The 57,100-nt window shown below is 60.7% G+C and carries 51 protein-coding genes and 1 pseudogene (1 of these 52 cut by a window edge); 29 read left to right on the top strand and 23 right to left on the bottom strand.

Annotated features, from left to right (window positions below):
- A protein-coding gene (purU, locus tag AC07S6_RS17635; RefSeq protein ID WP_019821236.1) for a formyltetrahydrofolate deformylase crosses the window boundary here: on the bottom strand, positions 1–369 show its 5' end (the start). The gene continues 480 nt to the left of window position 1, outside the view; the window shows 369 of its 849 coding nt (coding positions 1–369); the start codon lies at positions 367–369; its stop codon lies beyond the left edge, outside the window.
- 354 nt (positions 370–723) lie between these two features.
- On the opposite strand from purU, the gene mvaT reads away from it, so the two are divergent.
- Positions 724–1,098 carry a histone-like nucleoid-structuring protein MvaT gene (gene mvaT / locus AC07S6_RS17630; protein ID WP_019821235.1) on the top strand — a complete coding sequence of 125 codons (375 nt, stop codon included), beginning with the start codon at positions 724–726 and terminating at the stop codon, positions 1,096–1,098.
- A gap of 90 nt (positions 1,099–1,188) precedes the next feature.
- On the opposite strand, the gene sbcB is transcribed toward mvaT, so the two are convergent.
- Positions 1,189–2,616, bottom strand: a complete 1,428-nt coding sequence (sbcB, locus tag AC07S6_RS17625) for an exodeoxyribonuclease I (protein WP_495112692.1) — start codon at positions 2,614–2,616, stop codon at positions 1,189–1,191.
- Positions 2,617–2,783: 167 nt separating this feature from the next.
- Here sbcB and AC07S6_RS17620 point away from each other — a divergent pair, with 167 nt between their 5' ends.
- From AC07S6_RS17620 to AC07S6_RS17595, 6 genes are read left to right on the top strand one after another with little or no spacing between them, the layout of a single operon-like run.
- Complete coding sequence (locus AC07S6_RS17620) at positions 2,784–3,476, top strand: RDD family protein (protein WP_495112691.1); 693 nt, start codon at positions 2,784–2,786, stop codon at positions 3,474–3,476.
- Positions 3,473–4,453 carry a stage II sporulation protein M gene (locus AC07S6_RS17615; protein ID WP_197883147.1) on the top strand — a complete coding sequence of 327 codons (981 nt, stop codon included), beginning with the start codon at positions 3,473–3,475 and terminating at the stop codon, positions 4,451–4,453. The genes AC07S6_RS17620 and AC07S6_RS17615 overlap by 4 nt, the downstream gene beginning before the upstream one ends.
- Positions 4,440–5,969 (top strand): DUF4129 domain-containing protein, encoded by a 1,530-nt coding sequence (locus AC07S6_RS17610; RefSeq protein WP_495112690.1) that lies wholly within the window; start codon positions 4,440–4,442, stop codon positions 5,967–5,969. Before AC07S6_RS17615 ends, AC07S6_RS17610 begins: the two co-directional genes overlap by 14 nt.
- Complete coding sequence (locus AC07S6_RS17605; RefSeq protein WP_495112689.1) at positions 5,966–7,123, top strand: DUF4350 domain-containing protein; 1,158 nt, start codon at positions 5,966–5,968, stop codon at positions 7,121–7,123. The genes AC07S6_RS17610 and AC07S6_RS17605 overlap by 4 nt, the downstream gene beginning before the upstream one ends.
- Positions 7,120–8,115, top strand: coding sequence for an AAA family ATPase (locus AC07S6_RS17600; RefSeq protein WP_032902736.1), 996 nt, complete (start codon positions 7,120–7,122; stop codon positions 8,113–8,115). The genes AC07S6_RS17605 and AC07S6_RS17600 overlap by 4 nt, the downstream gene beginning before the upstream one ends.
- Positions 8,116–8,122: 7 nt before the next feature.
- A complete protein-coding gene (locus AC07S6_RS17595) occupies positions 8,123–9,454 on the top strand; it encodes a DUF58 domain-containing protein (RefSeq protein ID WP_495112688.1) in 1,332 nt (443 codons plus the stop codon).
- A gap of 52 nt (positions 9,455–9,506) precedes the next feature.
- Here AC07S6_RS17595 and AC07S6_RS17590 read toward each other — a convergent pair whose 3' ends face one another.
- Positions 9,507–9,866 (bottom strand): PilZ domain-containing protein, encoded by a 360-nt coding sequence (locus AC07S6_RS17590; protein ID WP_019821226.1) that lies wholly within the window; start codon positions 9,864–9,866, stop codon positions 9,507–9,509.
- Positions 9,867–10,087: 221 nt separating this feature from the next.
- Positions 10,088–10,462, bottom strand: a complete 375-nt coding sequence (locus AC07S6_RS17585) for a tetratricopeptide repeat protein (protein WP_003193903.1) — start codon at positions 10,460–10,462, stop codon at positions 10,088–10,090.
- Between the two features lie 173 nt (positions 10,463–10,635).
- Between AC07S6_RS17585 and pyk the strand changes: the two genes are divergently transcribed.
- Positions 10,636–12,087, top strand: coding sequence for a pyruvate kinase (pyk, locus tag AC07S6_RS17580; protein ID WP_003193904.1), 1,452 nt, complete (start codon positions 10,636–10,638; stop codon positions 12,085–12,087).
- A 211-nt stretch (positions 12,088–12,298) separates the two neighbouring features.
- Here the strand turns inward: pyk and AC07S6_RS17575 are convergent, their stop codons facing one another.
- Entirely contained in the window at positions 12,299–13,240 is a 942-nt protein-coding gene (locus tag AC07S6_RS17575; RefSeq protein WP_054897654.1) for an iron-sulfur-binding ferredoxin reductase, read from the bottom strand.
- Between the two features lie 217 nt (positions 13,241–13,457).
- On the opposite strand from AC07S6_RS17575, the gene AC07S6_RS17570 reads away from it, so the two are divergent.
- From AC07S6_RS17570 to AC07S6_RS17555, 4 genes are all read left to right on the top strand, one after another.
- Positions 13,458–14,981 carry a fumarate hydratase gene (locus AC07S6_RS17570; RefSeq protein WP_034128606.1) on the top strand — a complete coding sequence of 508 codons (1,524 nt, stop codon included), beginning with the start codon at positions 13,458–13,460 and terminating at the stop codon, positions 14,979–14,981.
- Between the two features lie 674 nt (positions 14,982–15,655).
- Entirely contained in the window at positions 15,656–17,422 is a 1,767-nt protein-coding gene (locus AC07S6_RS17565) for a sensor histidine kinase (protein WP_495112687.1), read from the top strand.
- Entirely contained in the window at positions 17,416–18,741 is a 1,326-nt protein-coding gene (locus tag AC07S6_RS17560) for a sigma-54-dependent transcriptional regulator (protein ID WP_166405903.1), read from the top strand. Before AC07S6_RS17565 ends, AC07S6_RS17560 begins: the two co-directional genes overlap by 7 nt.
- Before the next feature lie 333 nt (positions 18,742–19,074).
- Complete coding sequence (locus AC07S6_RS17555; RefSeq protein ID WP_034128609.1) at positions 19,075–20,394, top strand: MFS transporter; 1,320 nt, start codon at positions 19,075–19,077, stop codon at positions 20,392–20,394.
- A 140-nt stretch (positions 20,395–20,534) separates the two neighbouring features.
- Here AC07S6_RS17555 and AC07S6_RS17550 read toward each other — a convergent pair whose 3' ends face one another.
- Positions 20,535–21,290, bottom strand: a complete 756-nt coding sequence (locus tag AC07S6_RS17550; protein ID WP_054918379.1) for a COG4705 family protein — start codon at positions 21,288–21,290, stop codon at positions 20,535–20,537.
- A gap of 177 nt (positions 21,291–21,467) precedes the next feature.
- On the opposite strand from AC07S6_RS17550, the gene AC07S6_RS17545 reads away from it, so the two are divergent.
- Positions 21,468–22,100 carry a flavin reductase family protein gene (locus AC07S6_RS17545; RefSeq protein WP_054918436.1) on the top strand — a complete coding sequence of 211 codons (633 nt, stop codon included), beginning with the start codon at positions 21,468–21,470 and terminating at the stop codon, positions 22,098–22,100.
- Positions 22,101–22,225: 125 nt separating this feature from the next.
- On the opposite strand, the gene AC07S6_RS17540 is transcribed toward AC07S6_RS17545, so the two are convergent.
- Positions 22,226–22,471: a hypothetical protein gene (locus AC07S6_RS17540; RefSeq protein WP_019817340.1), complete on the bottom strand. Its 246-nt coding sequence runs from the start codon at positions 22,469–22,471 to the stop codon at positions 22,226–22,228.
- Between the two features lie 41 nt (positions 22,472–22,512).
- The gene (locus AC07S6_RS17535) at positions 22,513–22,854 is read right to left on the bottom strand and encodes an antibiotic biosynthesis monooxygenase family protein (RefSeq protein ID WP_003193915.1); all 342 of its coding nucleotides are present in this window, start codon (positions 22,852–22,854) and stop codon (positions 22,513–22,515) included.
- A gap of 327 nt (positions 22,855–23,181) precedes the next feature.
- Between AC07S6_RS17535 and AC07S6_RS17530 the strand changes: the two genes are divergently transcribed.
- Entirely contained in the window at positions 23,182–24,111 is a 930-nt protein-coding gene (locus AC07S6_RS17530) for an AraC family transcriptional regulator (RefSeq protein WP_003193916.1), read from the top strand.
- Positions 24,112–24,232: 121 nt separating this feature from the next.
- On the opposite strand, the gene AC07S6_RS17525 is transcribed toward AC07S6_RS17530, so the two are convergent.
- The 4 genes from AC07S6_RS17525 to edd form a co-directional block, all read right to left on the bottom strand.
- Positions 24,233–25,702: an ATP-binding protein gene (locus tag AC07S6_RS17525; protein WP_236280920.1), complete on the bottom strand. Its 1,470-nt coding sequence runs from the start codon at positions 25,700–25,702 to the stop codon at positions 24,233–24,235.
- Positions 25,692–26,426: a response regulator gene (locus tag AC07S6_RS17520; protein WP_003193918.1), complete on the bottom strand. Its 735-nt coding sequence runs from the start codon at positions 26,424–26,426 to the stop codon at positions 25,692–25,694. Before AC07S6_RS17520 ends, AC07S6_RS17525 begins: the two co-directional genes overlap by 11 nt.
- Positions 26,427–26,564: 138 nt before the next feature.
- On the bottom strand, positions 26,565–27,521 hold the full coding sequence (locus tag AC07S6_RS17515) for a glucokinase (RefSeq protein WP_014719751.1): 957 nt from the start codon (positions 27,519–27,521) through the stop codon (positions 26,565–26,567).
- Positions 27,518–29,344, bottom strand: coding sequence for a phosphogluconate dehydratase (gene edd, locus AC07S6_RS17510; protein ID WP_014719752.1), 1,827 nt, complete (start codon positions 29,342–29,344; stop codon positions 27,518–27,520). Before edd ends, AC07S6_RS17515 begins: the two co-directional genes overlap by 4 nt.
- 221 nt (positions 29,345–29,565) lie before the next feature.
- Here edd and gap point away from each other — a divergent pair, with 221 nt between their 5' ends.
- The 8 genes and pseudogenes from gap to AC07S6_RS17470 all read left to right on the top strand — a co-directional run bounded on the left by gap (position 29,566) and on the right by AC07S6_RS17470 (position 38,624).
- Complete coding sequence (gene gap, locus AC07S6_RS17505) at positions 29,566–30,567, top strand: type I glyceraldehyde-3-phosphate dehydrogenase (protein WP_003193921.1); 1,002 nt, start codon at positions 29,566–29,568, stop codon at positions 30,565–30,567.
- Positions 30,568–30,788: 221 nt separating this feature from the next.
- A complete protein-coding gene (locus AC07S6_RS17500; RefSeq protein WP_003193922.1) occupies positions 30,789–31,307 on the top strand; it encodes an RNA polymerase sigma factor in 519 nt (172 codons plus the stop codon).
- Positions 31,308–31,381: 74 nt separating this feature from the next.
- A complete protein-coding gene (locus tag AC07S6_RS17495; RefSeq protein ID WP_014719754.1) occupies positions 31,382–32,350 on the top strand; it encodes a FecR family protein in 969 nt (322 codons plus the stop codon).
- 115 nt (positions 32,351–32,465) lie between these two features.
- A complete protein-coding gene (locus AC07S6_RS17490; protein ID WP_495112686.1) occupies positions 32,466–35,030 on the top strand; it encodes a TonB-dependent receptor in 2,565 nt (854 codons plus the stop codon).
- Positions 35,031–35,167: 137 nt separating this feature from the next.
- Positions 35,168–35,776 carry a biliverdin-producing heme oxygenase gene (locus AC07S6_RS17485; protein WP_014719756.1) on the top strand — a complete coding sequence of 203 codons (609 nt, stop codon included), beginning with the start codon at positions 35,168–35,170 and terminating at the stop codon, positions 35,774–35,776.
- A 169-nt stretch (positions 35,777–35,945) separates the two neighbouring features.
- Positions 35,946–36,347, top strand: coding sequence for a YbaN family protein (locus AC07S6_RS17480; RefSeq protein ID WP_495112685.1), 402 nt, complete (start codon positions 35,946–35,948; stop codon positions 36,345–36,347).
- 138 nt (positions 36,348–36,485) lie between these two features.
- A pseudogene (locus AC07S6_RS17475) lies at positions 36,486–37,766 on the top strand (methyl-accepting chemotaxis protein); the annotation flags it as partial.
- Positions 37,767–37,868: 102 nt separating this feature from the next.
- Positions 37,869–38,624, top strand: a complete 756-nt coding sequence (locus tag AC07S6_RS17470) for a methyl-accepting chemotaxis protein (protein WP_370706227.1) — start codon at positions 37,869–37,871, stop codon at positions 38,622–38,624.
- Positions 38,625–38,759: 135 nt separating this feature from the next.
- On the opposite strand, the gene AC07S6_RS17465 is transcribed toward AC07S6_RS17470, so the two are convergent.
- The gene (locus AC07S6_RS17465; RefSeq protein ID WP_020301346.1) at positions 38,760–39,323 is read right to left on the bottom strand and encodes an NAD(P)H nitroreductase; all 564 of its coding nucleotides are present in this window, start codon (positions 39,321–39,323) and stop codon (positions 38,760–38,762) included.
- A 140-nt stretch (positions 39,324–39,463) separates the two neighbouring features.
- Here AC07S6_RS17465 and AC07S6_RS17460 point away from each other — a divergent pair, with 140 nt between their 5' ends.
- From AC07S6_RS17460 to AC07S6_RS17450, 3 genes are read left to right on the top strand one after another with little or no spacing between them, the layout of a single operon-like run.
- Positions 39,464–40,903 (top strand): di-heme oxidoreductase family protein, encoded by a 1,440-nt coding sequence (locus AC07S6_RS17460; protein ID WP_495112684.1) that lies wholly within the window; start codon positions 39,464–39,466, stop codon positions 40,901–40,903.
- A 31-nt stretch (positions 40,904–40,934) separates the two neighbouring features.
- On the top strand, positions 40,935–41,999 hold the full coding sequence (locus AC07S6_RS17455; protein WP_054918348.1) for an imelysin family protein: 1,065 nt from the start codon (positions 40,935–40,937) through the stop codon (positions 41,997–41,999).
- Positions 42,000–42,001: 2 nt separating this feature from the next.
- Complete coding sequence (locus AC07S6_RS17450; RefSeq protein WP_495112725.1) at positions 42,002–43,099, top strand: DUF1513 domain-containing protein; 1,098 nt, start codon at positions 42,002–42,004, stop codon at positions 43,097–43,099.
- 125 nt (positions 43,100–43,224) lie between these two features.
- Here AC07S6_RS17450 and AC07S6_RS17445 read toward each other — a convergent pair whose 3' ends face one another.
- The 5 genes from AC07S6_RS17445 to colR all read right to left on the bottom strand — a co-directional run bounded on the left by AC07S6_RS17445 (position 43,225) and on the right by colR (position 46,995).
- Positions 43,225–43,452 carry a hypothetical protein gene (locus AC07S6_RS17445; protein WP_003193932.1) on the bottom strand — a complete coding sequence of 76 codons (228 nt, stop codon included), beginning with the start codon at positions 43,450–43,452 and terminating at the stop codon, positions 43,225–43,227.
- Positions 43,449–44,168 (bottom strand): lipopolysaccharide kinase InaA family protein, encoded by a 720-nt coding sequence (locus AC07S6_RS17440; RefSeq protein WP_014719763.1) that lies wholly within the window; start codon positions 44,166–44,168, stop codon positions 43,449–43,451. The genes AC07S6_RS17445 and AC07S6_RS17440 overlap by 4 nt, the downstream gene beginning before the upstream one ends.
- A gap of 4 nt (positions 44,169–44,172) precedes the next feature.
- Positions 44,173–44,853: a class I SAM-dependent methyltransferase gene (locus tag AC07S6_RS17435; protein WP_034128620.1), complete on the bottom strand. Its 681-nt coding sequence runs from the start codon at positions 44,851–44,853 to the stop codon at positions 44,173–44,175.
- Between the two features lie 188 nt (positions 44,854–45,041).
- Entirely contained in the window at positions 45,042–46,322 is a 1,281-nt protein-coding gene (locus tag AC07S6_RS17430) for a sensor histidine kinase (RefSeq protein WP_019817331.1), read from the bottom strand.
- Positions 46,312–46,995 carry a two-component system response regulator ColR gene (gene colR, locus AC07S6_RS17425; protein ID WP_003193936.1) on the bottom strand — a complete coding sequence of 228 codons (684 nt, stop codon included), beginning with the start codon at positions 46,993–46,995 and terminating at the stop codon, positions 46,312–46,314. Before colR ends, AC07S6_RS17430 begins: the two co-directional genes overlap by 11 nt.
- 201 nt (positions 46,996–47,196) lie before the next feature.
- Here colR and AC07S6_RS17420 point away from each other — a divergent pair, with 201 nt between their 5' ends.
- Together AC07S6_RS17420 and AC07S6_RS17415 are read left to right on the top strand one after the other, a co-directional pair.
- Entirely contained in the window at positions 47,197–49,146 is a 1,950-nt protein-coding gene (locus tag AC07S6_RS17420; RefSeq protein WP_495112683.1) for an LTA synthase family protein, read from the top strand.
- Positions 49,147–49,196: 50 nt separating this feature from the next.
- A complete protein-coding gene (locus tag AC07S6_RS17415) occupies positions 49,197–49,922 on the top strand; it encodes a phosphatase PAP2 family protein (RefSeq protein ID WP_038451393.1) in 726 nt (241 codons plus the stop codon).
- A 404-nt stretch (positions 49,923–50,326) separates the two neighbouring features.
- On the opposite strand, the gene groL is transcribed toward AC07S6_RS17415, so the two are convergent.
- The 5 genes from groL to AC07S6_RS17390 all read right to left on the bottom strand — a co-directional run bounded on the left by groL (position 50,327) and on the right by AC07S6_RS17390 (position 54,949).
- The gene (gene groL, locus AC07S6_RS17410) at positions 50,327–51,973 is read right to left on the bottom strand and encodes a chaperonin GroEL (RefSeq protein WP_014719767.1); all 1,647 of its coding nucleotides are present in this window, start codon (positions 51,971–51,973) and stop codon (positions 50,327–50,329) included.
- Between the two features lie 50 nt (positions 51,974–52,023).
- Positions 52,024–52,317, bottom strand: a complete 294-nt coding sequence (locus tag AC07S6_RS17405) for a co-chaperone GroES (RefSeq protein ID WP_003193940.1) — start codon at positions 52,315–52,317, stop codon at positions 52,024–52,026.
- Between the two features lie 247 nt (positions 52,318–52,564).
- Complete coding sequence (locus AC07S6_RS17400; RefSeq protein ID WP_003193941.1) at positions 52,565–53,041, bottom strand: FxsA family protein; 477 nt, start codon at positions 53,039–53,041, stop codon at positions 52,565–52,567.
- A gap of 66 nt (positions 53,042–53,107) precedes the next feature.
- Positions 53,108–53,839: a HugZ family pyridoxamine 5'-phosphate oxidase gene (locus tag AC07S6_RS17395; RefSeq protein WP_495112682.1), complete on the bottom strand. Its 732-nt coding sequence runs from the start codon at positions 53,837–53,839 to the stop codon at positions 53,108–53,110.
- 102 nt (positions 53,840–53,941) lie between these two features.
- Positions 53,942–54,949 (bottom strand): DUF481 domain-containing protein, encoded by a 1,008-nt coding sequence (locus tag AC07S6_RS17390; RefSeq protein WP_034128627.1) that lies wholly within the window; start codon positions 54,947–54,949, stop codon positions 53,942–53,944.
- Positions 54,950–55,143: 194 nt separating this feature from the next.
- Here AC07S6_RS17390 and AC07S6_RS17385 point away from each other — a divergent pair, with 194 nt between their 5' ends.
- Positions 55,144–55,458 carry an MGMT family protein gene (locus AC07S6_RS17385; RefSeq protein WP_054897670.1) on the top strand — a complete coding sequence of 105 codons (315 nt, stop codon included), beginning with the start codon at positions 55,144–55,146 and terminating at the stop codon, positions 55,456–55,458.
- 43 nt (positions 55,459–55,501) lie between these two features.
- On the top strand, positions 55,502–57,034 hold the full coding sequence (locus AC07S6_RS17380) for an AmpG family muropeptide MFS transporter (protein WP_014719771.1): 1,533 nt from the start codon (positions 55,502–55,504) through the stop codon (positions 57,032–57,034).
- Positions 57,035–57,100: the final 66 nt, after the last annotated feature.

Here is a 57,100-nt window from a genome sequence, read left to right as displayed (position 1 = left end):
ATGGTTGGAGATCACGCAGGCAATCTCGCAATCGAGTTCATCGCTGTGCCAGCGGTGCAGCAGGTCTGCCAGGCAGTGGGATTCGCGGCTGGCCATCAGCACCACGCGTTTCTTCTGCTCTGTATCGGTGATGTGCCAGGTCATCGAAAACTCTTCGGCAATCGGCGCAAACGCCTCGCGGAAGGCTTCCAAGCCAAAGGGCAACGTATCGGCACGGATTTCGTGACGCATGAAAAACCAACCACTGAGATCGTCCGAGTGATGGCTCGCCTCGGTGATCCAGCCATTATGGGAAGCCAGAAAGTTACTGACCTTGGCAACGATGCCAACCCGGTCCGGGCAAGCAATCACCAGCCGAAAAGTGCGCATTAGGGGGAAACTCCAGAACTTCACAAAGGCCGCTATTCTAGCGATTACGCAGAAAAACTGCAGTATTCCCTTGCACCTTATCTTGAGGCATGGCCGTGGTAACACCCCTTAATCGGGTAAGGTTTTACCACCACTATATGACGATACAACGGCATGCTCAGGCCGGTAGCAAAAAATTAAGGTGATTTTATCTTTTGCGCATAACGCTTACTGATTAACTCATCGGCCAGGTTTTCTCACACACATTCAATGTCATTCGCCTGAATAACGTCTTAAATGTTTACTTGATGAAATTGCCTGACTATTATTAGGCCACTCACCCTGTCAATCAGCGTTCTACATAAGGTAGTCCACATGTCACTGATCAACGAATACCGCGCCACCGAAGAAGCTATCAAAGAGCTGCAAGCCCGTTTGAAGAACCTGTCCGAAGACGACAAGCTGAAAACCGAGCTGGAATTCGAAGGCAAATTGCGCACCCTGATGGGCGAATACTCCAAATCCCTGCGTGACATCATCGCGCTGCTGGATCCAGAGTCAAAAGTTAAAGCACCGCGTGGCGCTGTGAAAACTACCGGCACCAAGCGTGCTCGCAAGGTCAAGCAGTACAAAAACCCGCACAACGGCGAAGTGATTGAAACCAAAGGTGGCAACCACAAAACTCTGAAAGAGTGGAAAGCCAAGTGGGGCGGTGACGTAGTTGAAGGTTGGGCAACCCTGCTGGGCTAAGCCCGGTCGGACGTTCACCCGATACGTCACACATGAAAAACGCCAGCTTACTGGCGTTTTTTATTGTCTGAATATTCTGTAGTTATGCGCCTACAGATTCAGGCGCGCCGCTAAGGAATCTACATAGTCCTGCCATTGCGCCAGTACCTGGCACTGAAACGATGTAGCACTAACCGCCAACTCCTCACGCGCCTGCTTAAATGCCAAGAGGGTATTCGGCGCCCCCCACTGTGCATCCGACAAACGTTGCTGACAGAAAAGTTTCCAGCGTTGTTGCTCCTCATTGTTCAAGGTTTCAGGAAAGTTACGCGCCCGGTAGCGAAATAATAATTCCGGCAAACGATGATCATCGAACGGCCACTGCTGACGGGCTAATTGCGCGGGCTCTGCCATGCGAACTTGCTCACATAAACGGCGGTCACGGTCACCCATAAAACCATCGTAGAGCTGCTGCTCCGGGTCCGAGTTTGACGCAAAGTCTTCCTCGGCATAAATGGCCGCTAACTTGTCCCGCCAAACTTCCTGTGCGTCAGTTAGCCGCAGCGCCCGCGCGAGGCAAGCTTCCTTATCCAATTGAAGGCGCTCAAGGTCTTGAGGGCGCAGCACCTTCAACGGCGCAACCACCGGGCAGCGGTTGATATGCAGCAACTTGAGCGGAACCGGCAGCTCACCTTCGGCCAGCTCATCGCGGCGCGTGTAAAGACGCTGACGCAGCGTCGTCGCATCCAGATCCAACAGCCCTTGTGGATCGAGCCCCAGGTCACAGACGATCAAGGCATTGCGATTGCGCGGGTGCCAGGCCAGGGGCAAGACCACGCCCAGATAATGGCGCTCGGCGGAAAAACGTCCGGAGATATGCACCATCGGTTGCAGCAACCGCACCTGATCCATGACCCGCTGCTTGCTGCGCAGTTGAAACAACCATTCATACAACTTCGGTTGTTTCTCTCGAACCAACCTCGCCAGGGCGATGGTTGCGCGCACATCCGACAACGCGTCATGGGCCTGGCCATGGTCGATGCCGTTGGCCTCGGTCAAGCGTTCGAGCTTGAGGGTCACACGCCCATCCTGCTCGGGCCATTTGATCCCCTCCGGCCGCAGGGCGTAGGCGGTGCGCATCACATCGATCAAGTCCCAGCGACTGTTGCCGCCCTGCCACTCGCGCGCATACGGGTCGAAAAAATTGCGGTACAGACTGTAGCGCGTCATTTCATCGTCGAATCGCAGGGTGTTGTAGCCGGCGCCGCAGGTGCCTGGCGCGGCCAGTTCGGCGTGCACCCGAGTCATGAAATCGGCTTCGGCAAGGCCCTTCTCGGCGAGGACATCCGGCGTGATGCCCGTGATCGCGCACGCTGCCGGGTGAGGCAGGATATCGTCGCTGGGCTGGCAATAAAGATTGATCGGCGCACCGACCTCATTGAGCTCAAGGTCGGTGCGGATCCCGGCTACCTGGAGCGGGCGGTCATTGCGCGGGTTGATGCCGGTGGTTTCATAGTCGTACCAGAAAATCGAGGTCACGGGCTATTCCTGTGCTGAAGATCGACAAAGTCTAGGCGCTGCAAGGCGTTGGGAGCCAGCGATACCTGACTGTATAAATATCCAGAAAACCCTCGAATGGTTGCTTCCACCGTCGACACTGCTAGCATCCGTGTCTCGCGAGTCGCCTCGCACTGCCAAGGATCGCAATGCCATCAACGCCTTTGGATACCCACTATCAGATAGAAACGCCGGAGGGCATCGACCTGCCCCTGCGTCCTGCTGGCCTGCCCTCTCGGGCATTGGCCTTTGCATTCGACTTGGGCACGCGAGGGATCATCATGGGGATCCTGCTAGTGCCGCTGGCGCTGCTCGGCAATGTGGGGATCGGGCTGGGTTCGCTGCTGCTGTTCGTGGTGAGCTGGTGGTACATGGTGTTGTTCGAAGTGCTCAACCAGGGCTGCTCGCCGGGCAAGCAGGTCATGGGCCTGCGCGTGGTGCAGGATGACGGCACGCCCATTGGCTGGTCGGCATCATTGATCCGCAACCTGCTGCGTTTTGTCGACATGCTGCCCTTCGGTTATTTCCTCGGCGCGATCAGTTGCCTGCAGCATCCGCACTTCAAGCGGCTCGGCGACCTGGCGGCAGGCACGCTGGTGGTCTACCGCGAGCTGCCGCTGGTACGCCCGAGCATTCCTCAAGCGCCTGCCCTGCGCCTGCCTTTTGCACTGGAGCTGAGCGAACAGCGGGCCATCCTCGGTTTCGCCGAACGCCAGGCCGAACTCTCGGCCGAACGGGTGCATGAACTGGCCGCCATCCTCGCAGGGCCCCTGCAGGTGTCTGCACCGCGTGCCGTGGAGCAACTCAACGGTGTAGCCCGTGGTTTGTTGGGGCCGACATGAAGCAAAGCCTTTTTGAAAGCCGCCACCAGCATCAATGGCAAACCTTCGCCGAGCAGTTGAAGCAACTGGAGCAAGGTAAAGCCAAGGCCGCCGATGTTGCCGACTTCCCGCATCAATATCGACGCCTGTGCCAACACCTGGCCCTGGCTCAGCAACGCGGCTACAGCAGTTACCTGGTCGATCCGTTGCAACAACTGGCACTGCGCGGCCATCAACAACTGTATCGTCATCGCAGCCATCTGACAGCAAACATACTGGCGTTTCTTCTCGCCGACTTCCCGCGCCTGGTACGCGAACAATGGCGCTTCGTGCTGATCGCCGGCCTGCTCTTCTTTGGCAGCCTGGCGGGGATAGCCCTGCTGGTGTACCTGTTCCCCGATCTGGTCTACAGCATCATCAGCCCCCAGCAGGTGGCCGAGATGCAGGGCATGTACAACCCCGATGCCAGCCGCCTGGGCCGCGCTGCCGAGCGTGCCGCCAGCGAAGACTGGATGATGTTTGGCTATTACGTGATGCACAACATCGGCATCGCCTTCCAGACCTTTGCCGCCGGCCTGTTGTTTGGCCTGGGCAGTGTGTTCTTCCTGATTTTCAACGGTTTGGTCATAGGTGCGGTCTCCGGGCACCTTACCGACATTGGCTATGGCCAGACCTTCTGGTCGTTTGTCATTGGCCACGGCGCATTCGAGTTGAGCGCCATTACACTGGCCGGTGCCGCAGGCTTGCAACTGGGCTGGTCACTGGTCGCCCCCGGGCGCTTGGCGCGCAGCGAAGCCCTGCGCCTGGCCGCGCGCAAAAGCGTAAGGATGCTTTGCGGGGTCATGGTGTTCCTGTTGATCGCCGCCTTTATCGAAGCCTACTGGTCCTCAACCACTCGCATTGAGCCCTGGATCAAGTACGCGGTAGGCGCCGCCCTCTGGCTGCTGGTAGCCGCTTACCTGACCCTGGCCGGGCGGAGTCGCCATGCGCCTGACTGACGCCAGCGTAGTCATTCGCCCGCGCACTTCCTGGGAAGCCATGGACTTGGGTGTGCTGATGGCCCGGGAACACCGTTTCTTGCTGATGAGCAGTTGGGCGCTGGTGAGCCTTCCGATATTCAGCCTGTTGACGGTGCTGCTCTGGAGTTACCCGTCTCTGGTCATGTTCCTGTTCTGGTGGCTCAAGCCGGCCTTCGACCGCTTGCCGCTGTACATTCTTTCCCAAGCCCTGTTTGGTGAGCCCCCCAGCCTCAAACAGGCCGTTCGCCATTGGCCGCAGTTGCTCAAAGGGCAACTGTTCGTCAGCCTGACCTGGCGGCGGCTGAGCATGAGTCGCAGCTTCACCCTGCCCGTCAGCCTACTGGAAGGCCTGGACGGTGACGCACGTCAACGACGCCTTGGGGTGTTGCTGCAACGTAACGCTGGCGCCGCACGCTGGCTGACGACGATCGGCGTACACCTGGAAATCGGCCTGTGGTTTGGCGGCATGGCCCTGTTCTATCTCTTCATCCCGCAACAGGTTGAACTGGACTGGGACTGGCAACGGCTGGTATTGGCATCAGGCTCGGACGTGCTTTGGCTTGAGCACCTGAGCAATGCCTTCTATGCCCTGATCCTGGTGTTCTGGGAACCCATCTACGTCGCCTGTGGCTTCAGCCTTTACCTCAACCGCCGCACGGTGCTGGAGGCCTGGGACCTGGAACTGGTATTCCGTCGCCTGCGCCAGCGCCTGAGCAATGTTGCACCGCTGCTGTTGCTGGTGGTTGGCCTGGCGTTGCTACACATCAGCCCACCGACCATGGCAGATGAAACCACAGTCCATAAGCCACTTAGCACCCAGGCCGCCAGCCAATCCATCCAGGCGTTGCTGGAAAAGCCACCTTTCAAGAACCCGGAAACCGTCACACGCTATCGGTTTGGCGAAGAAAAAGCGCCGGTTAAAAACAAGGCCACGGGCGACGGCAAATTACCTGGCTGGCTCCAGGCACTGCTCGACAACCTTAACAGCGACACCTTCACATACGTCGCCAAAACTTTGGAAATACTGCTCTGGAGCCTTGTGATTGGCGGCCTGGCCCTGGTGTTCTGGCGTTACCGTGAATGGTTGCGCACGTTCGTCAGCCGCCTTGGACCCACTCGCACTACCGCTCCCTCGCCCGTTCCTGCCCAGTTGTTCGGGTTGGAACTGGGCGCCGAGACATTGCCCGAAGACATCGCCAGTACCGCCGAACAGCTATGGCCTACTCAGCCACGGGAGGCCCTTGGCCTGCTGTATCGCGGGTTGCTCAGCCGGCTGTTGCACGAGTTCGACCTGCCACTGACAAGCGCCGATACCGAGGGGCAGGTACTGGAGCATGTTCATCATTTGCAACAACCGCAGTTACTGGCGTTCAGCGACGAACTGACACGCCACTGGCAAAACCTGGCCTATGGTCACCGTCTGCCGCCTTCTTCAGCCCAACAAAAACTGTGCAGCGACTGGCGTGCTCTTTTCAGTGACGGAGCGGGCCAATGAATCGCGCGCTATTGTGGACAGCGCTGTTGTTGGCGTGCCTGGTGGGTGCGGGCGGCTTATATGCCTGGCACAAGGCAATTCCCTACGAGCAAGTGGTTGACCGGGGCCCGTCGCCAGAGGCTCGCGCCAATCCCTATCTGGCCGCCGAGCACTTTCTACGCCAGCACGGCTTGGTCGTGGCACACGCCAAGGGCCTTGAACGACTCGCCGAACTGCCCGCCAAAGGCCATAGCCTGTTGTTGCTGGGAGAGCGCAGCAACATGACCCCACGCCAGGTCGACCAACTGTTGGGCTGGGCAAAAGCCGGTGGCCACCTGCTCCTGGTCGCCGAGGCATTATGGGATGAAGAAGCCGGCACAAGCGGTGACCTGCTGCTTGATCGCCTCACTATCCGCCAAACCTTGAGCGACACCTTCGACGAACCCGTGCCACCGCGTAAAAAAACCAAGCCGGATCTGACCAAGCTCTATGTCGACAACGAAACCGCACCGGCGTACTTCAGTTTTGACACTTACTTCAACCTCACCGACCCCAAGCACCTGGCACAGTTTTCCGCCAACAGCGCCAAGTCCAGCCACCTGATGCAACTCGACCTGGGGCAAGGCCGCGTCACGGTGATCACCGACAGCGACCTGTGGAAAACCGCCAATATCGGCAACCATGATAACGCCTGGTTGCTGTGGTACCTGAACCAGGGCAGTGAGGTCACCTTGCTGTTCAACAGCGACACGGACGATCTGTTTACTCTGCTGTTCCGTTATTTTCCCCAAGCCCTCGTCGCCCTGGTTGCACTGCTTGTTCTGGGGCTGTGGCAGGCAGGCATCCGCCAGGGCCCGATCCAGGCACCGGCGCCCAAGGCACGTCGCCAACTGCGGGAACACTTGCAGGCCAGCGCGGACTTCCTATTGCGCCGCAGCGGCCAGGGCACGTTGTTGCAAGCCTTGCGACACGACATTCTGCGCGCAGCCCGGCGACGCCATCCAGGGTTCGAACACCTCGATGCGTCAGAGCAACGCCAGGTGCTGGAACACCTTACGCGACAACCCCCTCACATCATCAGCCAGGCGCTTGAGCCCGTTGCGCTGAAGCGGCTTTCCAGCGCCGACTTCAGCCGTCAGGTGGCGCACCTGCAAACCCTCAGGAATGCCTTATGAGCGACTCTCCACTGGCCACCGCCCTGACCGCCGAAAACCTTCAGCAGGCCAGCCAGCAGGCCCAGGCGCTGCGCGTGGAATTGCGCAAGGCCGTGATTGGCCAGGACCCGGTGATTGACGACGTGCTCACCGCCCTGATCGCAGGCGGCCACGTACTGCTTGAAGGTGTGCCTGGCCTGGGCAAGACCTTGCTGGTACGGGCCCTGGCCCGCTGCTTTGGCGGTGATTTCGCCCGCATCCAGTTCACCCCGGACCTGATGCCCAGCGATGTCACCGGCCACGCCGTGTACGACCTGCAGACCGAACAGTTCAAACTGCGCAAGGGGCCTTTATTCACCCACCTGTTGCTGGCCGACGAGATCAACCGTGCACCCGCCAAGACCCAGGCAGCGCTGCTGGAAGCCATGCAGGAACGCCAAGTGACCCTGGAGGGCGAGGCGTTGCCCATCGGCCAGCCCTTCATGGTGCTGGCGACCCAGAACCCCATCGAACAGGAAGGCACCTACCCACTGCCCGAGGCCGAGCTGGACCGGTTCATGCTCAAGGTGCGAATGGACTACCCAGATGCTCTACAAGAGCTGGATATGGTCCGCGAAGTGACGCGCTCGTCCAAGGCCGACATGCTGGAGGTACAGCCGTTGCGTACTGTGCTGCAAGCCGAGGACGTAGTAACGATGCAGCAAATTGCCAGTGACCTGCCACTGGATGAACAGGTGCTCGACTATGCCGTACGCCTGGCCCGTGCCACGCGCAGTTGGCCGGGGCTGGCCATCGGTGCCGGCCCCAGGGCCTCCATCGCCCTGGTACGCGGGGCACGGGCCCGTGCGCTGTTGCGCGGTGGCGAATTCGTCACCCCCGATGACATCAAGGGCTGCGCCCTGGCGGTACTGCGTCACCGGGTACGCATCGCACCAGAACTGGACATCGACGGCTTGGAAGTCGACCAGGTGCTCCAGCAGTTACTCGACCAGATTGCCGCACCAAGGCAATGACGCGGCCATGAAACCGACTCGTCTGCTGCTGACCTGGCTGGGCGTTCTGCTCGGCTTGAACATCTTGTTGGGCGCTTCGGCAGCGTTGCAGTTCAAAGTGCCCGCCACCTTGCATTCGGTAGCCTGGGGCCTGCTGCTGGCCCTGTTGCTGCTGGCGTTGCTGGATGCTGCACGCTTGCGTCGCCGCCCTTCGGCCCGCGTGTACAGAACATTGCCTGGTAGCCTGGCGCTGGGGCGCTGGGAAGAAATACGCCTGTGCCTGGAGCACGACTACCCGCAACCTCTGACCGTGCAGGTGTTCGATCACGTGCCCGATGGCCTGGCTGTGGAGAACCTGCCTCAATCCATTCAACTACGCCCCGGTGAACGCGCTGAGCTGGGCTATCGCGTACGCCCCTTGCGGCGCGGGCACTTCCATTTCAGTCGCTGCGAACTGCTGCTGCCCAGCCCATTGGGGCTGTGGTCGGCACGACGCTGGGTCGAGACTCACGATGCCACTCGTGTTTACCCGGATTTCGCACGTTTATACGGGGCGCAGTTACGGGGTGTGGATAACTGGCTCAGCCAACTGGGCGTGCGCCAACATCAGCGGCGAGGATTAGGCCTGGAGTTTCATCAACTGCGCGAGTTTCGTGAAGGTGACAGCCTGCGCCAGATCGACTGGAAAGCCACCGCCCGCCAACGAACGCCCATTGCCCGGGAATACCAGGACGAACGCGACCAGCAAATCGTGTTCATGCTCGATTGCGGCCAGCACATGCGCAGCCAGGATGATGAACTGTCCCATTTTGACCACGCGCTCAATGCCTGCCTGCTGCTGAGCTACGTTGCCTTGAGACAGGGCGATGCCGTAGGGCTGTGCACGTTTGCCAGCAACCAGCCGCGCTACCTGAAGCCGGTCAAGGGCAGTGGCCAATTGAACCTGTTGCTCAATGCGGTCTATGACCTGCAGACCACGCGAAAAACCGCCGACTACCAGGCGGCCGCCAGCCAGTTGTTGGCACGTCAAAAACGCCGGGCGCTGGTGATCATCGTCACCAACCTGCGGGATGAGGAGGATGAAGCGCTGATGGCTGCCGTCCAGCGTATCGGCAGGCATCACCGGGTACTGGTGGCCAGCCTGAGGGAAGAGGTCCTCGACCAACTACGCCAGGCGCCTGTGCAGACATTGCCCGAAGCGCTGGCTTACAGCGGCACGATCGATTACCTCAACACCCGCAACCAACGCCATGATCGCTTGAGTGCCCATGGGCTGTCGGTGCTCGATACCTTGCCATCGGCGCTGGGTGCCGGGCTGGTCACGCGCTATCTGGAGTGGAAAAAGGCCGGGGTATTCTGAGGATGACTGCGCAGGGGCATGGCCAGGAAACGGCCACGACCCCACGCATAATTCAGACAGAGGCCTGCAAAGGATAAAAGCTGAAGTACTGCAACAGCGCGTTGATCAGGTGCCGGTACTCTTCGGGCGCCTCAAGCACGCTGAACCCCGAGTCGTAATGCTGCGGGGTGACATCCTCGTGACTCCACAAGCAGGTTGCCGTGAGGTCAATTGCCTTGAACTCGCCTTGCGCCACCGGCACTTTCAAGCGCAGCTCGAAATCCACCTCGGTCATCATGGGTAACGAGCTGATCAGCATCAGACCGTTTTCAGACACATTTCCAAGATAGCCGATTGGCTTGTCAGTAATACGATTGAACACCTGCAGAAAATACGGCAGTTGATGCCGCTCGATCCGTCGTTCGGTAAACATGGTGAAGTCGCCATCCAATAGCCAGAAATCTGGCCGTGCCAGTGATTCGGAACAAGCAACCGCTCGCTCTCCCTGGATCTCGGTGTGACAACAGCTACCGCTTGTCACCAAACAGCTGCCGAATCCGGGCATTGCATCCGTTCGAATGGGTACTGCACAAACAGACATTCAAAGAATAGCGCAAGACTGGCGACAGGCCAGCCATGAAGCGACAAATACCCTTACAACGACGCAGGCCTTGGTTTTGCCAGGCCTGCAGCCGGCAGATGCCCCAGTTGCTGCAAGGTATCGAGCCGCGCACGGGCTCGATAGGCGTACTCGCTCGACGGGTAGTGGCCGATGATGAATTGATAGGTCTGTGCGGCATCGACAAACAGTTTCTGGCGTTCCAGGCACTGCCCGCGCAACATCGAAACCTCCGGTTGCACGTAGCGGCGAGTTCGGCTCTCGCGATCGACCTGGGACAACTCCAAGGTGACACGCTGGCAATCACCGACCCCATAGGCACGGTAAGCGTTGTTCAAATGGTGGTCCATCGACCAGCGGGTACAGCCGACAACACTGACGGCCAGGGCAGCAACGAGCAAAATTCGCATGGGGTTCTCCTGTCTTGTGCAGTGTATCGACCCCTGGTCGAAAATCTTCAAGGCGTTTGCCCATTCAACCGCAGCCAAAACAAGCCAATCGTCGATAAGTAGTGCAAACGAACAATGACTACAACGAAAGAGCATAGTAGCCTTCCCCAGCGCTTGAACTCAGGAGTCCGTGCATGTCCGTCCGTCGTACCAAAATCGTCGCCACCCTTGGCCCGGCCAGTAACTCGCCGGAAGTCCTCGAACAGCTGATTCTGGCTGGTTTGGACGTCGCCCGTCTGAACTTCTCCCACGGCACCCCGGACGAGCACAAGGCTCGCGCCAAGCTGGTGCGTGACCTCGCCGCCAAGCATGGCCGCTTCGTTGCACTCTTGGGCGACCTGCAAGGCCCGAAAATCCGTATCGCCAAATTCACCAACAAGCGGATCGAGCTGAAGATCGGTGACAAGTTCACCTTCTCCACCAGCCACCCGCTGACCGAAGGCACCCAGGACGTGGTGGGCATCGACTACCCGGACCTGGTCAAGGACTGCGGCGTCGGTGACGAACTGCTGCTGGACGACGGCCGTGTGGTGATGCGCGTTGACACTGCCACGCCGACCGAACTGAACTGCACCGTGATCATCGGCGGCCCGCTGTCCGACCACAAAGGCATCAACCGTCGCGGTGGTGGCCTGACGGCGCCGGCCCTGACTGAAAAAGACAAGGCCGACATCAAGCTCGCCGCCGAAATGGAAGTGGACTACCTCGCCGTGTCCTTCCCGCGCGACGCCGCCGACATGGAATACGCCCGTAAGCTGCGCGACGAAGCCGGCGGTACCGCCTGGCTGGTAGCGAAGATCGAACGTGCTGAAGCCGTGGCCGATGATGAAACCCTCGACGGCCTGATCAAGGCCTCCGATGCCGTGATGGTTGCCCGTGGCGACCTAGGCGTTGAAATCGGTGACGCCGAGCTGATCGGTATCCAGAAGAAGATCATCCTGCACGCACGCCGTCACAACAAAGCGGTGATCGTTGCGACCCAGATGATGGAGTCGATGATCCAGAATCCGATGCCGACCCGTGCCGAAGTGTCCGACGTGGCCAACGCCGTACTCGACTACACCGACGCCGTGATGCTCTCGGCTGAAAGTGCCGCCGGCCCTTACCCGCTGGAGGCCGTACAGGCCATGGCGCGTATCTGCGTCGGTGCCGAAAAGCACCCGACCAGCAAGACCTCCAGCCATCGCATCGGCAAGGTCTTCGAAAGCTGCGACCAGAGCATCGCCCTGGCTGCCATGTACACCGCCAACCACTTCCCGGGCGTGAAAGCGATCATCGCTTTGACCGAAAGTGGCTACACGCCGTTGATCATGTCGCGCATCCGTTCCTCGGTGCCTATCTACGCGTTCACCCCACACCGCGAAGCCCAGGCCCGCGCGGCTATGTTCCGTGGCGTGTACACCATCCCGTTCGACCCGGCGTCGCTGGCACCGAACGAAGTCAGCCAGAAGGCGATCGACGAGCTGGTCAAACGCGGCGTCGTGGAGAAAGGCGACTGGGTCATCCTGACCAAGGGCGACAGCTACCACACCACCGGTGGCACCAATGGCATGAAGATCCTGCATGTGGGCGACCCGCAGGTCTGAGTGACAGGCTGAAAAACAAAAGCCCCGCCATGTGAATGGCGGGGCTTTTTGCATTTCAGTGCAGGCCACTGTGTTGAGTTTCAGCGCCTCATCGCAGGCAAGCCAGCTCCCACAATAGTCAGACAACTCGGTCTACTGTGGGAGCTGGCTTGCCTGCGATGGCGTCATCAGCACCCGGCGATAAACTCCGATACCGACTTGAGCAGGCTTTTCATAAAGTGAAAGGGCGGGATAGAAACACATCCGCCAGCAATTGATTACGCGGCAGTCCCGCCAGGAACAAGCGCTTGGAAAAGGCCTCGACGCTGGCAGGGTGCCCGCAAAGCAAGGCCAGGGTGTGCCGGGAAACCAGCCGCAGTTGCGCCAATGCCGGCTGCAACTGCGCCGCGGTCCATAGCTCCACGGTCAGGTTCCCATGCCGGGCGGCAAGGGCTGCCAGGGGTTCAGCCAGATAATGACCTTCGGCCTCATGGGCCAGGTGAATCACGCGAATGTCGCCCTGGTGATCCTGGCGCAGCGCCTCGCGCAACACACCCCACAAGGGCCCCAGGCCAGTACCGGAAGCCAGCAGCCATAACGGCCGCGATTGCCAGTCAGGGTCATAGTGCAGTGCTCCACCCCGCAGTTCACCCAGGCGCAAAGGATCGCCGACCTTCAACTGTCGCGCCGCATCGCTGAATGCACCGGGTTGACGGCAGTCGATATGAAACTCCAGGTACGGCTCTTCCTGGGGCAAGCCCGCCAGAGAATAGGGGCGCGCCACCTGCCCCGCCCACAGCACCAGATGCTGTCCGGCGTTGTACCGCAGGGCACGTTCCGGTTGCAGGCGCAGGCGCAGTACCGTCGAACTCAGCCAATCGGCGCCCACCACCTGGGCGGGCAAGCCATCGCGCTGAGGGTCAAACGCTTCGACCTTCAGGTCCGCACTGACCCGGCACTGGCACGCCAGGCGCCAACCTTGCTGGCGCTGCGTCGGGCTCAGGGCTTCGGGCTGCTGGTCGTCAACCTCACCCTCGCAACGCACCAGGCACGCATGGCAACTGCCGGCCCGGCAACTGAAGGGCACGGCCACACCGGCCTGATTCAAGGCATCCAGCAGGTTGCTGCCGAGGGATACAGACCAGTGGCGTTCGCCGACATACAGTTCAGGCATATAAAGACTCAATCATAAGGAGCGCCGCACAGGGAATCATGCCTGCGACAGTTTGACCATAGTCGGGTGTATCGGCCACCGTGCCGGGTTATACTGCCGCGCCTTTTTAGCGTCGCGCCTGCACCATTCTGGCGTGCCTTGGAAAGATGGCTTCAGCCGACCGATGCAACACTGACGCCATCTTTATTGAATGTTCCCTTATAGAGGAGCGCGACTCATGACCGTGATCAAGCAAGACGACCTGATTCAGAGCGTTGCCGACGCCCTGCAATTCATTTCCTACTACCACCCCGTTGATTTCATCCAGGCCATGCACGAAGCCTACCTGCGCGAAGAATCGCCGGCAGCCCGTGACTCCATCGCCCAGATCCTGATCAACTCGCGCATGTGCGCCACCGGCCATCGCCCGATCTGCCAGGACACCGGTATTGTCACCGTGTTCGTGCGCGTGGGTATGGACGTGCGCTGGGACGGCGCCACCATGGGCCTGGACGACATGATCAACGAAGGCGTGCGTCGCGCCTACAACCTGCCAGAAAACGTCCTGCGCGCCTCGATCCTCGCCGACCCGGCCGGCGCCCGCAAGAACACCAAGGACAACACCCCTGCGGTCATCCACTATTCCATCGTCCCGGGTAACACCGTGGAAGTGGACGTGGCGGCCAAGGGTGGCGGCTCCGAGAACAAGTCGAAAATGGCCATGCTCAACCCGTCCGACTCGATCGTCGACTGGGTGCTCAAGACTGTTCCGACCATGGGCGCCGGCTGGTGCCCACCGGGCATGCTCGGCATCGGCATCGGCGGTACCGCCGAGAAAGCCGCAGTAATGGCCAAGGAAGTGTTGATGGAGTCCATCGACATCCACGAGCTGAAAAAGCGCGGCCCGCAGAACCGTATCGAAGAAATGCGCCTGGAGCTGTTCGAGAAGGTCAACCAACTGGGCATCGGCGCCCAGGGCCTGGGTGGCCTGACCACCGTGCTCGACGTGAAGATCATGGACTACCCGACCCACGCCGCGTCCCTGCCGGTGTGCATGATCCCCAACTGCGCCGCCACCCGTCACGCGCACTTCGTGCTCGACGGCTCGGGCCCGGCGTCGCTGGAAGCGCCATCGTTGGACGCCTACCCGGAAATCGTCTGGGAAGCTGGCCCATCGGCCCGCCGCGTCAACCTCGACACCCTCACCCCGGAAGAAGTGCAGAGCTGGAAGCCGGGCGAAACCGTCCTGCTCAACGGCAAGATGCTTACCGGTCGCGACGCGGCGCACAAGCGCATGGTCGAGATGCTGAACAAGGGCGAAACCTTGCCGGTGGACCTCAAGGGCCGCTTTATCTACTACGTCGGCCCGGTGGATCCGGTGCGCGAAGAAGTGGTTGGCCCGGCGGGCCCGACCACCGCGACGCGGATGGACAAGTTCACCCGTCAGATCCTGGAGCAAACCGGCCTGTTGGGCATGATCGGCAAGTCCGAGCGCGGCCCGACCGCTATCGAAGCGATCAAGGACCACAAGGCCGTGTACCTGATGGCCGTGGGCGGCGCCGCTTATTTGGTGGCCCAAGCCATCAAGAAGTCGCGCGTGGTTGCCTTCGCCGAACTGGGTATGGAAGCCATCTACGAGTTCGACGTCAAAGACATGCCGGTCACCGTTGCAGTAGACAGCAAAGGTGAATCCGTCCACATCACCGGTCCTGCCATCTGGCAGAAAAAGATCAGTGACAGCCTGGCGGTAGAAGTGCAGTAAGCACCTCATCCAAAAGAATAAAGGCGACTGCGGCCCCACGGCCCAGTTGCCTTTTTTATGCCTGGAGCAAAGGACTGCTCCTGATCTTGCTCTTGATCTGCTTTTGATCTTGATCTCAGGCGCCCCGTTAAACCACGCTGGCCGAACGCAGGCTTGAATTCGTGGGTAACCCGGCAGGACGCCGGGTTAGCCGCCCCGCGCCATGGATGGCGCGTGGCGGCGGCCCACGGATTCAAGCCTGCGTTCGGGCACACCGAGCCTAGGCGAGGTGCCGAGTGGTGGGGCAAGAGCGTTTTGCTTACTTTGGCCTGGGCCGGCATCCCGGCTTTTGCAAAGTGAGCCGCCGTCAGGGCGGAACCCTAAGTGGCCGTTACCTAACTAACGGATATGTACTCAATCTGATCCCACATCCCGGTCGGCTGTCAGGCCGCCTTCGCGAGCAAGCCCGCTCCCACATTGCGATCGTGGGGTGTCAGGTAGATAGCCGTCGGCTGGCAAGCCGTCATCGCAGGCAAGCCAGCTCCCACAGTTGGATCGTGGGGTGTCAGGTAGATAGATGTCGGCTGTCAGGCCGTCATCGCAGGCAAGCCAGCTCCCCCACAAGCTCCTTGGTCACAAGATATGAGCTGCCCATGCTATGGTGCTCGCCCCTTACCGTGCCTGTTCATCATCGTATGATCGTGATCCCTCGCCCCCTGCGCCTGACCTTCTATTCTCTGTTGATCATCGCCGGTGCGGTGCTGGCTGCCGCCTTGGCCACGCGCCATGCCGAACGCCAGGCCTTGGTGGACGACGCCGCCCGTGCCAATCAGCAGCTGGCGCTGTATGCCAACTCGCTGCACACCCTGATCGAACGCTACCGTGCCCTGCCCGCCGTGCTGGCGCTGGATTCGGAGATGATCAGCGCCTTGAAGGGCCCGCTGGACGCCACCACGCAAGACCGGCTCAACCGCAAGCTGGAGCGCATCAACGGCGCTGCGCAGTCTTCGACCCTGGAACTGATGGACCGCACCGGCCTGGCCGTGGCCGCCAGCAACTGGAACCTGCCCAGCAGTTATGTCGGCCACAACTACGCGTTCAGGCCGTATTTCAGCCAGACCTTGAGCCACGGCACCGGGCGCTTTTATGCAGTGGGCGTGACCACGGGTATTCCGGGCTACTTTCTTTCCAGTGCGGTCGTGGATGAGCACGAGCATTTCCTCGGCGCCATGGTGGTCAAGCTGGAGTTCCCCGAGCTGGAGCGCGAATGGGCCCAGGGCAATGACCTGCTGTTGGTCAGCGATGCGCGGGGCATCGTGTTTATCGCCAACCAGCCGGGCTGGCGTTATCGCAACCTGCGGCCGTTGTCCGAAAATGACCTGGCTGAACTCAAGGCCACCCGCCAATACGACAAGAAGCAACTGCAGCCGCTGGACACCCAGCCCCTGCAACGCTTTGACGAACACAGCCACTTGATCCGCGTCAACGGCCCCGACGGCAACGCCAATTACATCTGGGAGTCGCTGCCGCTCAAGCGCGAAGGCTGGACCCTGCACCTGTTGCGCAAACCCCAGTTTGCCTTTGAAGACCAACGTAACGCGGGCCTTGCCGCTGCGGGTTCGTGGCTGGCATTGGTGTTCCTGGGGCTGTTCCTCAGCCAGCGCTGGCGCCTGGCCCGCTTGCGCCAGCGCAGCCGTGAAGAACTGGAGCAATTGGTCGAAGAACGCACCCAGGCGCTGCGCACCGCCCAGGATGGCCTGGTGCAGTCGGCCAAGCTGGCGGCATTGGGGCAAATGTCGGCCGCCCTCGCCCATGAAATCAACCAGCCGCTGACCGCCCAGCGCATGCAACTGGCGACGCTGCGGCTGCTGCTCGACCATGGTCGCGTGGACGATGCCTACAAGGCGCTCACGCCATTGGATGACATGCTCACGCGCATGGCCGCGCTCACCGGCCACCTCAAGACATTCGCGCGCAAGAGCCCCAGTGGCCTGCGCGAAAAGCTGGACCTGGCGACGGTGGTCGACCAATCCTTGCACCTGCTCGACGCGCGCCTGCGTGACGAAGCCATCGGTGTGGTGCTGGACCTCACCCGCCCGGCCTGGGTACGTGGCGACGCGATCCGCCTGGAACAGGTGCTGATCAACCTGTTGCGCAACGCCCTCGACGCCATGGCCGATAAACCGCGCAAGCGCCTGGAAATCCGCCTGCACGCCGATCAGCAGCTGTGGCAGTTGAGCGTCTGCGACAGCGGCGGCGGGATTGCCGAAGAACATTTGAGCAGCGTGTTCGACCCGTTTTTCACTACCAAACCGGTGGGCGACGGGCTCGGTTTGGGACTCGCGGTGTCCTACGCTATCGTGCATGAACTGGGCGGACGCCTGAGTGCCGCTAACCGTGGCGATGGCGCGACTTTCACCTTGACCCTGCCTATCGCCCTGGAGACGCCAGACCTATGTTGAACGCGGTGATTGTGGTAGATGACGAAGCCAGTATTCGCACGGCCGTCGAGCAATGGCTGAGCCTGTCGGGGTTTGACGTGCAGCTGTTCAGCCGCGCCGAAGAGTGCCTGGCGCAACTGCCCAAGGACTTTGCCGGGGTGATTCTGAGCGACGTGCGCATGCCGGGGCTCAGCGGCCTTGAACTGTTGGCCGAGGTGCAGCGCCGCGATGCCGATTTGCCGGTGATTTTGCTCACCGGCCATGGCGACGTGCCAATGGCCGTCGAAGCCATGCGCGACGGGGCCTACGACTTCCTGGAAAAACCCTTCAGCCCCGACGCCTTGCTCAACAGCCTGCGCCGGGCGTTGGACAAGCGTGGCCTGATCCTGGAAAACCGCCGCCTGCATCAACAGGCCGATCATCGCGCGCAGTTGGAGTCCAGCCTGCTGGGTGTGTCCAAGGGCCTTCAAAGCTTGCGCCGCCAAGTGCTGGACCTGGCGAGTTTGCCGGTCAATGTGCTGATTCGCGGTGAGACCGGCAGCGGCAAGGAGTTGGTCGCCCGCTGCCTGCACGACTTCGGCCCACGCGCCAAGAAGCCGTTCGTGGCCCTCAATTGCGCGGCAATCCCCGAGCAGTTGTTCGAAGCCGAACTGTTCGGACATGAAAGCGGCGCTTTCACCGGTGCCCAGGGCAAACGTATCGGCAAGCTGGAATATGCCCACGGCGGCACCTTGTTCCTGGATGAAATCGAAAGCATGCCCCTGGCCCAGCAAGTGAAATTGCTGCGCGTATTGCAGGAACAGAAGCTGGAGCGGCTGGGCTCCAACCAGAGTATCCAAGTGGACCTGCGCATCATCGCTGCCACCAAGCCCGACCTGCTGGAAGAAGCCCGTGCCGGGCGCTTTCGCGAAGACCTGGCCTATCGGCTCAACGTCGCGCAACTGCGCCTGCCGCCATTGCGTGAACGTCGCGAAGATATTCCCCTGCTGTACGAGCATTTTGCGCAAAGCGCCGCCGAGCGTCTGGGCCGCCAGGTCGAGCCCTTGAGTGGGCCACAGTTGGGGCGCCTGCTCAGCCATGACTGGCCGGGCAATGTGCGCGAACTGGCCAACGTCGCCGAGCGCCAGGTGTTGGGGCTGGACGAGCCGGAACCGCAAGGGGTCGAAGCCGGGCAGTCGTTAGCGGCGCAGCAGGAGGCGTTCGAGGCACACTGCCTGAAGGCCGCGTTGACGCGTCACAAGGGCGATATCAAGGCGGTGCTGGCCGAGTTGCAACTGCCGCGCCGTACCTTCAATGAGAAGATGCAGCGGCATGGGTTGGTAAGGGAGATGTTTGTGTAGCGATCTTTGAATCGCCATCGCGGGCAAGCCCGCTCCCACACTGATCGTTCCCACGCTCCGCGTGGGAACGCAGCCTAGGCCGCTCTGCGTCGCTTTTTAAAGGCGCGACGCGGAGCGTCACAACAGGCGTTACCACGCAGAGCGTGGGAACGATTACTGCAGCCATAAGCGGATTTCCGCTCACCACCCCAAAACCATCAGCGAATTTCCGCTCAATAAAATCCCGCAACCCTTCTATTGCGGGCCTTCCTCTACTTGGCACAGCTCCTGCTATAGCCCCAACAGGCTGCGCACGCGCCGCTCCATAAAAACAACTAGATGAAGGATCCTTCAATGGATAACTCCAACACCGTGCCTCTGGGATCGACGGCCGTCAAAGCGCAGGAGCGCACCACCTCCAGCCGCATCAAGTCGATCTTCAGCGGATCGGTCGGCAACATGGTCGAATGGTACGACTGGTACGTCTACGCCGCCTTCTCGCTGTACTTCGCCAAAGCCTTCTTCCCCAAAGGCGACACCACTGCCCAACTGCTCAACACCGCCGCGATCTTCGCCGTGGGCTTCCTGATGCGCCCGATCGGTGGCTGGCTGATGGGCCTCTACGCCGACAAAGTCGGGCGTAAAAAAGCCTTGATGGCCTCGGTGTACCTGATGTGCTTCGGCTCGCTGCTGATTGCCCTGAGCCCAGGCTATGAAATCATTGGTATCGGTGCGCCGATCCTGCTGGTGTTTGCCCGCCTGCTGCAGGGCCTGTCGGTCGGCGGCGAATACGGCACCTCTGCCACCTATCTCAGTGAGATGGCCACCAAGGAACGTCGCGGGTTCTACTCAAGCTTCCAGTACGTGACCCTGATCTCCGGCCAGCTCATCGCGCTGGCGGTGCTGATCGTGCTGCAACAGGTGCTGACTACCGAACAACTGTACGCCTGGGGCTGGCGCATCCCGTTCGCCATCGGCGCCCTGTGCGCAGTGGTCGCGCTGTACCTGCGTCGCGGCATGGAAGAAACCGAGTCGTTCACCAAGAAAGAAAAAGCCAAGGAAAGCGCAATGCGCACCTTGATGCGCCATCCCAAGGAACTGATGACCGTGGTCGGCCTGACCATGGGCGGCACCCTGGCGTTCTACACCTACACCACCTACATGCAGAAATACCTGGTGAACACGGTCGGCATGAGCATCTCCGACTCCACCACCATCTCGGCGGCGACGCTGTTCCTGTTCATGTGCCTGCAACCGATCATCGGCGGACTGTCGGATAAAATCGGCCGCCGCCCGATCCTGATCGCCTTCGGCGTGCTTGGCACCCTGTTCACCGTGCCGATCCTCACTACCCTGCACACCATCCAGAGCTGGTGGGGCGCGTTCTTCCTGATCATGGCGGCGCTGATCATCGTCAGCGGCTACACCTCGATCAACGCCGTGGTGAAGGCCGAGCTGTTCCCGACCGAAATCCGCGCACTGGGCGTGGGCCTGCCGTATGCCCTGACCGTGTCGATCTTCGGCGGTACCGCTGAATACATCGCGCTGTGGTTCAAGAGCATCGGTATGGAAACTGGCTACTACTGGTACGTGACCGCGTGTATCGCCGTGTCGTTGATGGTGTACGTGACCATGAAAGACACGCGTAAACACTCACGCATCACCACCGACTAAAAAATGTGGGAGCGGGCTTGCTGTGGCGAGCAAGCTTGCTTGCGCTGGGGTGCGAAGCGCCCCCAAAAAGCTGGCTCCAGCTACGCTGTCGAACGGGAGCAAGCTCCCTCGCCACAGCAAGCCCGCTCCCTCATTTAGCCTTAGGACAACTCTGCGGCCTCATTGCGCCCATAGCGCCGCTGCGCATACGACGCGCCAGCAATCATCACCACCAGCACCGCAGCCAATACCGCGGATGAACCGATGGTGCCGAAATCCAAGCCGCCTTTTTCATGGGGTTTGGTCAGGAAATCTCCCAAGGTCGCGCCAAACGGCCGTGTCAGTACAAACGCCACCCAGAACAACAATACCGACGAGATGCGGGTGAAGTACTTGAGTACCACCACCGCGGCGATGGTTGAGCCGATCAACAATGCGCCACCGGCGAAGCCCAGCCCCGAATCGTCCGCGAGGAAATCGCCCAATGCGGTGCCCAAGGTGTTGGAGAACAGGATCGCCATCCAGTAAAACAGCTCCCCTCGGAAGGTCTGCACCTTGTTCACGTTCAGCGAGTCACCACTGAGATGCCACAATGCAAAGATGATCATCAGGATCACAACCAGGATCATCGACCCGGTGGCGTAGCCCAGCCCCAGCGTGCGGTCCATAAAGTCGGACATCGTGGTACCCGCAGTACTGGTAGACAAAATCACGATCCAGTACAGCACCGGGTTGTAGGTTTTCGACCAGAGTTGCGTCACCAGGGTCACCAGGAACACGCTAATGAGGATCATGGAGCTGATGGCGTAGCCAACGTTCAAGGTCATCGACAGCAAGTCCCCGGCGGTTTCGCCCAAGGTAGTTGCGCAGATTTTCATGACCCAGAACGCCAGGGTGATCTGAGGAAGTTTGTTCATGCAGTAGATAGCTCCAAGGCTCAGTCTTATAGGGGGTATTGACCTTGGGCGCAGACTGAAGGGGAAACTGTGAAAAATAGGTGGCAGATGTATGAAAAATCCATGGGCACGATGGAAATTCACCGCCATGAATTGCACTATGACCGCCTCCCAAACCGCGTAGCAGGAACCCCGGCCATGCCTGACGACATCCACTTTTACGAACCCGCCAACGGCCACGGCCTGCCCCATGACCCGTTCAACGCCATCGTCGGCCCACGCCCGATTGGCTGGATCTCCTCGCACGACCGCGAAGGCCGCCTGAACCTGGCGCCCTACAGTTTCTTCAATGCGTTCAACTACATTCCGCCGATCATTGGGTTTTCCAGTGTCGGGCGTAAAGACAGCCTGAACAATATCGAACAGACCGGCGAATTCGTCTGGAACCTGGCCACCCGACCACTGGCCGAGCAGATGAACCAGAGCTGCGCGGCCGTATCGCCCGAGGTGAATGAATTCGAACTCTCCGGCTTGACGCCGGTGGCTTCGAAAATCGTCGGCGTACCACGGGTGGGCGAGAGCCCGGTGTCGTTCGAGTGCAAGGTGACGCAGATCATCCAACTGCAACGTGCCGACCAGCAATTGGTGCCGAGCTGGCTGGTGCTGGGCGAGGTCGTGGCGGTGCACATCGCCAAATGGTTGCTCAAGGATGGGATCTACGACACTGCTGCCGCCGAGCCGATTTTGCGCGGGGGTGGCCCGGCGGACTATTTCCAGCTGGGGCCTGAGGCCCTGTTCAAAATGCACAGACCAGGCGCCATTAAACCCTGACTAAAATGCAATCAAAACTGTGGGAGCTGGCTTGCCTGCGATAGCGGTGGGTCAGTTAACCCAAGAGTGACTGATACACCGCTATCGCAGGCAAACCAGCTACCACATTGGTTAGGTGTGCTGCCTCAGCGTTCAGCAGTCGCCCAGGTCAGTTGGCCTTCTGCATCCACATCGACCAGATGCTCGAGTTGCAACGTCGCCGCATCATCGGCATCGGACGCTGTCTTGAACGTCTGCCCATCAAGGATCTTGTGAAACCTGGGTGCGCCCATGCCATCCAGTGCCTTGACGGCGACGGCGGCGCTGTAGCCACCTTCGCCCGGTACTACGGCGGAAACGGCTTCGTGGTGGGCAAATTGTTTACGTGCCATGTTGCAGGTCCTGGCCAATGGAAAGTCGGCCATTCTAACCGTTAACCGGCCAGTTGCAGGTACTCGCCGTAGGCCTGTGCCGCCGATGCGTCGGTGAAGGTCTGGAAGTCCATGCTGCGTACGACCATGTCGTTCAGAAGCTCAGTGAAGATCATCAGGGCCGGAGAGTTGAAGTAGGCGCTCATGGCCTGCTCGCTGCTCCAGAACCCGGACACCAGCCAGACATCGGGATCGACCTGGGAGTGCTGCAACGAGAATTGCAGGCAACCCTGGGCCTGGCGACCTGGTTCGATCAAACTGCTCAAGCGTGCACCGAGTTCAGTGCTGCACCCGCTACGGGCGCGGATAAAGGCCATATGGCTCGCGGGAATGGGGGTGGACATGTTCGACTCTCCCGTTGAGAAGTGATGCTCGACAAGCACAATGAGGGCGTGTTGCCACAGGATCAAAGATAACGGCGCGGGGGTGGGCGCGGTTAGTCAATTCCTGCAGGCTTATTGCACAATCCTGCGAGAAGCGTAGGGAGGACGTTCGGCCCCAGGATTTATTCCAGGCCCAGGCCTAATGTTTCAGGCTGATGACAGGCTGCGCACTTGCCTGATTCAAGCTATCTCGCAGGATCAGGCAAGGATGCTGCAGAATCGACGTAACACTTTTTGAAAAGCCGCCGCTAAGCTGAGCCCATCAAAGCCGCGTGTAGAGGACGCCCCATGCCGTCGCCCGAATCCAAGCCCGTTCCCCTCGATGCCGAGATGGAGAAACAACGCGCCGAGCTGGCCAGTATCGTGCACCGCCACACCTGGGAGGACGGCTCCTACGGCACGGCGATCACCTCGCTGTACCTGAACCGCCACAACGCGCCCCGGGATTTCATGCCGGTGCTGGTGGAACCCGCGCTGTGCATCCTCGCCAGTGGCAGTAAGGAGGTGCGCCTGGCCGACGAAATCTTTGCCTACGACCCGCTCAACTACCTGGTGTTCTCGGTGGCGATGCCGGTAGCCGGCCGCATCATCGACGCCACCGCCGAGGACCCGAACCTCTCGGTGCGTATCAATATCGACCCGGCGCAGCTCACAGCGCTGATCGCAGAGGCCGGGCCGATGGGCGTGCCCTCGCGCCCGACCTCACGAGGCATGTACGTCGACCGCATCGATCACGCACTGCTCGACGCGGTGCTGCGCCTGACCCGCTTGCTGGACACGCCTAAAGACATCGCGATGCTCGCGCCCTTGATCAACCGTGAAATTCTCTACCGCTTGCTGCGTGGCCCGCAGGGTTATCGCCTGTATGAAATCGCTGTGGCTAACAGCCAGAGCCATCGGGTGAGCCAGGCGATCACCTGGCTGAACGGCAACTATGAACAGCCGCTGCGCATCGACGACCTGGCCAAGGAAGTGAACCTGAGCGTCTCGACCTTGCACCACCGTTTCAAAGCGATCACGGCCATGAGCCCGCTGCAATACCAGAAGCAACTGCGCTTGCAGGAAGCCCGGCGGCTGATGATTGCCGAAGGGCTGGAGGCCTCGGCGGCGGGCTATCGGGTGGGGTATGAAAGCCCGTCCCAGTTCAGCCGGGAGTACAGCCGGTTGTTCGGTGCGCCGCCACTGCGCGACCTGGCCCGGTTGCGCCAGAGCATCTGATGTACGCAGAGCAACATGTGGGAGCTAGCTTGCCTGCGATGGCGGTGTGTCAGTCACCATTGTATTAACTGACCCACCGCCATCGCAGGCAAGCCAGCTCCCACAGTAGTCCTGCGTATATTCAATCTAATCCGCGGGGGAGTTGCAGGGTGACGCGCAGGCCGCCTTCACGCAGGTTCTGCAAACTCACTTCGCCCCCATGGCTGTGGGCAATATTGCGCGCAATCCCCAACCCCAATCCGTAACCCTGCTGCTGGCCGGCCAGGCGGAAGTGCGGCTCAAACACCTGCTCCAGTCGCTGCTGCGGCACACCGGGGCCCTCGTCATCCACATGCAGGATGAACTGCACGCCATCGTCCTCGATATGCAAATGCGCGTTCTGCCCGTACTTGAGCGCGTTGTCGATCAGGTTGCCGATGCAACGCTTGAGCGCCAGCGGCTTGCCTGGGTAGGCTGACAGGGCCGCGCCATCAAGGGTCACTCGGCCATTGCCATGGGGTGCCAGGTACGGCTCCACCAGGCATTCGAGGACGTGGTTGAGATCCACCGGCTGGATGTTTTCGTGGATGTCGGTGTCTTTCACGCATTGCAACGCACCCTTGACCAGCAATTCCAGTTCATCCAGGTCACGGCCGAATTTGTTTTGCAGGTTCTCGTCCTCCAGCAATTCCACGCGCAGGCGCAGGCGGGTGATGGGTGTGCGCAGGTCATGGGAAATCGCGCTGAACAACTGGCTGCGCTCGGTCAGGTAACGGCTGATGCGTTCACGCATGGCATTGAACGCACGGCCCACTTCCACCACTTCACTGCCGCCGCCTTCAGCCACCGGCTCCACATCGGCGCCCAGGGACATGTCCCGCGCCGCTCGCGCCAGGCGCTTGAGCGGTCGGCTTTGCCAGTGCACCAGCAGGCCGATGAACAGCAGCAGAAAACCGCTGGTGAGCACGATGAACCACACCTGCTGGGACGGCAGGCCTTGCTCTTCCAGGCTGGTGTAGGGCTCGGGCAATAGCGAGGCGATGTACAGCCATTCACCGGGTGCCAGTTGGATCTGGGTGACCAGCACCGGCGGGTTCACCGGCTCCAGGGTCAACGCGTAATGGGCCCAGGAGCGTGGCAGTTCGTCGAGCTTCAGGCCGGCATTGAAGATGCGCAGGTCTTCGGCGCTGACGAACTCCACCGAGATATGCACGTCGGCACCCAGGGTCTGGCGCAGCACTTCATCCACTGCCACCAGCACCGCCTGCTTGCGCGGGGTTTCAGGCAGTATCTGCATGTCTAGCGGGCGATCGTTGAGGGTCACCACAAAACGCGTGCCGCCCATGCTGCGCAATTGGTCCAACACCAACGGGCGATAGGCCACCGGCAGCGACCGGAAGTAACTCACGCTGGCGGTCATTGAATGCGCCAAGCTGCGGGCGCTGGTGACCAGGCCCTCCAGCTGGGTGGCGCGCAATTGCGACACCCAGATCACGCTGGACAGCGCCTGGGCGAACAGCACCGCCAGTAAGGTCAGCAGTAACATGCGCCCCAGCAGCGAGCGGGGTACCGGGAAGCGGCGACGGCGTTCGTTCAGCGCTTCAGTGGGCATTGCCGGCAACCACGCTGGCTGCCAGTTGATAGCCGCTGCCGCGCACGGTGCGGATCAGCCGCGGAGGTTTCTCGGTGTCGCGCAGGCGCTGGCGCAAGCGGCTGACGGCCATGTCGACGATACGGTCCAAGGGCATGAGGTCGCGGCCACGGGTGGCGTTGCCGATGGTGTCGCGGTCGAGGATCTGTTGCGGGTGGTCGAGAAACAACTTGAGCAAGGCGAAGTCGGCACCGGAGAGGATCACCTCTTCACCATCCACATGAAACAAGCGGTGGCTGATCATATCCAGGCGCCATTCATCGAACACCCACACATCACCGCCGCTGCTGCGCTCCTGGCCGAATTGGCAGCGGCGCAGCAGTGCCTTGATACGCGCCTGCAACTCGCGGGGGCTGAACGGCTTGCCGATATAGTCATCGGCACCCAGCTCCAGGCCGATCACGCGGTCGGCTTCGTCGGAACTGGCGGTGAGCATGATGATCGGCACCTGCGCCTGGCGCGGGTGCTGGCGAATCCAGCGGCACAGGCTGAAGCCGTCTTCGTCTGGCAACATGACATCGAGGATGACCAGGTCGCACGGCGCCTCGTTCATTGCCTGGCGGAACCCCGCACCGTCGGACACGCCACGGACCTGGAAGCCGGCGCGACTGAGGTAGGTTTGCAGCAATTCGCGGATTTCCTGGTCGTCGTCGACGAGGAGAATGGATTTACTGATTACGCTCACGGGGGCCTCCTTGTTGTTATGGCCTGGCTTAAATCATCGGGTGCGCTTTAGGCCGTCATCGCAGGCAAGCCAGCTCCCACCCTTGGAATGCATTCCAGACTGTGGGAGCTGGCTTGCCTGCGATGGCGCCATTATGACCTATGCAAAAGCTTGCTCAAGCGCCACACCCGCCCCAGTCAGCCCGGAATACGGCGCCGTCACCAACCACACTGGAATACCTTTGAAGTAGTCGCTCATGCAGCCTTTATCCGCGAAGCTTTTAGCGAAACCACTGGCGATAAAGAAGTCGGCAAACCTCGGTATCACCCCACCCACGATGTACACGCCACCGCGTCCACCGGTGGTCAAGACGTTATTGCCCGCCACCCGGCCCAGCCAGATGCTGAACTGGTCCAATACTTCCATCGCCACCGGATCGCCGGCCAGGCCCGCCGCCGTGATGGCTTCGGGGGTGTCGAGCACCGGCTCATGCCCATCCACCGCACAAATCGCCCGGTACAGCCGTGGCAGGCCACCACCGCTCAACGCGGTTTCGGCGCTGACATGCCCGATCTCGCTGTAGATGTGTTGCCACAGCTGGGTTTCCCGTGGGCTGCTCAGGGGCAGGTCGACATGCCCACCCTCCCCCGGCAATGCTGCCCAACGGCCTGCGCCGAGGTCCAGCAAGGTGCCGACACCAAGACCCGTACCCGGGCCGATCACCACGGCCGGGCGCAAGGGCTCCGGCGTGCCTTCGCAGACCACGCGGAATTCGTCGGGCTTGAGCCGGGTCATGCCCAGGGCCATGGCCGAGAAGTCGTTGACCAGCAACAGTTCATCCACCTGCAGGGCCTGGCAAAACGCGGTTTTGCTCAGGCGCCAGTGGTTGTTGGTGAACTTGAATTCATCGCCGCTCACCGGCCCGGCCACCGACAGGCACACCGCACCGATGTCCCCGATTTCCAGGCCTTCCTCTTTGAGATAGACCTTGATCGCCTCTTCAGGGCTGCCGTGATCCGCCGTGGCATGCACGCGGATCGAATGCAGTTCCTGATCCCGCCATAACGCAAAACGGGCGTTAGTCCCCCCGATGTCACCGACCAGCGCAAGCTTCACTTAAGCGTCTCCAAGGCAGAGGTAAAGGCGCTGGCGCCCTGCTCTGCGGAGCTTGCGGCCAAGCGCATGAATGCAAACAGCTCGCGGCCGGCCCCCACGTTATTGCCCAACAGGCCCGTGGCAGGCGTGCGCGCTGCAAATACTTCGGCGTCCACCTTAAGCTCCAGGGTGCCGGTAACGCCATCGACGCGGATGATATCGCCATCCTGGACCCGCGCCAGCGGCCCGCCGCTCTGGGCTTCGGGGTTGACGTGGATCGCGGCAGGGATCTTACCCGACGCGCCGGACATGCGCCCGTCTGTTACCAACGCCACTTTGAAACCACGGTCCTGCAACACGCCCAGGAACGGGGTCATCTTGTGCAGTTCCGGCATGCCGTTGGAGCGCGGCCCCTGGAAGCGCATCACCGCGACAAAGTCTTTTTCCAACAGGCCAGCCTTGAAGGCATCGGCCAGGTCCTGCTGGTCCTGGAACACCACCGCGGGCGCTTCGACAACCTGATGCTCCGGCGCTACCGCCGAAACCTTCATCACGCCACGGCCTAGGTTGCCTTCCATCACGCGCAAGCCGCCTTCCGGCGAGAACGCACGGGCCACCGGGCGCAGGATGGTTTCGTCGAGGCTTTCGATCGGGCCGTCGCGCCAGACCAGTTCGCCATCCACCAGGAAAGGTTCCTGGATATAGCGGCTCAGGCCCTTGCCGGCCACGGTGTTGACGTCTTCGTGAAGCAGGCCGGCTTCCAGCAGTTCGCGGATCAGGAACGACATACCGCCCGCCGCCTGGAAGTGGTTGATGTCAGCCTTGCCATTTGGATACACGTGGGACAGGGTCGGCACCACCTCGGAGAGGTCGGCCATGTCCTGCCAGGTCAGGATGATGCCTGCCGACATGGCAATGGCCGGCATGTGCAGGGTGTGGTTGGTAGAGCCGCCAGTGGCGTTGAGCGCAACGATGGAGTTGACGATGGACTTCTCGTCGACAATCTCGCCAATCGGCGTGAAATTGCCATTGGCCTTGGTCAAACGCGTGACCTGATGCGCAGCTTCACGGGTCAACGCATCCCGCAGGGGCGTGTACGGGTTGACGAACGAAGCGCCGGGCAAGTGCAGGCCCATGACTTCCATCAGCAACTGGTTGGTGTTGGCGGTGCCGTAGAAAGTGCAGGTGCCGGGGCTGTGGTAGGACTTCATCTCCGATTCCAGCAGTTCTTCGCGGCTGGCCTTGCCTTCGGCATAGCGCTGGCGCACATCGGCCTTCTGCTTGTTGGAGATACCCGAGGGCATCGGCCCGCCTGGCACGAAAATCATCGGCAGGTGGCCGTAGCGCAGCGCGCCCATCATCAGGCCAGGAACAATCTTGTCGCAGATGCCCAGCATCAGCGCGGCGTCGAACATGTTGTGGGACAGCGCTACCGCCGTGGACATGGCAATGACTTCGCGGCTGAGCAGGCTCAGCTCCATGCCCGGCTCGCCCTGGGTCACGCCGTCGCACATGGCGGGGGTGCCGCCAGCGAACTGGCCGACCGAGCCAACTTCGCGCAGCGCCTTTTTGATTTGTTCGGGGAAATGCTCGTAGGGCTGATGCGCCGAGAGCATGTCGTTATAAGAAGAAACAATTGCCACGTTGGCGGCATTCATCATGCGCAGGCTGTTTTTGTCTTCGGTGCCGCAACCGGCCACGCCGTGGGCGAAGTTGGCGCATTGCAGCTTGCCGCGCATCGGACCGTCGCTGGCTGCGCCGCGAATGAGCGCAAGGTAAGCCTCGCGGGTGGCGCGGCTGCGGGCGATAAGCCGTTCGGTGACCTCAAGAACGCGGGGATGCATGTATAGAACTCCAGGCTAACGGATGTGGCGACCTGAGTGTCTATGCTGATCAAACGCCCACGGCTCATGGGATGGCAGGGGGTCGTTTGGATCATCGGACCAGTTGATTCAGGTCACTCGTTGTAGATTGAACAAAATATTGCCACTAAAAAGGCTTGTTTTCTATTTTTATGCGAATAATCTTGTAATTCTTACAACAAATCGACGACAGGCACTTTCCGATGACTCTTCGAATCGCAATCAATGGTTTTGGCCGTATCGGCCGTAATGTCCTGCGCGCACTGTATACCCAAGGCTATCGCCAGGATCTGCAGATCGTCGCCATCAACGATTTGGGCGACAGTTCGATCAATGCCCACCTGCTCAAGTACGACACCGTACACGGCACTTTCGACGCAGAGGTTGCCCACGATCAGGAAAGCCTGACCGTCAATGGTGACCGGATTGCCGTGAGTGCCATTCGCAACCCCGCCGACCTGCCGTGGGCTGCGCACAAGATTGACGTGGTGTTCGAATGCACCGGCCTGTTCACCGACCGTGACAAGGCTGCCGCGCATATTAGCGCTGGCGCGCGCAAGGTGATCATCTCCGCCCCGGCCAAAGGCGCGGACGCGACTGTGGTCTACGGGGTAAACCATGACATTTTGCGTCAATCCCACCAGATCATCTCCAACGCATCGTGCACCACCAACTGCCTGGCGCCGGTCGCCCAGGTGCTGCATCGCGAGCTGGGCATCGAAAGCGGGCTGATGACCACTATTCACGCCTACACCAACGACCAGAACCTCACCGACGTGTACCACACCGACCCGTACCGCGCGCGTTCGGCCACCCAGAACATGATCCCGAGCAAGACCGGCGCCGCTGAAGCGGTGGGCCTGGTGCTGCCAGAACTGGCAGGCAAGCTGACCGGCATGGCGGTGCGTGTACCGGTGATCAACGTGTCGCTGGTGGACCTCACCGTGCAGTTGAAGAAAGAAGCCACGGCCGATGAAGTCAACGCCCTGCTCAAACACGCCAGCCAGCATTCGAAGATCCTCGGCTACAACACCCTGCCGTTGGTTTCCAGCGACTTCAACCATAACCCGCTGTCGTCGATCTTCGACGCTAATCACACCAAGGTCAGCGGCAAATTGCTCAAAGTGCTCGCGTGGTATGACAACGAGTGGGGCTTCTCCAACCGCATGCTGGATAACTGCCTGGCGTTGTGTAACGCCGAGTAACTCCACAAGATCGACCAGATCGTTCCCACGCTCTGCGTGGGAATGCCACCCTGGACGCTCCGCGTCCTGCTCTTAAAGTTGTGACGCGGAGCGTCACAGGATGTGTTCCCACGCAGAGCATGGGAACGAGCGGCACAATCTCCAAGGCATCTCAAAGTGCCACTTGCCATTTCAGTTGATGATAAGCATTATCATTAACTGCAAATCGGTCTGGTATCACTGTGAGCCAATCTCGCTTCAACCACGTCTTCCTCACCCAACGGGTGATCCTGCTACGAACTCTGCAACGCATGGTGCATAACCACAGCACTGCCGAGGACCTGTTGCAGGAAACCTACCTGCGCGTGACTCGGGCCCTGAGCGAGCGGCCAATCGACCACCTTGAACCCTTTGTCTACCAGACAGCACGCAACCTGGCGCTGGATCACTTGCGTTCGCGCAGAATTCAGGCGCGTACCCTGCAGGAGGATGTCCCGCTGGATGTCCTGCAAAGCGTCGCCGCGCCGGCCAGCACGCCGGAGGAAGCTACCCAGGCAGAGCAGCTGCTGGAGCACCTGAGTGTCAGCCTCGGCCAGTTGAGCGCCCGCCAGCAACGGATTTTCATCCTCAGCCGCCTGCACGGTTGCAGCTACCAAGAGATTGCCGATCAATTGGGCGTGTCCTTGAGCACAGTGCAAAAGGAACTCAAATTGATCATGGCTATCTGTGTGGGAGTGGCCGAACGGCTGGATCAGCCTTAAGCTTCACCCGACAGAGGTGTCGATCCAAGCTGTAGGAAAAATGAATAAAACGTGGCGAAGACCCGAGGAACACCGTGACGGACCCGAATAAACTGCGCCCCCATGCGTTGGCTCATGAGGTGTTGCAAGACGCGGCCATGGACCAAGCCCTCGATTGGCTGATCGCCTTGCAGTGCCCGCAACCTGGGCAGCAGGCCGCGTTCGACGCCTGGCTGGCCCAGGACCCGGCGCATGTCCACGCCTTCAGCAAGGCCCAGGCCGCCTGGGGTGGCGCGCCGGTACACAGCGCCGCCGTGGCCCTCGCCGCACCGCGCAAGCCCAGCGGCTGGCGCCGGATCAGACCGCACTGGAAACCCCTGGCCACCGCCGCCGTGTTACTGGTCGGCCTGTTCAGTTTCAGCAACCTGCCGGTGCGTTTGCAGGCCGACCATCTGACGGTGGTGGGCGAGCGCCAGCGCCTGCAACTGGACGATGGCTCCAAGGTGCTGCTGAACACCAACTCGGCGTTTTCCAGCACCATCAAGGACCATCAGCGCATTGCCCGCCTCTACCAGGGCGAAGCGTACTTTGAAATAGCGCCCACCCGTGGCCTGCCCCTGGAGATCGACGCTGGCCCGGTGCGCGCCAGCGTGCGCGACACCGCCTTTGCCGTGCGCTACCTCAATGGCGAAGCCCAGGTTCAAGTGCAGCGCGGCGATGTCGACCTGAGCAACACGTTCGACGATGCCCGTGTGCGCCTGAGCGCCGGTGAAAGCATCCGCATCGGCCCCAAGGGTTTCGGCCAACCGGCCAAGCTCGATCCCAGCAAGGACCTGGCCTGGGTGCAGGGCCGGCTGGTATTCGAAAACTGCCCGCTGAGCGAAGTGCTGGCTGAGCTGCGCCGCTATTACCCCGGCTGGATCGTCAACAACAACGAGCAGTTGGCCAGCGTCGCCGTCACCGGCAACTACCGCCTCGACCAGCCCCTGGACGTGGTGCGCTCTCTGGCTCACATCACCTCGGCCAAGCTGTCGGAGTACCCGGCGCTGGTGATCCTGAACTAAATGAGAATTATTTTTACTCGATATTAACCGGCGATACGTCTCGTTATAGCCAATGCAACTGATTCCTATTTGGTTCGGTTCGCAACTATAAGATTCGTATCCCGGAGCGCTCTCGATGTCCTCTCGTTTCAACCGCCGGTCTGCTTCGCCCGTTTTGTCCTTGCTGACCGCCGCGATCCTGCTGGCTGGTGCGCCCGTCATGAGCGCCACCGCCGCGGAACCTGCCGCTCGCAGCCACGCCAATTACACGTTCAGCATCGAACAGCAGCCACTGGTGTCGGCACTCAACGCCTTCACCGCAGTGACCGGCTGGCAAGTCGGCCTGCCGGCCGAACTGGGCCAGGGCGTGTCATCCCCTGGCGTGCGCGGCCCGCTGCCAGCGGAAAAAGCCCTCGAGCGGCTGTTGGTGGGGACCAACCTGAGCTATCGCAAACTGGGCACCAATAACATCGTGCTGGAAAAACGTAGCGCCGGCCGCGCCCTCGCCCTGCAACAGGTGACCATCAGCGCCACCCGCAATGAACAGGATGTGAACAGTGTACCGAGCACCGTCAGCGTGCACGACCGCGCAGAACTGGACCGCCAGCACGTCAACAACATCCGTGAACTGGTGCGCTACGAACCCGGCGTCTCCGTCGGCGGCGCCGGTACGCGCTCGGGTAACGCGGGCTACAACATTCGCGGTATCGACGGCGACCGCGTCCTCACCCAGGTGGATGGCGTCGAAGTGCCGGACAATTTCTTCAACGGCCCTTACGCCAAGACCCGCCGCAATTACGTTGACCCGGAAATCGTCAAGCGCGTGGAGATCCTGCGCGGCCCGGCCTCGGCCCTGTACGGCAGCAGCGCCATCGGCGGCGCGGTGAGTTATTTCACCCTCGACCCGGATGACATCATCAAGCCAGGCCAGGACGTCGGTGCCCGCCTGAAGACCGGCTACAGCTCCGCCGACGAGAGCTGGCTGACCTCCGGCACCTTCGCCGGGCGTGTGCAAGACTTCGACGGTTTGCTGCACCTGAGCCAGCGCAATGGCCACGAAACCGAATCCTACGATGGCAACAACGCCACCGGCCTGGCCCGTACCGGCGCCAACCCGGAAGATGCGCGCACCACCAACGTGCTGGCCAAGCTGGGCTGGAACTATGGCGATGACAACCGCCTGGGCCTGACCTACGAGAAGTTCAAGGATGACCGCGACGTCAATCTGAAAAACGCAGTGGGCGGCCCGTTCATCGGTGGTCGGGGCATGAACCTGTACCGCGACCGTCGCGGTAACGACACCATTACCCGCGAGCGCTTCGGCCTGGAAAACACCTTCGCCCTGGAGTCGCCGATTGCCGACCGCATCAAGACCAGCCTCAACTACCAGATCGCCAAGACCGACCAGACCACCGCCGAAATCTACCAGGCCGGCCGTCGCGTCCTGCGTACCCGCGACACCCTTTACGAAGAGAAACAGTGGGTCTTCGACGCGCAACTGGACAAGGCATTCAGCCTCGGCGAAACCGACCACCAAGTGACCTACGGCACCACCCTCAAGCAGCAGAAAGTCACCGGTTCACGCGAAGGCTCGGCCTCGTGCCTGGCCATTGGCGCCGGCTGCACCGCCATCGGCGCGCCAAGCCCATCAGCCAGCGACAGCGTGAAAAAGGCCAGCGACTTCCCCGACCCGACCATCAACACCTACTCGCTGTTCGCCCAGGACCAGATCACCTGGGACAAATGGACGTTCCTGCCCGCCGTGCGTTATGACTACACCCGGCTCAAGCCCAAGCTGACCCAGGAATTCCTCAACACCGTCAACCCGACCGGCGCCTATACCGTCGATGGCAAAGACAAGACCTGGAACCGCGTAACACCCAAGTTCGGCCTCACCTATGCGCTGACCGACAACTACACCTGGTTCGGCCAATACGCCGAGGGCTTCCGCACGCCGTCTGCCAAAGCACTGTACGGTCGCTTCGAAAACCTCAACCTGGGCTACACCGTCGAACCCAACCCCGACCTCAAGCCGGAAACCAGCAAAGGCATCGAAACCGGGATTCGCGGCAAATTCGACGAAGGCTCTTTCGATATTGCGGTGTACTACAACAAGTACCGCGACTTTATCGACGAAGACAACGCCGTGGTCGGCGGCACCGTGGAGCAGTTCCAGGCGGTCAACATCAAGCGCGCCACCATCAAGGGAGTGGAAGCCAAGGGCCGCCTGAACCTGGATGCCTTCGGCGCGCCGAAGGGCCTGTATACCCAAGGCTCGGTTGCCTACACCTACGGTCGCAACGACGACAATGGCGAGCCGTTGAACAGCGTCAACCCACTCAAGGGCGTGTTTGGCCTGGGCTACGATCAGGACAACTACGGTGGCCTGGTGAGCTGGACCGTGGTGAAAAAACAGAACCGCGTCGACAGCACCACCTTCCACGCGCCCGACGGCGGCACCGACGGCCCGTTCAAGACCCCGGGCTTCGGCATCCTCGACCTGACCGCTTACTACAAGGTGAGCAAAGACGTGACCGTCAACGGTGGCCTCTACAACCTCACCGACAAGAAGTACTGGAACTGGGATGACGTGCGCAGCTACGACAGCGTCGGCGAAGCCGGTGTGACCGGCCCGGCCAACCTCGACCGCCTGACCCAGCCCGGTCGCAACTTTGCGATCAACGTGATCTGGGACATCTGACTCATCCGCCTCACCTCGCCGCCCTTGCAGCCGCGGCGAGGTGAGGATTTTTTACTGTGCCGCGTCTTCTTGTTCGTCTAGTTGATAACAGCTCTCTTCAGGGCGCCCAGGCGCTTCTCTTCTCAAGGACTTTTTTCATGACCGCTTCTTCCACCGCAGAACGCCCAAGCCTGCGCTCCCAACGCCTGAACCAGATCACCAACGCGCCGCACACCAAGCTCGACGCCTTGGTGAAAGCTCACGCGCCGTTCGAAACCCAAGCCAACTTCGCCCGTTTCGTGGTGGCCCAGTACCTGTTCCAATCGGAACTGGTGGCCTTGTACAACGATGCCGAGTTGAACCAGATCATCCCTGACCTGGCCGCCCGCTGCCGCGCCGAAGCGGCCAAGCTCGACCTCGCAGACCTGGACACCGAAATCCCGGCCCCGGTTGCCGGTGCGGTGAATAACCCCAGCAAAGCCGAAGCTTTGGGCTGGCTGTTCGTCTCCGAAGGCTCCAAGCTGGGCGCTGCGTTCCTGATCAAGCGCGCCGTGGGCCTGGGCCTGAGCGAAACCTTCGGTGCCCGCCACCTGGGCGAGCCGGCCGGTGGCCGCGCCGAAGGCTGGAAAAGCTTCACCCGCACCCTCGACGGCCTGGCATTCAGTGCCGAAGAAGAAGCTGCCGTGGAAAAAGGCGCGATTGATGCGTTTGTGCGCTTCACCGTGTTGCTGGAACAGGCGTACGCTAGCGCCCCAGAACTGGCGTAAGTGTTCTGGTAATCAGCGGTTCAATGTGGGAGCTGGCTTGCCTGCGATGGCGGTGGGTCAGCGCCAGATGTTTAACCTGATACACCGCAATCACAGGCAAGCCAGCTCCCACACTTGGGTGCATTTCATGGCTGATAATGTGTAAACCTTCCCACCAGAAAACTGCAGCATGACCGGCAAATCCCAATCCTCCTCCAAAATCGCCCAAGTCCTCTTTGGCCTGCTGGCCTACGTGAGCCTGGGGATCGGCTTGGTGGCGATTGTCATACCGGGGTTGCCCACCACCGAATTCATCTTGCTCGCCGCCTGGGCCGCCACCAAAAGCTCGCCGCGCCTCAGCGCCTGGCTGGAAAACCATCGCCTGTTCGGGCCGATCCTGTCCAACTGGCGCAATGGCAAGATCATCGCCCGCCGCGCCAAGGTCAGCGCCACGGTGAGCATGTTGCTGTGCGCCGTGCTGATGCTGGTGATGCTCGATCACGGCTGGCCGGTGTACCTGGCGATTGCCGGGATGAGCCTGGGCAACCTGTGGATCTGGTCCCGCCCCGAGCAGCTCGCACGTCCCGTATAACGGCCGGTGTAGGCATTTTCCTACCGCTCATCGCCTATTGCTCATGAATTGATTTGTGACGCCGATGTTTCAGGTACGGCGCCGAATGGACTTGGCTCTTCTGCGTGCATTCCAACAAGTCCATTCGTGAGTGAACCTATGTTCGACACCCTCTCCATCCGCTTGAAAATCGTGTTGCTGTCCGGCCTGTGCCTGCTGGGTGTGATTGCACTGGTGGTCGGCATCAATATCTACAACACCAACCAGAACGATCGGTTGGTCAGTGATTCAAGCTCACGAATGCTCACCGCCAGCGTTGAGCAGTTGCTGCAATCCAAAGCGGCCGAACAGGCCGGCCACTTGCAGCAGACCTTCGGCGAAAACCTGCTGGTGGTCACCGCCCTGGCCGACCAGATCAAAGACCTGCGTCAGTTGGGCACCCAACGCGCCCTTGAAGCCGGGGCCCTGCGTGAAGAGCTCAACCGCAGCGTCAAAACCGCGTTCGAGCGCAACACCAAAGTGCTGGGCATCTGGTTGTCGTTCGAACCCAACGGGCTGGATGGCAAGGACAGCGAATTCATCGACGACAAGGCACGCGTCTCCAATGAAAAAGGCCGGTTTTCCAGCTACTGGAGTCGAGCTGGCGGCGAAGGCCAGAACACCATCATGGTTGAAGATGACCTGACCAAGACCACCCTCAACCTCAGCGGCACGCCCTACAACATCTGGTACACCTGCCCACGGGACACGCGCAGTACGTGCCTGCTGGACCCGTACGAAGACACGGTGGCCGGCAAACCGGTACTGATGACCACCATTTCCCTGCCGCTGATCGTCGACGGCAAAGTCATCGGTGTCGTCGGCGTGGACATCGCCCTCACCGCCCTGCAAGCGACCACCGATGCAGCGCAGAAAGACCTGTTCAACGGTGCCGCCCACCTGGAGATTCTGTCCAGCACCGGCCTGATCGCCGCCTACAGCGGTGAACCAACCAAAGTCGGCAAGAACCTGATCGACAGCATCGGCGCCGAAGGCAAGGAGATCGTGCAACTGCTGGCCAATGACCGGCCGGTTATCCGTGAACAGGACGACACCATTCGTGCCGTGTACCCCCTCAAGCCGATTGCCGGTGCCAAATCCTGGGGCGTGGTGATCAAGCTGCCCAAAGCGGTGATGCTGGCCGACAACGAAAAACTGCAAGCCGTACTCGACGAGGCCCAGGCAACGGGCACGCTCAAAGCCCTGCTGGTGGCCGCCGCCGCTGGCCTGCTGGGCTTGCTGTTGATCTGGCTGACCGCTACTGGCGTGACCCGCCCTATCAATAGCGTGGCCGCCATGCTCAAGGACATCGCCAGCGGTGACGGCGACCTCACCCAACGCCTGGCCTATGCCAAGAAAGACGAACTGGGCGAGCTGGTGAACTGGTTCAACCGCTTCCTCGACAAACTGCAGCCGACCATTGCGCAGATCAAGCAAAGCATTACCGAAGCCCGCGGGACGGCCGATCAGTCGTCCGCCATTGCGCGCCAGACCAGCGAAGGCATGCAGGTGCAGTTCCGTGAAATCGACCAGGTCGCCACCGCGTCGAACGAAATGAGCGCCACCGCCCACGACGTGGCCAACAGCGCCTCCAATGCCGCCAGCGCGGCACGCGGCGCCGACCAGTCGGCTCGCGAAGGCATGTCGATCATCGAGCAGAGCACCCGCGATATCACCACCCTGGCCGACGAAGTCAGCAAAGCCGTGGGCGAAGTCGAAGCCCTGGCGGTCAACAGCGAGCAAATCGGTTCAGTGCTGGAGGTGATCCGCAGCATTGCCGAACAGACCAACCTGCTGGCATTGAACGCGGCGATTGAAGCGGCGCGCGCCGGGGAAAGCGGACGTGGTTTTGCGGTGGTGGCCGACGAGGTGCGCAACCTGGCCAAACGCACCCAGGACTCGGTGGAAGAAATCCGCCTGGTGATCGAGCGTATCCAGAGCGGCACCCGTGGCGTCGTGGCGACCATGCACTCCAGCCAGCACCAGGCGCAGAGCAATGCCGGGCAGATCCATCAAGCCGTGCAAGCCCTGGGCAAGATCAGCGACGCGGTCACCGTGATCAGCGACATGAACCTGCAAATCGCCAGCGCGGCCGAACAGCAGAGCGCGGTGGCCGAAGAGGTCAACCGCAACGTCTCGGCGATTCGTACCGTGACTGAAACCCTCACGGGTCAGGCCACCGAGTCGGCGGCGATCAGCAGCCAGCTCAATGCGCTGGCCAGCCAGCAGATGAAGTTGATGGATCAGTTCAGGGTCTGACTCGGTTCTGAAAACACTAAACATCTGGGCGGGAGCCGGGCTCGCCCGCGATGCAGACAACTCGGTGTATCTGTGAAACCGAGTCGATGCCATCGCAGGCAAGCCAGCTCTCACATAGAGCAGAACAGCGGTGAATTACCGGCCGGGCCAGGCCTGGACGAACGGCGCCAGGTCTTCCTTCGGCGCCGTACGCGGTGGGTTCTGCGGTGTGCCCAGGTAGAGAAAGCCAATCACTTCTTCATTCGCCGCCAACCCCAGGCCTTTGGCGACATGGGCCGAGTAGGACAATTCGCCAGTACGCCACACCGCGCCAATACCCTGGGCATACGCCGCCAGCAGAATGCCGTGGGCCGCACAGGCGGCGGCCAGCAATTGCTCGGACTTGGGCACTTTGAAATGCTCTTGCAAGCGTGCAATCACCACCACCACCAGCGGCGCACGCAGCGGGCCGTTCTGGGCTTTATCGATGGCGGCTTGCGGTGCGTCGGCGTCTTGCAGGCGGGCGGCTTCGGCCAACAGCGTGCCCATCTGTTCACGCGCTGCACCTTCCACGGTGAGGAAACGCCACGGGCGCAGTTGACCATGGTCGGGCGCGCGCATGGCGGCGGCGAACAGCAGGTCGCGCTGCTCCTGGGTCGGTGCCGGGTCGAGCAAACGGGGCACGGAAACACGGTTGAGCAAAGCGTCGAGAGCCTGCATTGGCCACCTCCATAAAAAAATGTGCAGCCATTCTAGCGGGAAAGAATCGGGATGCCACCAAACGATAATTGCTCTTATTCAATCTGCCCTGCCCTGTTAGACTTTGCGCCTTAATTTTCTGCCCTCGTCCAGGAATCTCGATGTTCCGTGCGCTTTTGTACCTGCCTGCAGCGTTGATGGCTTTAAGCCTGACTGCTTGCGATGACGCCCCTCGCTTCACGAAAGCAGAGCCGGGTGAATCGCGGGCCGGTGGCGCGGCGACGGTAAACAAGCGCGACCAGAACGCCTTTTCCCTGCCCTCGGCCAACCTCGCGCCCACGCGGCGCCTGGACTTCAGCGTCGGCAACAGTTTCTTTCGCAACCCGTGGGTGATTGCGCCGTCCACCACCACGGCGCGCGATGGCCTGGGCCCACTGTTCAATACCAACGCCTGCCAGAACTGTCATATCAAGGATGGCCGTGGCCACCCGCCGCTGCCCGACGCGTCCAATGCCGTGTCGATGCTGGTGCGCCTGTCCATCCATCCCTCTATTACAGAGCAGCCCGCCTACGCCAAGCTCATCGAACAGATCGGCGTGGTACCCGAGCCGGTCTACGGCGGGCAACTCCAGGACATGGCGGTGCCCGGCGTTGCGCCGGAAGGCAAGGTGCGGGTCGACTACACACCGGTCAACGTCAGGTTCAAGGACGGCACGCTCGTTGAATTACGCAAGCCCGACCTGCAGATCACCCAACTCGGCTACGGCCCGATGCACCCCGACACACGCTTCTCGGCGCGTATCGCCCCGCCGATGATCGGCCTGGGCCTGCTCGAAGCGATCGGCGATGCCGATATCCTGCGCAACACCGACTCCAAGACCGCCGACAAAGAGGCCATCCTGGGCCGCGCCAATTGGGTCTGGGATGACGCTCAGGCCAAAACTGTCCTCGGGCGTTTTGGCTGGAAAGCCGGGCAGCCCAACCTCAATCAACAAAACGTTCACGCGTTTTCTGGTGATATGGGCCTCACCACGTCCCTGAGACCCTTCGATGACTGCACCGACGCCCAAGTGGCCTGCAAACAGGCGCCCAACGGCAATGGCCCGCAGGGTGAACCGGAAGTCAGCGATAACATCCTGCGCCTGGTGCTGTTCTACACCCGCAACCTCGCGGTGCCCGCACGTCGGGACGTTGATACGCCGCAAGTGCTGGCCGGCAAGAACCTGTTCTACCAGGCCGGTTGCCAAGGCTGTCACAAGCCCAGCTTCACCACCGCCGCCAATGCAGCCGAACCTGAACTGGCCAACCAGGTGATTCGCCCCTACAGCGACCTGCTGCTGCACGATATGGGCGAAGGCCTGGCCGACAACCGTAGCGAATTCAAAGCCACCGGCCGCGACTGGCGCACCCCGCCGCTGTGGGGTATCGGCCTGACGCAAACCGTGAGTGGTCACACCCAGTTCCTGCATGACGGCCGCGCCCGCAACCTGCTTGAAGCCGTGCTGTGGCATGGCGGTGAAGCTCAAGCGGCGCAGCAACATGTGTTGTCGTTCAATGCCGAGCAGCGTGCCGCGTTGCTGGCGTTCCTGAATTCTTTATAAGCTTTGCCCCACTTACAGAAGGGAGCTCGACATGTTTCGTCCCAAGTTGTTGTTCACCAGCCTCGCCGCCCTGGCCTTGGGCGCCTGCTCGCCCCAAGACCCGCAAGCAGTGACCTCGGCAGCCATCGCCAAGCAAGTGATCCTGCCGACCTACAGCCGTTGGGTTGAGGCCGACCGTCAGTTGGCCGTCAGCGCCCTGGCCTACTGCCAAGGCAAGGAAAGCCTGGACACCGCCCGCGCTGACTTCCTGCACGCACAAAAAGCCTGGGCCGAGCTACAACCGCTGCTGATCGGCCCGCTGGCCGAAGGCAACCGGGCGTGGCAGGTGCAGTTCTGGCCAGACAAGAAGAACCTGGTCGGCCGCCAGGTCGAGCAACTGGTCAGCGCCCAGCCGCAGATCGACGCCGCGGCCCTGGCGAAATCCAGCGTGGTGGTGCAGGGCCTGTCGGCCTACGAATACATCCTCTACGACGCCAAGCCCGACGTCGCCGACGAAGCCCAGAAAGCCCGCTATTGCCCGTTGCTGATGGCTATCGGCGAGCGCCAGAAACTCCTGGCCGAAGAGATCCTGGCCAGCTGGAACAGCACCGACGGCATGCTCGCGCAAATGACCAAGTTTCCGAACCAGCGCTACGCTGATTCCCACGAAGCCATCGCCGATCTGCTGCGCGTGCAAGTGACCGCCCTGGACACCCTGAAGAAAAAACTCGGCACCCCAATGGGCCGCCAGACCAAGGGCATCCCGCAACCGTTCCAGGCCGATGCCTGGCGCAGCCAGTCGTCCCTGCAGAGCCTGGAAGCCAGCCTCGCCGCAGCGCAGACCGTGTGGGTGGGCGTCGATAACAAAGGCCTGCGTGGCCTGCTGCCGGCGGACCAGAAGCCCCTGGCCGAGAAAATCGACGCCGCCTACGCAGCGTCGCTGAAACTGTTCGCCAGCAACCAGCGCACCCTCAACGAACTGTTGAACGACGACGCCGGGCGCCAGCAACTCAACGACATCTACGACAGCCTCAACGTAGTCCATCGCCTGCATGAAGGTGAACTGGCCAAGGCGCTGGGCGTACAACTGGGCTTTAACGCCAACGACGGTGACTGATGATGCTCAGGCGACAGGCTTTGGCGGTGGGCAGCGTGCTGCTCAGCGCTATCACCTTGGGTGGCTGGACGCTGTTCAAGCACAAAGACAAAGGCCCGCTGCTGCTGTCGGCCCGCGATGATGCCGACGGCAAGCACTACGCTGTCGGCTATCGCCTGGACGGCAAGCCGGTATTTGCCACCCAGGTCGGCCAGCGCTGCCATGACATCATCAACCACCCAACGTTGCCGATTGCGCTGTTCGTGGCCCGTCGACCGGGCACCGAGAGTTACCTGATCAACCTGCGCGATGGCAGGCTGCTGCAAACCCTCACCTCCAACGCCAACCGCCATTTCTATGGGCATGCGGTGATCCACAAGAGCGGCGACTGGCTGTACGCCACCGAGAACGACACTTCCGACCCTGGCCGCGGCCTGTTGGGTGTGTATAAGTTTGAAGGTGAGCGGCTGGTGCACAGCGGCGAGATCTCTACCCACGGCATCGGCCCGCATCAGGTCTCGTGGATGCCCGACGGCGAGACGCTGATCGTGGCCAACGGTGGCATTCGCACCGAAGCCGAAAGCCGGGTAGAAATGAACCTCAACGCCATGGAGCCGAGCCTGGTGTTGATGCGCCGTGACGGCAGCCTGATCAGCAAGGAAACCCTGGCCCAGCAGATGAACAGCGTGCGGCACATGGGCATCGCCAGCGATGGCACCATCCTCACGGGGCAACAGTTCATGGGCCCGTCCCAGGAGCGTTCCGAGTTGCTGGCGATCAAGCGCCCGGGGCAGCCGTTCGTGGCGTTCCCAGTGGCGGATGAACAGTTGCAGGCGATGGGGCATTACACCGCCAGCGTGGCGGTGCACAGCGAACTGCGCCTGGTGGCGTTGACGGCACCTCGTGGCAATCGCTTTTTTATCTGGGACATGGACACCGCCGAACTGCGCCTGGATGGGCCCTTGCCTGACTGTGCGGGGGTGGGTGCGGTGGCGGATGGGTTTGTCGTGACATCAGGACAGGGGCGGTGCCGCTTCTATGATTGCCGCCAGGAAAAGTTACTGGCAACACCACTGGAGTTACCGGCGGGGTTCTGGGATAACCACCTGCACTTGGTCTAAAGACCGACGACATCAAATGTGGGAGCGGGCTTGATCGTTCCCACGCTCTGCGTGGGAATGATCATGCCTGGCGCACCATAAAAAAAGGGCCTCGCATGGCAAGGCCCTTTTCGGGGTCAATCGTTTCAACTTTGCGGCCTCATCGCTTGAGACATGCCGAACATGAATAACAGCAATTCATGGTCGGGCTTGGCCGCCACACTCGTCTTGGCAATGCGTGGCAGCAGGCATTGCCCGCCACCGTCTACCGCACTCAACACTTGTGTACGAGGTTGTTCCCATACCGCCAGGGCCAGGGCTGCAACACCCAATGCCCCGACCAGAAACAAACCTCGTGCGATTTCTAGCTTCATCTGGTTAAACCCTTGATAGCGCTGCCAAACGCCGTCTCGTAAAAGTAGCTGAGTTTTTTCCAGTCGGTATCATTCCACGACGAATGGCGACGCAATTGCAGCATGTCGTGGGACGCGGCCCGATAAGCGGTCAGGCGCTGGCGGCATTTCTCAAAGTCCAGCAGGGCCACTTCCACCGTCGCCGCATCAGGCTCACCGGTCACCCGCACGAAAATGTGCTTGATATACAGGCAACCGTGTTGCCAGCGGCCTTTGTGCATACGGGCCAAGGTGCCGGCCAACTCTTGCAGCAGGCGCTCGTGGACCGCCTCGCCATACTGTTCGCGGCCACCGGCGGCGTACCAGTTTTCAATCTCGTCGAAACCGTCCAGGGACGCGGTGACCAACAGGGCTTTCCATTGGTGCTCCGGGTCGCGACGTGCTTCGCAAAACACCAGTTCCGGCACACGCACATCCAGCAAACGCAGACCTTTGAGGGCATCACGCTCACGCAGCACGGTCGGACGCCCAAAGGGGTGCAGCCAGCTGCGGTAAATGTGGCCGGTCTGGCGCTTGCAATAGAGCAAACGGCCATTAGGGCTCATCACCCGTTGCACGCCACTTTCACCACCACGTCGGCGGTTGGGTTCTTCAACCCATTCACCCTGTTGACGCCAGAAAAAATCAAATCGTTCTTCGGGAGCTACATGACTGCCTACTACGCACTCAACTGCCATCCTGTTACCTCTTGCGCAATACATACACTCGCCACATGGCGTAGAGCGGTATGAAGTCCAGGGATTCCTGAACACGGAAACCGGCCTGCTCGAATTCTGCCTCGACAGTAGCAGCCGGTAACACAAACCGGTTTTGGTAACCTTCTTGCTCACCTTTTCTGCGACGACGCACTTCGCTGCGCTTGCGCTTCCAGGCCTTGAAATTACCGTCTACCCACAGCGAAATAATCACGCTGTCGCGGGTAACACGTTGAAACTCGCGCAATATTGTCAGCCTGTGCTCTGGCTCACCGATGTGGTGCATCAAGCGCATGCAGAAAATACTGTCGACGGAGTTATCTGGCAAATCGATATCAAAGGCAGACGTCTGCAAAGGGCGTACCCGTTTCACCACCTCTGCCGGTTGCGCAGCGGTGGCGATCTTCAACATCGACGCCGAATTGTCAGCTCCGATAATCACACGGTTGGGTTTTTCGGCCAGCAACGGCCAGAAACGTCCAGCGCCACACGGCAGGTCCAACACCAGGCCCGGCTCACCGGCCATGGCCAGCGCACCGCGCGCCAACTGCTCGTCGCGTTTGTGGGACAACCGGCGAGCCAGATTGTCCTGATGCTTGAGCAAATATTTCTGCGCGTGTTGATCGTCGTACTTGTCAGAAAATTCCAGCTTGATCGGGGAAGGCATCTTACGTCTCCAGTAACTGATGCCTACGACCTTAAGCAGCGAACTGTGATCAACAGGTCAACTCGTTGTGAAAATCTTGTCCTGTCCAATTGCATACATTTCAAGACTTTACAGAAACATTCAGTAGCACCGGGCCATCTTCGCCGAAAAGCACGCAGTCTGCATCAGCAAAACGACAGACTGAATGGTCAGGTTTTGACTGGGCTGAGCTCCACGTGAAAACGGCAGCCATTGGGCTCCATAGTGCTCAGGCTCACGCTCCAGCCCTGGCTTTCGCAGATCCGCTGCACCAGTGAGAGCCCAAGGCCAAGGCCCTCGCCACGCTTCTCGCTACCGCGCACGAACGGTTCGAACATCGCTTCGCGCTTCTCTTCGGGGATCCCCACACCGGAGTCCTCCACCGTGAAACCACTGGGCTCCAGGGTCAGGCGGATAAACCCGTGCTCGGTGTAATGCAGTGCGTTGCGCAGCAGGTTGCCCATCACCGCATGCAAGAAGGTGGTGTTGTAGCGGGTGTCCAGGGGGTTACCCGGCAGGTAGATCAACGCCAGGCCTTTTTTCTCGATGGGCTCGCGCCAGATACCGAGCAGGTCTTCGGCCACCTGGGTGAGGTTGCCTTGGGGTGAACTGGCAGCGTCGTCGTGTTTGGCGCGGGCCAGCATCAGGAAGGTTTGCACCAGCTCGCGCATTTCTTCACAGGCACGGGCTATGCGCTCTACCTGGTTGCGACCACGTTGATCGATGGCCGGGTTTTCGCGCAACAGTTCGCAGGAACTCGCCAGGACCATCAAGGGCGTGCGCAACTCATGGCTCACATCGCTGGTAAACAATTGCTCACGTGACAGCGCCTGGCGTAAACGCCCCAAGGTGGCGTCGAACGCTACCGCCAGTTCGCCCACTTCATCGGCGGCGTAATCCGGCGCCAGGGGCGGTGCCAGGCCCAACAGTTGGTCACGATGACGGACCTGGCGGGCCAGGCGTACCACCGGCGCCATCACCTTGCGGGCCAGCACCCAGCCGAGGAACGCCGCCAGCGCCAGGCTGAGTACGAACCCCACCAGCACCACCGCAAACAGCACACGCTCACGTTCTTCGAAATCGCTCTGGTCTTGCAGCAACACATAACGTCGGCCATCGACCACTTCAACCATGGCGTGGTACGACAGCGCCTCGCGAAACACCTCATGAAACCCCGGGTCAAGATGGCGCAGGTCCTTGGGCAGTTCAAAATCGCCACGCCCGCCGCTGAAATAGAACAGCTGGTCCGGCTCCGGCCGATGGTTCCAGTCTTCGACGCTGTCCATCAACAGCAGGCGTTGCAAGTCGCCGCCCAAGCCCGCCGAGATCAACTTCTCTTCCACCAGGTGCACGGTCGCAATGATGCCGATGGCGAAGGCCCCCGCCACCAACGCACTCATCAAGGCGAAGGCGATGATGATCCGTTGGGCAAGGCTTTGCTTAAACTCCATCACGACCCTCGGCCAGGCGATAACCCACACCATGCACCGTTTGCAGCAATGGCTTGGCGAAGGGTTTGTCGATCACTTGGCGCAATTGGTGAACATGGCTGCGCAGGCTGTCGCTGTCCGGGCAGTCGTCTCCCCACAGGGCTTCTTCGAGAACTTCCCGACGCAGAACGTGCGGGCTTTTCTGCATCAGCACGGCGAGCAGTTTCAGACCCACGGGGTTGAGCTTGAGCAGGCGCCCTTCGCGGGTGACTTCCAGCGTATCGAGGTCGTAGTTCAGGTCACCCACTTGCAGGGCACGACGCCCGCCACCCTGGGCACGGCGCAACACCGCTTCGATACGCGCAGCCAGTTCCGACAAGGCGAAGGGTTTGAGCAGGTAGTCATCGGCGCCAGACTTGAAGCCCTGCAGCCGGTCGTCCAGTTGGTCGCGAGCGGTAAGCATGATTACCGGAGTGTCACGGCGCGCGTCTTCGCGCAGTCGCTTGCACAGGGTGTAGCCATCGATGCCGGGCAACATGATGTCGAGCACGATCAGGTCGTAATGCTCGGTGGCCGCCAGGTGCAGGCCCGACAAACCGTCCTGCGCACAGTCCACTGTGTAGCCTTTGAGCCCCAGGTAATCGGCCAGGTTGGCGAGGATATCGCGGTTGTCTTCAACCAATAGAATTCGCATGGGCAGTGTCTCCGTACGCGGTAACGGCCGTGTTGGCTCGCGCAGCTTAAGGCCAAGCGGGGCTCAGGGATAGAGCGCAGAGCCCCGCTGATAAAGGTTTTCAACTGTTTGCGAAGCCGAACAAGTTTTTCACTATAGCTTCACAAACTGACTACAGCCTCAGGAAGAAGATCGCCCCCCATTGATCTAAGGAACATAGACATGGTTTTTTTCAAAACTGCACCAATGCGCTATTTGTTGTTGATTACCGGTACCTGGTTACTGGTTTTCCTGCTTACCCGCAGTGTGCTGCTCATCACTCACCTGGATGAAGTCGGCGGCAACCTGCTGCCGGTGTTTGGCGTAGGTGTGCTCTACGACCTGGCCTTCCTCGCCTACGCAGCCTTGCCGCTTGGCCTGTATTTGCTGCTCTGCCCGCCAGCCCTGTGGCGCCGCCGTGGCCATCGCTGGTTCCTGCAAGCGGTGCTGACCGTCAGCCTGTTCGCCATGCTGTTCACCTCGGTGGCCGAATGGTTGTTCTGGGATGAGTTTGGCGTGCGCTTCAACTTTATCGCTGTCGATTACCTGGTGTACTCCGATGAGGTACTGAACAACCTGCTGGAGTCTTACCCGATCGGCAAGCTGCTGAGCCTGCTGGCGATGCTTGCACTGATTCTGAGCGTGGCTCTGCGCAAGCCCTTCAATGCCGCGATGGCAGCGCCCTTGCCTGCGCTGCGTGGCCGTTTGGTCAACGCCCTGGGCCTGCTGGTGCTCGCCGGCCTCAGCCTGCAACTGGTCAGCCAGGACAGCCCACGTACCCAAGGCGGCAACGCGTACAACAACGAATTGGCCAGCAACGGGCCTTATCAGTTCTTCGCCGCCTTCCGTAACAACGAACTGGATTACACCCAGTTCTACAAAAGCCTGCCGACCGACGTCGTCGCCAAGCAGTTGCGCGCCGAACTGAGTGAGCCCAACGCCCGCTTTATCGACCCGGACCCGCTGGATATTCGCCGTGCCATCACCAACCCCGGCACACTGCGCAAGCCCAACATCGTACTGGTGACCATCGAGAGTTTCAGCGCCAAGTACATGGGCAGCAATGGCGATGCGCGCAACCTCACGCCCAATCTGGATGCATTGCGCCAACAGAGCCTGTACTTCAATAACTTCTACGCCACCGGTACGCGCACCGACCGAGGCCTGGAAGCCATTACCCTGGCAGTCCCGCCGACGCCGGGACGTTCGATCGTCAAGCGCATCGGCCGCGAAAGCGGGTTCGCCAGCCTGGGGCAACAGCTCTCGGCCATCGGTTATGACAGCGTATTTGTCTACGGCGGGCGCGGTTACTTCGACAATATGAACGCGTTCTTCAGCGGCAACGGTTATCGGGTGGTGGACCAGAGCAGCGTGCCCGAAGCAGAAATCTCATTCAAAAACGCCTGGGGCATGGCCGACGAAGACCTGTTCAAACAGACCTTGAAACTGGCCGACGCCGACTACGCCAAGCAGCAGCCGTTCTTGCTGCAACTGATGACCACCTCCAACCATCGCCCTTATACCTACCCGGACGGGCGTATCGATATCAAGTCCGGCAAGGGCCGCGACGGCGCGGTGAAATACACCGACTACGCCATCGGCCAGTTCCTCGCAGCTGCACGCCAGAAGCCGTGGTTCGATAACACGATCTTCGTGTTCGTCGCCGACCACACGGCCGGCAGCGCGGGCAAGGAAGACCTGCCTATCACCAACTACCAGATACCGCTGTTTATCTACGCGCCCAAGCTGATCGACGCACGGGAATCCGCCCAACTGGCCAGCCAGATCGACCTGGCGCCGACCTTGCTGGGCCTGCTCAACCTGAGCTACGAATCAACATTCTTTGGCCGCAACCTGCTGCAAGACAACCCATTGCCTGCACGGGTAGTGGTGGGCAATTACCAGCACCTGGGTCTGTTCGATGGCAAGGACCTGGCAATCCTCAGCCCGCGCCAAGGCTTGCGTCGCCACGACCAGGCCCTGGGCGAGAGCCAGGAGCTGCGCGTTGGTAGCGATGACCCCTTGATTCAACGGGCGATCACCTACTACCAGGCCGCCAGTTATGACTACAAACAGCAACTGCTGAGCTGGAAAGCGCCCAAGGAAGAGGCTCCAGTCTTAAGCAAACGCTAATCAAAAAGCCCCGTGCAGGTGAGCACGGGGCTTTTCTACCAAGGTTCGTGATGAAATCCCCCTCCTCTTTACCGGTTTCCAAACCGCTTGATTTTTGGTTGTGCCTGGGCCTGCCTGCCAGCGCTGCGGTGGCCTTGCTGTTGCTTGAACTGACGTCACTGGACATGGACCTGGCCAGGCATTTCTACAGCGCAGAGGCTGGCGGCTTCATTGGCCGCTATAGCTTCTTCCTTGAAGACATCCTGCATGACCGTGCCAAGCAACTGGTGATCCTGTTTTCGGTGCTGGCGATTCTGGGCCTGGTCGGCAGCTTCATCCTGCAGCGGCTCAAGCCGTACCGCCGTGAACTGGTGTGCCTGGTGCTGTCGCTGGGAATGGCGACGGCGTTCGTGTCGCCATTGAAAACCATCACCGCCGTGCAATGCCCCTGGAGCCTCAAGGAGTTCGGCGGCCAGGAAACCTACAGCGAACTGCTCAGCCCGCGCCCGCCGACCGATAAACCCGGCCGCTGCTGGCCCGGCGGGCATGCCGCCACCGGGTTTGCCTTGTTCGCCTGGTTCTTCGCGCTGCGGGATCGACGGCCACGGCTGGCGCGCTACGCGTTCATCTTTGCTGTCAGCCTGGGCAGCGTGTTTTCAGTCAGCCGTATGCTGCAAGGGGCGCATTTCTTTTCCCACAATGTGTGGACAGCGATCTTTTGCTGGCTGATCTGCCTGGGGCTGTATTGCTTGTTGCTGTATCGGCCTTCACGGCAAGCCGTAATGCCGGTCAGTTAAGCGAATGCAACGAAGATCAAATGTGGGAGCTGGCTTGCCTGCGATTGGCCATAAGTATCGACACAACTTTGCAGCGGTCGACGGCAACTACAACCTCGATAACCACGCTGGCCGAACGCAGGCTTGAACTCCTGGCTAACCCGGCAGGATGCCGGGTTAGCCGCCGTCAGGGCGGACCCTAGATGGCCGTTGCCTGACTAACGGATATGAACGCGCTCTGATCCAACATTCCTGCAGGCTGGCAGGCCGTCTTCGCAGGCAAGCCAGCTCCCACATTTTGACCGCCGCGCATCAGTTAGATAAGCCTGGCTGTCAGGCCGCCGTCGGGTGGGCACAGCCGTGCATAAAAAAGCCCCGCCTGCATCACTGCAGGCGGGGCTTTTTATAGCGCCGGGTAGGCTGGCTTACATCATGCCGCCCATGCCACCCATGCCGCCCATGTCTGGCATACCGCCGCCAGCCGAGCCTTCTTTCTTCGGTGCTTCAGCGATCGCAGCTTCGGTGGTCAGGATCAGACCGCCGATGGAGGATGCTGCTTGCAGCGCGGAACGAGTCACCTTGGTTGGATCCAGGATGCCCATTTCGATCATGTCGCCGTACACGCCAGTCGCAGCGTTGTAACCGTAGTTACCTTTGCCGTTCTTGACTTCGTTGACCACAACGCTTGGCTCGTCGCCGGAGTTGGCAGCGATCTGGCGCAGCGGTGCTTCAACGGCACGACGCAGTACAGCGATACCGACGTTCTGGTCAGCGTTGTCGCCGGTCAGCTCAGTCAGGGCTTCCAGAGCACGGATCAGCGCAACGCCACCGCCAGGTACCACGCCTTCTTCAACGGCTGCACGGGTTGCGTGCAGGGCGTCTTCAACGCGGGCCTTCTTCTCTTTCATTTCAACTTCGGAGCCAGCGCCAACCTTGATCACTGCAACACCGCCAGACAGCTTGGCCAGGCGCTCTTGCAGTTTTTCACGGTCGTAGTCCGAGGAAGTCTCGGCAACCTGGGCACGGATCTGAGCGATACGGGACTCGATGTCGCCTTCAACGCCAGCACCGTCAACGATGATGGTGTTTTCCTTGGACAGGGTCACGCGCTTGGCGCTACCCAGGTTTTCCAGGGTGGCGCTTTCCAGGCTCAGGCCGATCTCTTCGGAGATAACGGTACCGCCGGTCAGAACGGCGATGTCCTGCAGCATGGCCTTGCGACGGTCGCCGAAGCCTGGCGCCTTGACGGCTGCAACCTTGACGATGCCACGCATGTTGTTCACAACCAGAGTCGCCAGGGCTTCGCCTTCAACGTCTTCAGCCACGATCAGCAGTGGGCGGCCGGCTTTGGCAACGGCTTCCAGCACTGGCAGCATTTCGCGGATGTTGGAGATCTTTTTGTCGACCAGCAGGATCAGCGGGCTGTCCAGCTCGGCAACCATGGTGTCCGGCTTGTTGACGAAGTACGGGGACAGGTAGCCACGGTCGAACTGCATGCCTTCTACAACCGACAGTTCGTTTTCCAGGCCCGAGCCTTCTTCAACGGTGATCACGCCTTCTTTACCGACTTTTTCCATGGCTTCGGCAATGATGTCGCCGATGGAGCTGTCGGAGTTGGCGGAGATGGTGCCTACCTGAGCGATGGCCTTGGTGTCGGCGCATGGCTTGGACAGGTTCTTCAGCTCTTTGACGATGGCGATGGTCGCCTTGTCGATGCCGCGCTTGAGGTCCATCGGGTTCATGCCGGCAGCAACGGCCTTCAGGCCTTCGTTGACGATCGACTGAGCCAGTACGGTTGCGGTGGTAGTACCGTCACCTGCGTCATCGTTGGCACGGGAGGCAACGTCTTTGACCAGCTGCGCGCCCATGTTTTCGAAACGGTCTTCCAGTTCGATTTCTTTGGCGACGGAAACGCCGTCCTTGGTGATGGTCGGAGCGCCGAAGCTCTTCTCGATGATCACGTTACGGCCTTTCGGGCCCAAGGTCGCTTTTACTGCGTCAGCCAGTACGTTGACGCCAGTGAGCATTTTCTTGCGGGCGGAGTCGCCGAATTTAACTTCTTTAGCAGCCATGATCGATATTCCTTAAATACTTTGTAGTAACGGGAAAATGAGCGAGGAAATCAGTCTTCCAGAACGGCGAGAATTTCGTTCTCAGCCATTACCAGCAGGTCTTCGCCGTCTACTTTCACAGTGTTGCTGCCGGAGTAAGGGCCGAAAACAACCTTGTCACCCACTTTCACGGCCAGTGCGCGTACATCACCGTTCTCCAGGGTTTTGCCTGGGCCAGCAGCGACGATCACACCGTGGTTGGCTTTTTCAGCAGCCGAACCTGGCAGAACGATCCCGCCAGCGGTTTTCTTTTCTTCTTCGCTGCGACGGATTACGACGCGGTCGTGCAGAGGACGAAGCTTCATTGTCGATCTCTCCTAATTGTGTTTTTCATCGGCCGGTATCAATTCCGGCGGGTTAAATTCCGGCGGTGCCGGTCGCGGCTCGCGGGGCGAGACGCGGAAGTCTGTCTGATGTCACCACCAGAAACCTTGCGGTGACCGTTACATAAGGGCGCCCAGGCTTATTACAAGGGGCCGGGGATGAAATTTTTTGTGTCGGCTCAAGGGTAAATGCAACACGGCACCCGAAGGTGCCGTGCCAGTGAAGCGGTTACTTAGGGTCGCGGTGTTCGAACTCGCCTTCGATCACATCACCTTCACGCCCCAGGGGTTGGCGTGGAGCCGGGCCACCACGGGGTTGCAGGTCGTCGGCGAACGCACGCTGGCGCATCGCCGCCTCTTCAGCACGCTGGCGCATTTTGCCGGCCAGCAGCTTGCGGGTGAACGGCAGCAACAGCACCAGGCCGAGCACGTCGCTGATAAAACCCGGCAGGATCAGCAGGCCACCGGCCAGGGCCATCATCAGGCCCTCAAGCATGGTCTGGGCCGGCAGTTCGCCGCGGTTCAGGCTTTCACGGGCACGCAGCGCGGTCGCCAGGCCGGCGACACGCAGCACCAGGACGCCGAGCATGGAGCCTACGATGATCAGCAACAGCGCCGGGAAAAACCCGATCGCACCGCTGACTTTAACGAATACGAACAGCTCCAACACCGGGAACAGCAGAAAGAGCAATAAAAAAGGGCGCATCAAATGGTTCCTCAACGCAAGAATGCCTTGCCAGTCCACCTTAGATGACGTCGCCGTTGTGTAAATTCAAGCGTCAACCGTGGTTTTTTTCGGCCACACCTCGGCGTGAGCCAATGAAACCAGGGCTTCGCGTACTTGTGTCGGTGTGTTGCAAGGCGTCTCGAAAGGCAACCAGTGCAAGGATTGGCCGATACGCAAGTGCATGCCTTCGCTGTCGATGCCGGCCAGCTGTGCTGGCTCGCTGGTCGGCAAACCGCCGAGGTCGACGTAATGGGCGATGGCCTTGGCGTGATCGCTGTTCATGTGCTCGATCATGCTGCGCTCGGCCTTGCCCGCAAACGGGTTGGCCAAGGTCAACTGGTCGACCCAATGGATTGCGCCAAACCCACCGATATAACGGTGGCGCACCGGCTTGAGCACCCAGAAATCGAAATCGTGGGCCTTGTGGTAGTTGGCCGAATCAGGGAAGTAGCGGTAGTAGCGCTCGGCCGCAGCTTCGATGGCGGCGGGGTCTTCCAGCTTCTCGGCTTCGGCCAGGTAAGTCAGGCGCCCCAAGGCTTGCACATCATCGGCCTCACGCTCACCCACCAACAGCGAACACTTGGGATCTTTTTGCAGGTTATGGGTGTGCTGGGCAATGCGGCTGATCAGGATCAGCGGGCGGCCCTGCTCGTCCAGGCAGTAGGGCACCACCGAGCCAAAGGGAAAGCCGGGCATGGCTTTGGACTGTGTGGCGAGCGCCCCACGGTATTCCTTGAGCAACAGCTCTCGGGCGTTCTTGGCAACCTGCGTGCTCAATAGATGACTCCTCGGGTGTTCCGCCGCCCATGGCATATGGGAATGGATCTCAACACAAGGTAATCAATATCTGCGCAGGTTGCCAGAGTGGCCGACGCCGGTTTACCAGGCCACGCCGAAGCCTGCGGTGTAACGGGTCTTGCTCAAGCTGCTGTCGGAGTCGCCGCTGATGACGTCACGCTCGGCCTTGAGATTGAGGGACGCCCATTCGGTGACTTTGTAGCGCAGGCCCATCTCGGCATCCAGGGAGTAATCGGCCGGACCGTCCAGAGGCTTGCCCAATTCGCCGTTGGTGAAGAACTCAACGGTCTTGCCCACCAGGTAGCGGTTGTAGTTCCACTTCATGGCCAGAGAGTAAAAGTTGTCCTTGCCGCCGTCGGCATATTCGTAATCGGTGCGGTTGACCAGCGAACCGAGGGAGAACGCGCCCAGCTCATCATCCCAGAACTGGTAGCCCGGGCCGGTACCCACGGTGCGCTGGCGCGCCAGGTCTTCGACCTTGTCGCGCTTGTAGGTCAGGCGCCCCTGCCAGAACCAGTGCTCGGTAATAAAGCGGTCCAGGTCGTATTCCAGGGCCCAGTTGTCGGTGGTGGTGACGTCGTCCTGGAACTCGCGGTTGTATTCGCCCTTGCCCGTATGACGCCACTGGCCGTGACGGGCCGAGGTCTTGAAGTCGATGTCGTAGTCGTTGGTGTCTTTGTCCGCGCGCTTGTAGTCCAGCGCCAGGTCGACATTACCCTTCCACACCAGGTCTTCGATCACGGGCTTGGGCTTCATGATCTGTTGGATACTTGCCAGTTCCACCGTCTTGGGCGCCTCGCCATTGGCCAGCACCACCTTGCCGTCATCCGATGCCTGCAAGGACTTGGCCTTTTCACCGCTGTAGGCGTCCTGCTTGACCAGCAGCTCCTGGTCACTTTCCAGGGTTTTGACCTGTTTCCAGTCCACCGGAATGGAGCCTGCGTAGTCGGTTTGGATCAGCAACTTGCCACCGTCGAAGACTTTGATCTTGCCGGTGAGCCGGTCACCGTTTTTCAACCAGACGGTATCGGCGAGCAAGGGCGTGGAAGCACTGAAAACAGCAAGGCACAACAGGGTTCTGGACAACATAAGCAAGTACGGGACTCGGGGTTGGCGAAAATAAGGGGCGTTATAGTGTTACATGGCTAGAACTGACTCAAGGATTTATATTGAGTTCAATACTCAGCGTCATGTTTACAGACGTTTCTGACAAAACAACGACGATCTCAACGGATATACCCACAGTGATCCTACCCGCCGATACGCCACAAAGCCCCGCCGAGATGCGCCGCACCGCACTCTACCTGACGTTGTCGCAGGTGCCCGAAGGCTGCGTGGTGAGTTACGGCGAGCTGGCCCACCTGGCCGGTTTGGGGCGGGCTGCCCGCTGGGTCGGGCGCACCCTGAGCCAGTTGCCGCAAGACACGCGGTTGCCCTGGCATCGGGTGCTGGCTGCCGGTGGTCGGATAAGTTTGCCGGTGGGCAGTGCCTCGGGTGACGAACAACGTGCGCGTTTACGTAGCGAAGGCGTCACCATCCTGAACAATCGTGTTGATATTCAGCGTCATGGCTGGCGCCCGGTAGAGCACAGCGGTTAGAGTGCGCGCTTTGTTTCCGCAAATCTGAGGCAGACTCCAGCCCATGCCCCGTAAAACCTGGCGCGCCGCGCTCGCCGCCTATGCCAGCCCTTCGACGTTAGTGCTGTTGTTGCTCGGTTTCGCCGCCGGCATGCCTTACATGTTGGTGTTTTCGACGCTTTCGGTGTGGCTGCGTGAAGCCGGTGTGGCTCGCGAGACCATTGGCTATGCGAGCTTGATCGGCCTGGCCTACGCCTTCAAATGGGTCTGGTCGCCGCTGCTCGACCAATGGCGCCTGCCGTTGCTTGGCAAACTGGGGCGTCGTCGCTCCTGGCTGGTGCTGGCCCAGTCGCTGGTGATCCTCGGATTGATCGGCATGGGCTTTTGTGACCCGCAAAAACACCTGTCCTGGTTGATCGCCATCGCGGTGATCGTCGCCTTCGCGTCGGCCACCCAAGATATCGCCGTGGATGCCTACCGCCTGGAAATCGCCGACGACAGCCGTCAGGCCGCCCTGGCGGCAAGCTACATGTCCGGTTATCGCATCGCCGCCCTGCTGGCCACCGCCGGTGCGCTGTTCTTTGCCGAAGGCTTTGGCTCCACCGGCTTCAACTATAAACACTCGGCCTGGACCGGCACCTATGTGTTGTTCGGCGTGTTGATGGTGCCGGCGTTGCTCACCACCTTCCTCATGCGTGAACCTGATGTGCCACTGCGCACCCAGTTGCAGGCCGGACGCTACAGTTTCATGCACCAGTTGGTGTCGGTGTTTGTGCTGATCGTGCTGTTGGTCTCAGTGCCGGCGATGTTCACCCAGTTGTACAACACCGACTTCGCCAGCGTGCTGTTCCAGGGCGTGAGTTTGTGGGAACTGCTGATGGAAGACCGCGCGTTCCTGCGCGCCATCCTCTATATCATCCTCACTACCCTGTGCCTTTCAGCCATGGGCCGCCGGGGCCTGGCGCCCGTGCTCACGCCGGTCAACGACTTTATCCTGCGCTACCGTTGGCAGGCGCTGCTGCTGCTCGGGCTGATTGCCACCTATCGCATGTCCGACACGGTGATGGGCGTCATGGCCAACGTGTTCTATATCGACCAGGGCTTCACCAAGGACCAGATCGCCGGGGTGAGCAAGATCTTCGGCCTGATCATGACCCTGCTCGGCGCCGGCATGGGCGGCCTGTTGATCGTGCGGTTCGGGATACTGCCGATCCTGTTCATCGGCGGCGTGGCCTCGGCCGGTACCAACCTGCTGTTCGTGATGCTCGCCGACATGGGCCCCGACCTGCAGATGTTGATCGTGACCATCTCCCTGGACAACTTCAGTTCGGGCATGGCCACTTCGGCGTTCGTGGCGTACCTGTCGAGCCTCACCAACCTCAAGTTCTCCGCCACCCAATATGCGCTGCTCAGTTCGATCATGCTGTTGCTGCCGCGTTTGATCGGCGGCTATTCAGGGGTGATGGTGGAGAAGTTCGGTTACCACAACTTCTTTATGATCACCTGCCTGCTGGGTGTGCCGACGCTGCTCCTGATTGCGTTGCATTGGTTCCAGGAGAACCGCCGCGCCCGACTGAATCCCCCGCCGGAAGACTGACACGACTCAGTCAATGTGGGAGCTGGCTTGCCTGCGATAGCGGTGGTGAACCCAGCGCCGCTATCG

The sequence above is a fragment of the Pseudomonas sp. GW821-FHT07B01 genome (assembly GCF_059419065.1).
Note: the sequence above shows the minus strand (reverse complement) of the source record. Positions and strands in the feature narration are given on the sequence as shown.

Excerpts from the sequence above, each read along its gene's own strand:
- AC07S6_RS17615 (WP_197883147.1), top strand. The coding sequence starts at position 3,473 with ATGAAGCAAAGCCTTTTTGAAAGCCGCCACCAGCATCAATGGCAAACC.
- AC07S6_RS17530 (WP_003193916.1), top strand. The coding sequence starts at position 23,182 with ATGCCGTCGCCCGAATCCAAGCCCGTTCCCCTCGATGCCGAGATGGAG.
- AC07S6_RS17555 (WP_034128609.1), top strand. The coding sequence starts at position 19,075 with ATGGATAACTCCAACACCGTGCCTCTGGGATCGACGGCCGTCAAAGCG.
- AC07S6_RS17435 (WP_034128620.1), bottom strand. The coding sequence starts at position 44,853 with ATGCCTTCCCCGATCAAGCTGGAATTTTCTGACAAGTACGACGATCAA.
- AC07S6_RS17385 (WP_054897670.1), top strand. The coding sequence starts at position 55,144 with ATGCGCCGCACCGCACTCTACCTGACGTTGTCGCAGGTGCCCGAAGGC.
- AC07S6_RS17545 (WP_054918436.1), top strand. The coding sequence starts at position 21,468 with ATGCCTGACGACATCCACTTTTACGAACCCGCCAACGGCCACGGCCTG.
- AC07S6_RS17420 (WP_495112683.1), top strand. The coding sequence starts at position 47,197 with ATGGTTTTTTTCAAAACTGCACCAATGCGCTATTTGTTGTTGATTACC.
- AC07S6_RS17535 (WP_003193915.1), bottom strand. The coding sequence starts at position 22,854 with ATGTCCACCCCCATTCCCGCGAGCCATATGGCCTTTATCCGCGCCCGT.
- AC07S6_RS17575 (WP_054897654.1), bottom strand. The coding sequence starts at position 13,240 with ATGCCTGAACTGTATGTCGGCGAACGCCACTGGTCTGTATCCCTCGGC.
- edd (WP_014719752.1), bottom strand. The coding sequence starts at position 29,344 with ATGCATCCCCGCGTTCTTGAGGTCACCGAACGGCTTATCGCCCGCAGC.
- gap (WP_003193921.1), top strand. The coding sequence starts at position 29,566 with ATGACTCTTCGAATCGCAATCAATGGTTTTGGCCGTATCGGCCGTAAT.
- AC07S6_RS17610 (WP_495112690.1), top strand. The coding sequence starts at position 4,440 with ATGCGCCTGACTGACGCCAGCGTAGTCATTCGCCCGCGCACTTCCTGG.
- AC07S6_RS17600 (WP_032902736.1), top strand. The coding sequence starts at position 7,120 with ATGAGCGACTCTCCACTGGCCACCGCCCTGACCGCCGAAAACCTTCAG.
- AC07S6_RS17465 (WP_020301346.1), bottom strand. The coding sequence starts at position 39,323 with ATGCAGGCTCTCGACGCTTTGCTCAACCGTGTTTCCGTGCCCCGTTTG.
- AC07S6_RS17480 (WP_495112685.1), top strand. The coding sequence starts at position 35,946 with ATGACCGGCAAATCCCAATCCTCCTCCAAAATCGCCCAAGTCCTCTTT.
- AC07S6_RS17440 (WP_014719763.1), bottom strand. The coding sequence starts at position 44,168 with ATGGCAGTTGAGTGCGTAGTAGGCAGTCATGTAGCTCCCGAAGAACGA.
- AC07S6_RS17585 (WP_003193903.1), bottom strand. The coding sequence starts at position 10,462 with ATGCGAATTTTGCTCGTTGCTGCCCTGGCCGTCAGTGTTGTCGGCTGT.
- AC07S6_RS17460 (WP_495112684.1), top strand. The coding sequence starts at position 39,464 with ATGTTCCGTGCGCTTTTGTACCTGCCTGCAGCGTTGATGGCTTTAAGC.
- AC07S6_RS17455 (WP_054918348.1), top strand. The coding sequence starts at position 40,935 with ATGTTTCGTCCCAAGTTGTTGTTCACCAGCCTCGCCGCCCTGGCCTTG.
- AC07S6_RS17415 (WP_038451393.1), top strand. The coding sequence starts at position 49,197 with ATGAAATCCCCCTCCTCTTTACCGGTTTCCAAACCGCTTGATTTTTGG.
- AC07S6_RS17430 (WP_019817331.1), bottom strand. The coding sequence starts at position 46,322 with ATGGAGTTTAAGCAAAGCCTTGCCCAACGGATCATCATCGCCTTCGCC.
- AC07S6_RS17445 (WP_003193932.1), bottom strand. The coding sequence starts at position 43,452 with ATGAAGCTAGAAATCGCACGAGGTTTGTTTCTGGTCGGGGCATTGGGT.
- colR (WP_003193936.1), bottom strand. The coding sequence starts at position 46,995 with ATGCGAATTCTATTGGTTGAAGACAACCGCGATATCCTCGCCAACCTG.
- groL (WP_014719767.1), bottom strand. The coding sequence starts at position 51,973 with ATGGCTGCTAAAGAAGTTAAATTCGGCGACTCCGCCCGCAAGAAAATG.
- AC07S6_RS17540 (WP_019817340.1), bottom strand. The coding sequence starts at position 22,471 with ATGGCACGTAAACAATTTGCCCACCACGAAGCCGTTTCCGCCGTAGTA.
- AC07S6_RS17490 (WP_495112686.1), top strand. The coding sequence starts at position 32,466 with ATGTCCTCTCGTTTCAACCGCCGGTCTGCTTCGCCCGTTTTGTCCTTG.
- AC07S6_RS17405 (WP_003193940.1), bottom strand. The coding sequence starts at position 52,317 with ATGAAGCTTCGTCCTCTGCACGACCGCGTCGTAATCCGTCGCAGCGAA.
- AC07S6_RS17605 (WP_495112689.1), top strand. The coding sequence starts at position 5,966 with ATGAATCGCGCGCTATTGTGGACAGCGCTGTTGTTGGCGTGCCTGGTG.
- AC07S6_RS17620 (WP_495112691.1), top strand. The coding sequence starts at position 2,784 with ATGCCATCAACGCCTTTGGATACCCACTATCAGATAGAAACGCCGGAG.
- AC07S6_RS17570 (WP_034128606.1), top strand. The coding sequence starts at position 13,458 with ATGACCGTGATCAAGCAAGACGACCTGATTCAGAGCGTTGCCGACGCC.
- AC07S6_RS17550 (WP_054918379.1), bottom strand. The coding sequence starts at position 21,290 with ATGAACAAACTTCCTCAGATCACCCTGGCGTTCTGGGTCATGAAAATC.
- AC07S6_RS17560 (WP_166405903.1), top strand. The coding sequence starts at position 17,416 with ATGTTGAACGCGGTGATTGTGGTAGATGACGAAGCCAGTATTCGCACG.
- AC07S6_RS17590 (WP_019821226.1), bottom strand. The coding sequence starts at position 9,866 with ATGTTTACCGAACGACGGATCGAGCGGCATCAACTGCCGTATTTTCTG.
- AC07S6_RS17390 (WP_034128627.1), bottom strand. The coding sequence starts at position 54,949 with ATGTTGTCCAGAACCCTGTTGTGCCTTGCTGTTTTCAGTGCTTCCACG.
- AC07S6_RS17450 (WP_495112725.1), top strand. The coding sequence starts at position 42,002 with ATGCTCAGGCGACAGGCTTTGGCGGTGGGCAGCGTGCTGCTCAGCGCT.
- AC07S6_RS17400 (WP_003193941.1), bottom strand. The coding sequence starts at position 53,041 with ATGCGCCCTTTTTTATTGCTCTTTCTGCTGTTCCCGGTGTTGGAGCTG.
- AC07S6_RS17565 (WP_495112687.1), top strand. The coding sequence starts at position 15,656 with ATGATCGTGATCCCTCGCCCCCTGCGCCTGACCTTCTATTCTCTGTTG.
- AC07S6_RS17525 (WP_236280920.1), bottom strand. The coding sequence starts at position 25,702 with ATGCCCACTGAAGCGCTGAACGAACGCCGTCGCCGCTTCCCGGTACCC.
- mvaT (WP_019821235.1), top strand. The coding sequence starts at position 724 with ATGTCACTGATCAACGAATACCGCGCCACCGAAGAAGCTATCAAAGAG.
- AC07S6_RS17470 (WP_370706227.1), top strand. The coding sequence starts at position 37,869 with ATGCAGGTGCAGTTCCGTGAAATCGACCAGGTCGCCACCGCGTCGAAC.
- AC07S6_RS17380 (WP_014719771.1), top strand. The coding sequence starts at position 55,502 with ATGCCCCGTAAAACCTGGCGCGCCGCGCTCGCCGCCTATGCCAGCCCT.
- pyk (WP_003193904.1), top strand. The coding sequence starts at position 10,636 with ATGTCCGTCCGTCGTACCAAAATCGTCGCCACCCTTGGCCCGGCCAGT.
- AC07S6_RS17485 (WP_014719756.1), top strand. The coding sequence starts at position 35,168 with ATGACCGCTTCTTCCACCGCAGAACGCCCAAGCCTGCGCTCCCAACGC.
- AC07S6_RS17595 (WP_495112688.1), top strand. The coding sequence starts at position 8,123 with ATGAAACCGACTCGTCTGCTGCTGACCTGGCTGGGCGTTCTGCTCGGC.